35 protein-coding genes are annotated in these 44,340 nt (G+C 70.4%); 11 read left to right on the plus strand and 24 right to left on the minus strand.

The annotated features are described in order from the left end of the window. Nucleotides 1-518 (plus strand): hypothetical protein (locus tag KV106_RS37910; protein ID WP_261217312.1); only part of this gene is annotated, 518 nt, incomplete at its 5' end. Nucleotides 519-615: 97 nt separating this feature from the next. Then, the gene (locus tag KV106_RS37915) at nt 616-4,977 is read left to right on the plus strand and encodes a DEAD/DEAH box helicase (protein ID WP_261217314.1); all 4,362 of its coding nucleotides are present in this window, start codon (nt 616-618) and stop codon (nt 4,975-4,977) included. A 15-nt stretch (nt 4,978-4,992) separates the two neighbouring features. Here the strand turns inward: KV106_RS37915 and KV106_RS37920 are convergent, their stop codons facing one another. The 6 genes from KV106_RS37920 to KV106_RS37945 form a co-directional block, all read right to left on the minus strand. After that, nucleotides 4,993-5,715 carry an MgtC/SapB family protein gene (locus KV106_RS37920; protein ID WP_409976599.1) on the minus strand — a complete coding sequence of 241 codons (723 nt, stop codon included), beginning with the start codon at nt 5,713-5,715 and terminating at the stop codon, nt 4,993-4,995. A 14-nt stretch (nt 5,716-5,729) separates the two neighbouring features. Then, a complete protein-coding gene (locus KV106_RS37925) occupies nt 5,730-7,448 on the minus strand; it encodes a thiamine pyrophosphate-dependent enzyme (RefSeq protein ID WP_261217318.1) in 1,719 nt (572 codons plus the stop codon). 99 nt (nt 7,449-7,547) lie between these two features. Next, nucleotides 7,548-8,288, minus strand: coding sequence for an NAD(P)H-dependent oxidoreductase (locus KV106_RS37930; RefSeq protein WP_261217320.1), 741 nt, complete (start codon nt 8,286-8,288; stop codon nt 7,548-7,550). A gap of 8 nt (nt 8,289-8,296) precedes the next feature. Further along, complete coding sequence (locus KV106_RS37935; protein ID WP_261217323.1) at nt 8,297-9,067, minus strand: enoyl-CoA hydratase-related protein; 771 nt, start codon at nt 9,065-9,067, stop codon at nt 8,297-8,299. Beyond that, nucleotides 9,064-12,606: an indolepyruvate ferredoxin oxidoreductase family protein gene (locus KV106_RS37940; RefSeq protein ID WP_261217324.1), complete on the minus strand. Its 3,543-nt coding sequence runs from the start codon at nt 12,604-12,606 to the stop codon at nt 9,064-9,066. The genes KV106_RS37935 and KV106_RS37940 overlap by 4 nt, the downstream gene beginning before the upstream one ends. Before the next feature lie 159 nt (nt 12,607-12,765). Beyond that, nucleotides 12,766-13,491 (minus strand): TetR/AcrR family transcriptional regulator, encoded by a 726-nt coding sequence (locus KV106_RS37945; protein WP_261217325.1) that lies wholly within the window; start codon nt 13,489-13,491, stop codon nt 12,766-12,768. 168 nt (nt 13,492-13,659) lie between these two features. Between KV106_RS37945 and KV106_RS37950 the strand changes: the two genes are divergently transcribed. After that, nucleotides 13,660-14,268, plus strand: a complete 609-nt coding sequence (locus KV106_RS37950) for a DUF4337 domain-containing protein (protein WP_261217326.1) — start codon at nt 13,660-13,662, stop codon at nt 14,266-14,268. Here KV106_RS37950 and KV106_RS37955 read toward each other — a convergent pair. Next, nucleotides 14,265-15,050 (minus strand): helix-turn-helix transcriptional regulator, encoded by a 786-nt coding sequence (locus KV106_RS37955; protein ID WP_261217328.1) that lies wholly within the window; start codon nt 15,048-15,050, stop codon nt 14,265-14,267. The two genes, KV106_RS37950 and KV106_RS37955, sit on opposite strands and share 4 nt — an antisense overlap. 145 nt (nt 15,051-15,195) lie before the next feature. On the opposite strand from KV106_RS37955, the gene KV106_RS37960 reads away from it, so the two are divergent. Genes KV106_RS37960 through KV106_RS37975 form a run of 4 tightly spaced genes read left to right on the plus strand, consistent with a single transcriptional unit; the run spans nt 15,196 to nt 20,618 of the window. Continuing rightward, the gene (locus tag KV106_RS37960; RefSeq protein WP_261217331.1) at nt 15,196-16,176 is read left to right on the plus strand and encodes a Bug family tripartite tricarboxylate transporter substrate binding protein; all 981 of its coding nucleotides are present in this window, start codon (nt 15,196-15,198) and stop codon (nt 16,174-16,176) included. 38 nt (nt 16,177-16,214) lie between these two features. Continuing rightward, complete coding sequence (locus tag KV106_RS37965) at nt 16,215-18,053, plus strand: AMP-binding protein (RefSeq protein WP_261217333.1); 1,839 nt, start codon at nt 16,215-16,217, stop codon at nt 18,051-18,053. Beyond that, entirely contained in the window at nt 18,050-18,859 is an 810-nt protein-coding gene (locus KV106_RS37970) for an enoyl-CoA hydratase/isomerase family protein (RefSeq protein WP_261217335.1), read from the plus strand. The genes KV106_RS37965 and KV106_RS37970 overlap by 4 nt, the downstream gene beginning before the upstream one ends. Nucleotides 18,860-18,899: 40 nt before the next feature. After that, nucleotides 18,900-20,618, plus strand: a complete 1,719-nt coding sequence (locus KV106_RS37975; protein ID WP_261217336.1) for a tannase/feruloyl esterase family alpha/beta hydrolase — start codon at nt 18,900-18,902, stop codon at nt 20,616-20,618. 15 nt (nt 20,619-20,633) lie between these two features. On the opposite strand, the gene KV106_RS37980 is transcribed toward KV106_RS37975, so the two are convergent. Together KV106_RS37980 and KV106_RS37985 are read right to left on the minus strand one after the other, a co-directional pair. Then, on the minus strand, nt 20,634-22,358 hold the full coding sequence (locus tag KV106_RS37980) for an N-acyl-D-amino-acid deacylase family protein (RefSeq protein ID WP_261217340.1): 1,725 nt from the start codon (nt 22,356-22,358) through the stop codon (nt 20,634-20,636). A 17-nt stretch (nt 22,359-22,375) separates the two neighbouring features. Further along, entirely contained in the window at nt 22,376-23,380 is a 1,005-nt protein-coding gene (locus KV106_RS37985) for a Bug family tripartite tricarboxylate transporter substrate binding protein (protein ID WP_057596975.1), read from the minus strand. A 162-nt stretch (nt 23,381-23,542) separates the two neighbouring features. Here KV106_RS37985 and KV106_RS37990 point away from each other — a divergent pair, with 162 nt between their 5' ends. After that, nucleotides 23,543-24,592: a LacI family DNA-binding transcriptional regulator gene (locus KV106_RS37990; protein ID WP_261217341.1), complete on the plus strand. Its 1,050-nt coding sequence runs from the start codon at nt 23,543-23,545 to the stop codon at nt 24,590-24,592. 18 nt (nt 24,593-24,610) lie between these two features. On the opposite strand, the gene KV106_RS37995 is transcribed toward KV106_RS37990, so the two are convergent. From KV106_RS37995 to KV106_RS38005, 3 genes are all read right to left on the minus strand, one after another. Next, nucleotides 24,611-24,985 carry a hypothetical protein gene (locus KV106_RS37995; protein ID WP_172705735.1) on the minus strand — a complete coding sequence of 125 codons (375 nt, stop codon included), beginning with the start codon at nt 24,983-24,985 and terminating at the stop codon, nt 24,611-24,613. 207 nt (nt 24,986-25,192) lie between these two features. Beyond that, nucleotides 25,193-25,537, minus strand: coding sequence for a hypothetical protein (locus tag KV106_RS38000; protein ID WP_261217343.1), 345 nt, complete (start codon nt 25,535-25,537; stop codon nt 25,193-25,195). A gap of 106 nt (nt 25,538-25,643) precedes the next feature. Then, nucleotides 25,644-26,537 (minus strand): LysR family transcriptional regulator, encoded by an 894-nt coding sequence (locus KV106_RS38005; RefSeq protein ID WP_261217344.1) that lies wholly within the window; start codon nt 26,535-26,537, stop codon nt 25,644-25,646. 222 nt (nt 26,538-26,759) lie between these two features. Here KV106_RS38005 and KV106_RS38010 point away from each other — a divergent pair, with 222 nt between their 5' ends. From KV106_RS38010 to KV106_RS38020, 3 genes are all read left to right on the plus strand, one after another. Then, nucleotides 26,760-27,014, plus strand: coding sequence for an Atu4866 domain-containing protein (locus KV106_RS38010; protein WP_261217349.1), 255 nt, complete (start codon nt 26,760-26,762; stop codon nt 27,012-27,014). Nucleotides 27,015-27,051: 37 nt separating this feature from the next. Then, nucleotides 27,052-27,786 (plus strand): SDR family oxidoreductase, encoded by a 735-nt coding sequence (locus tag KV106_RS38015; protein WP_261217355.1) that lies wholly within the window; start codon nt 27,052-27,054, stop codon nt 27,784-27,786. A gap of 142 nt (nt 27,787-27,928) precedes the next feature. Next, complete coding sequence (locus KV106_RS38020; protein ID WP_261217362.1) at nt 27,929-30,076, plus strand: LamG-like jellyroll fold domain-containing protein; 2,148 nt, start codon at nt 27,929-27,931, stop codon at nt 30,074-30,076. Nucleotides 30,077-30,091: 15 nt separating this feature from the next. Here KV106_RS38020 and KV106_RS38025 read toward each other — a convergent pair whose 3' ends face one another. The 12 genes from KV106_RS38025 to KV106_RS38080 all read right to left on the minus strand — a co-directional run. Then, nucleotides 30,092-31,540 carry an amidase gene (locus KV106_RS38025; RefSeq protein WP_261217364.1) on the minus strand — a complete coding sequence of 483 codons (1,449 nt, stop codon included), beginning with the start codon at nt 31,538-31,540 and terminating at the stop codon, nt 30,092-30,094. Between the two features lie 34 nt (nt 31,541-31,574). Next, a complete protein-coding gene (locus tag KV106_RS38030; RefSeq protein WP_208510001.1) occupies nt 31,575-32,567 on the minus strand; it encodes an ABC transporter ATP-binding protein in 993 nt (330 codons plus the stop codon). Next, nucleotides 32,564-33,646 (minus strand): ABC transporter ATP-binding protein, encoded by a 1,083-nt coding sequence (locus KV106_RS38035; protein ID WP_261217365.1) that lies wholly within the window; start codon nt 33,644-33,646, stop codon nt 32,564-32,566. The genes KV106_RS38030 and KV106_RS38035 overlap by 4 nt, the downstream gene beginning before the upstream one ends. A 10-nt stretch (nt 33,647-33,656) precedes the next feature. Beyond that, nucleotides 33,657-34,532, minus strand: a complete 876-nt coding sequence (locus KV106_RS38040; protein ID WP_057597733.1) for an ABC transporter permease — start codon at nt 34,530-34,532, stop codon at nt 33,657-33,659. 10 nt (nt 34,533-34,542) lie between these two features. After that, nucleotides 34,543-35,478, minus strand: coding sequence for an ABC transporter permease (locus KV106_RS38045; protein ID WP_261217367.1), 936 nt, complete (start codon nt 35,476-35,478; stop codon nt 34,543-34,545). 12 nt (nt 35,479-35,490) lie between these two features. Further along, nucleotides 35,491-37,089 (minus strand): ABC transporter substrate-binding protein, encoded by a 1,599-nt coding sequence (locus KV106_RS38050; RefSeq protein WP_261217369.1) that lies wholly within the window; start codon nt 37,087-37,089, stop codon nt 35,491-35,493. 198 nt (nt 37,090-37,287) lie between these two features. Then, the gene (locus KV106_RS38055; RefSeq protein WP_261217371.1) at nt 37,288-39,558 is read right to left on the minus strand and encodes a penicillin acylase family protein; all 2,271 of its coding nucleotides are present in this window, start codon (nt 39,556-39,558) and stop codon (nt 37,288-37,290) included. Between the two features lie 52 nt (nt 39,559-39,610). After that, nucleotides 39,611-41,068, minus strand: coding sequence for an amidase (locus tag KV106_RS38060; RefSeq protein ID WP_261217373.1), 1,458 nt, complete (start codon nt 41,066-41,068; stop codon nt 39,611-39,613). Next, nucleotides 41,065-42,111: a transketolase family protein gene (locus KV106_RS38065; RefSeq protein WP_261217376.1), complete on the minus strand. Its 1,047-nt coding sequence runs from the start codon at nt 42,109-42,111 to the stop codon at nt 41,065-41,067. The genes KV106_RS38060 and KV106_RS38065 overlap by 4 nt, the downstream gene beginning before the upstream one ends. Further along, nucleotides 42,108-42,995, minus strand: coding sequence for a transketolase (locus KV106_RS38070; protein WP_261217378.1), 888 nt, complete (start codon nt 42,993-42,995; stop codon nt 42,108-42,110). Before KV106_RS38070 ends, KV106_RS38065 begins: the two co-directional genes overlap by 4 nt. Continuing rightward, nucleotides 42,992-43,741, minus strand: a complete 750-nt coding sequence (locus tag KV106_RS38075; RefSeq protein ID WP_261217384.1) for a GntR family transcriptional regulator — start codon at nt 43,739-43,741, stop codon at nt 42,992-42,994. Before KV106_RS38075 ends, KV106_RS38070 begins: the two co-directional genes overlap by 4 nt. Nucleotides 43,742-43,823: 82 nt before the next feature. Then, nucleotides 43,824-44,340, minus strand: a 517-nt coding sequence (locus tag KV106_RS38080) for an aminotransferase class III-fold pyridoxal phosphate-dependent enzyme (RefSeq protein WP_261217389.1), incomplete at its 5' end; no start/stop codon positions are given.

The raw sequence follows: 44,340 nt of genomic DNA on the forward strand, positions 1-44,340 counted from the left end.
TTTTTAAAGAACCGTCAAAACTTTTTTCATCCTCTTCACCATCCAACCCCACAGCAACAACTTTCGTCATCACCGCCGAAGCCAGTCAGCGAAGCCCTCGATTATGCACAGCTTTGGGGGCTTCGGTCAACGAAGTGAGAAAAAATTTTTCTGACCCCGCCGATCGTCCGCCGGAGGCCCCTCGGAACCGGAGCCGCCCGCATCCAGCCCGCCGCCCGCACCGCGCAAAGTCGGCTACTCTCGCTCCTGAAGAAGGGGGCCGAGTGCGAATCGATACTTATGAGAGTGTTCAGCGGCCAGGGCTGTTTCTGAGCACCTGTTCGGGCGTGCATCCCGACACGCTGACACTTCCGACCAGTCCATCCCATGTCTTGCCATTGCGTGAATTCAAGATGAGCTGGGACCCGCTGGAGCCCCTGCCACGGGTCGCCATGCATGCATCCCACATCCTCGAGGAGATTCGCCGCCAGGGCTTCGCGATCCACCTGGCGGATGTTTCATCGCGCAGCGCCTTGTAGGCCCCTGGATATAGACAAAGCGCCCGGCGCCCCCAGCTGTGGGGTCAACGGCTCGCGCGTTGCACCGCCGCGATCGCTGCCGTAGCCTGCGCTTTCCGTGGACCTGCATTCCTTTCACCCTTCCGTCGCCCGCTGGTTCCAGCGAACCTTCCCCGGCCCCACCCCGGCCCAGGCCCAGGCTTGGCCGGCGATCGGTGCCGGGCGCGACACGCTGGTCGCCGCGCCCACGGGTTCGGGCAAGACGCTCACGGCCTTCCTGGCCGCGCTCGACGACCTGGTCCGCCGCGGCCTCGATCCCGCCGGGCTGCCCGACGAGACCGCCGTCGTCTATGTCTCGCCGCTCAAGGCTTTGTCCAACGACATCCGCCTGAACCTCGATGCGCCGCTCGCGGGCATCCGCGCCGAGCTGGCGGCGCTGGGGCTGCCCGATGTCGAGATCCGCACCGCCGTGCGCACCGGCGACACGCCGCAGCGCGAACGCCAGCAGAGCCTGCGCCGGCCGCCGCATGTGCTGGTGACCACGCCCGAATCGCTCTACGTGCTGCTGGGCTCCGCCTCGGGCCGCAGGATGCTTTCGACGGTGCGCAGCGTGATCGTCGATGAGATCCATGCCATCGCCGCGAGCAAGCGCGGCAGCCACCTGGCGCTGTCGCTCGAGCGCCTGCAGGCGCTGTGCGCGACGCGGCCGGTGCGCATCGGTCTCTCGGCCACGCAGAAGCCCATCGACGAGGTGGCGCGCTTCCTGGTCGGCGCGGGCGCCTTGCGCGCCGACGGCACGGCCGATTGCGAGATCGTCGACATCGGCTATGCCAGGCAGCGCGACCTCGCGCTCGAGCTGCCGCCCACGCCGCTCGAGGCCGTGATGTCGGGCGACCAGTGGACGCAGGTGTATGCGCGCGTGGCCGAGCTCGTCTGGCTGCACAAGACCACGCTGGTGTTCGTCAACACGCGCCGCATGGCCGAGCGCGCGGCGCGGCACCTGGGCGACATCCTCGGCAAGGAGGCGGTGGCCGCGCACCACGGCAGCCTGTCGAAGGAGACGCGGCTGGCCGCCGAGCAGCGCTTGAAGCGCGGCGAGCTCAAGGTGCTCGTCGCCACGGCCTCGCTCGAGCTGGGCCTGGACATCGGCGATGTCGACCTCGTGTGCCAGCTCGGCTCGCCGCGCGCCATCGCCACCTTCCTGCAGCGCGCCGGGCGCTCGGGCCATGCGGTGGGCGGCGTGCCGAAGGCGCGGCTCTTCGCGCAGTCGCGCGACGAGCTGGTCGAATGCGCCGCCCTGCTCGACTGCATCCGCCGCGGCGAGCTCGACGCGCTGCGCGTGCTGCCGGCGCCGCTGGACGTGCTGGCGCAGCAGATCGTGGCCGAGACCGCCTGCCGCGAATGGAACGAGGACCAGCTGTTCGCCCTGGTGCGCCGCGCCTGGCCCTATGCCCAGCTGCCGCATGCGCGCTTCATGGAGGTGGTGCGCATGGTGTCGGAAGGCTTCGTCACGCGGCAGGGCCAGCGCGCGGGCTACGTGCACCGCGACGCCGTGCACCACCTGCTGCGCGAACGCAAGGGCGCGCGCATGACCGCGCTGACCTCCGGCGGCACCATCCCCGAGACGGGCGACTACACGGTCGTGCTGGAGCCGCAGGCCGACAAGATCGGCACCGTCAACGAGGACTTCGCCATCGAGAGCCTCGCGGGCGACGTGTTCCAGCTCGGCAATACCAGCTACCGCATCCTCAAGATCGAGCCGGGCCGCGTGCGGGTGGAAGATGCCCAGGGCGCGGCGCCCAACATTCCGTTCTGGCTCGGCGAGGCGCCGGGTCGCAGCGACGAGCTGTCGTTCGGCGTGTCGCGGCTGCGCGAAGAAGTCGCGCAGGCGCTCGCAACGGGCGGCCTCGACGCGGCGATGGCGCTGCTGACGCAAACCATCGGCCTCGACGAGGAAGCCGCGCGCCAGATCGCCGCGCACCTCGCCCAGGCGCGTGCCGTGCTCGGCGACCTGCCGACCCAACACACGCTCGTGATGGAGCGCTTCTTCGATGCCTCGGGCGGCATGCAGCTGGTGATCCATTCGCCCTTCGGCAGCCGGCTCAACCGCGCCTGGGGCCTGGCGCTGCGCAAGCGCTTCTGCCGCACCTTCAACTTCGAGCTGCAGGCCGCGGCGACCGAGGACGCGATCGTGCTGTCGCTCTCCACCAGCCACAGCTTCCCGCTCGACGAGGTGGCGCGCTACCTGCATTCGGCCTCGGCGCTGCACGTGCTGGTGCAGGCGCTGCTCGACGCGCCCCTGTTCGGCGTGCGCTGGCGCTGGAACGCCACCACCGCGCTCGCGCTACCGCGCTTCACCGGCGGGCGCAAGGTGGCGCCGCAGCTGCAGCGCATGCGTTCCGAGGACCTGCTCGCGGCCGTCTTTCCCGACCAGGTCGCATGCGCGGAGAACATCGTCGGCGAGCGCGAGATCCCCGAGCATCCGCTGGTCGCGCAGACGCTCGACGACTGCCTGCACGACGCGATGGATGCCGACGGCTGGCTCGCGCTGCTGCGGCGCATGGAGGCCGGCGCGGTGCGCGTGCTGGCGCGCGATCTGAGCGCGCCCTCGCCGCTCGCGCTCGAGGCCCTGAACGCGCGGCCCTATGCCTTCCTCGACGATGCGCCCCTGGAGGAACGCCGCACGCAGGCCGTGCAGAACCGGCGCTACACCGATCCGCAGAGCGCCGACGACGTCGGCCAGCTCGACGCGCAGGCCATCGCCAGCGTGCGCGAGGAAGCCTGGCCGCAGCCGCGCAGCGTCGACGAGATGCACGAGGCGCTCGGCATGCTCGGCGCCCTGAACGACGACGAGGTGGCCCGGCAGGCGGACTGGAAGAAATGGCTGACGGCCCTCGCCAAGGCCGGCCGCGCGACGCGCCTGCTGCTCGAAGGCAAGGGCCGCACCGCGCGCGGCCTGTGGGTGACGGCCGAGCGGCTGGGCCTGCTGCGTACCGTGGCGCCCGATGCGCCGATGCAGCCCGCCATCGCCGCGCCGGACGACGCCGAGCAACCCGCCGATCGCGACACCGCGCTGCGCGAACTGCTGCGCTCGCGCCTGGGCGGGCTCGGCCCGGTGACCGTCGCGCAGCTCGCCACGCCACTCTTCCTGTCGACCGCCGACGTCGAAGGCGCCCTGCTCGCGCTGCAGACCGAAGGCAGCGTGCTGCAGGGCCGCTTCACGCCCGGCGGCACCGAGCCCGAATGGTGCGAGCGCCATCTGCTGGCACGCATCCACCGCTACACGCTCGGACGCCTGCGCCGCGAGATCGAACCGATCGAGCCGCGCGACTTCGTGCGCTTCCTCTTCGAATGGCAGCACATCGGCGCGGGCTCGCGCGTGAGCGGCCCGGAAGCGCTGTCGGGCATCCTCTCGCAGCTCGAAGGCTATGAAGCGCCCGCGCCGCTGTGGGAGGCCGAGCTGCTGCCCGCGCGCGTGAGCGACTACGCGGGCGCCTGGCTCGACGACCTGTGCACCGCCGGGCGCGTGCTGTGGACGCGGCTGCGGCCGACGGCCACCGAGGGGCGCAAGGGCGCGGGCAGCCTGTCGCTGCGCGCCACGCCGGTGGTGCTGCTGCCGCGCCGCAGTTCGGCGCTGTGGACCACGCTCGCGCCCACGCCTGCCGACGACGACAACCTGGGCTCGCGCGCTTCACGCGTCGCCGCGCACCTGGCCCAGCACGGCGCCTGCTTCTTCGACGAGATCGCGCACGGCACCCGGCTGCTGCCGGTCGAGATCGAGGAGGCGCTGACCGAACTGGTCGCCAAGGGCCGCGCGCGCTGCGACAGCTACGCGGGCCTGCGCGCCCTGCTGGTGCCGGCCGCCAAGCGCGCCTCGGCCGACCTGCGGCGCCGGCGGCGCGCGCCGCTCTTCAGCATCGAGGACGCCGGGCGCTGGACCCTGGTGCGGCCACCCGCCGCCGCCGAAGCGATGGCCGCCAGCTCCGCCGAGGCGATCGAACAGGTGGTGCACGTGCTGCTGCGCCGCTATGGCGTGGTCTGCTGGCGGCTGCTCGAGCGCGAAGCCGCGTGGCTGCCGCCCTGGCGCGAGCTGGTGCGCGTGTGCCGCCGGCTCGAGGCGCGCGGCGAGATCCGTGGCGGCCGCTTCATCGCCGGCGTGTCGGGCGAGCAGTTCGCCTTGCCCGAGGCGGTGGCATCGATGCGGCGCGTGCGCCGCGAGCCGGGCGACGGCGCGCTGATCGCGCTCGCGGCCAGCGACCCGGCCAACCTGCTGGGCACCGTCGTGAACGGTCCCAAGGTGCCGCGGGTCGCGGGCTCGCGCGTGCTGTATTGCGATGGCGTGCCGATCGCCACCAGCGTGGCGGGAGAAGTCAGCCTGCTGGTCGAACTCGATGCCGCGCGGGCGCAGTCGGCGCGGCGTGCGCTCTCGCTCGAGCCCTCGCTGCGCAGCCACGAACTCGCCGCGCAACCTCAGGCTTGAGTCCGCGCTACGACGTCAGCTGGCCTCGGCCCCGTGCCCGCCGCCGCGCGTCACCACCTCGACCGACTGCACGCCTTCCAGCGCCTCGAGCCGCTGCACGAAATTGCCGATGTCGGCCGACGACACGCGCACCAGCTGCACCGTGATGTCGTCGAGCTCGCCGCCCGGCCGCACCGCGACCAGGAAGCGCCGCAGCCGCGCGGGCTGCAGGTCGAGGCCCTGCTCGAGCGACTCCGGGCTCACCGCGCCGTGCTTTGCGACCACGCGCAGCCGGCAGCTCTGGCTGCGCGCGCGGTAGGCCTCTTCCAGCGGCTTGATGCCGGCGAGGATCACCAGGATGATCACGGTCGAAGCGGCCGCCGGAAAGTACAGCCCGCCGCCGACCGCGAGCCCGATCGCGGCCACGGTCCAGATGCTCGCGGCGGTCGTGAGACCGCGCACGATCTCCCCGCGCGCGAGGATCGCGCCGGCGCCGAGGAAGCCGATGCCCGACACCACCTGCGCGGCCGCGCGCGAAGGATCGAGCACCACGTGCTCGCCCCGCAGGCTGTCCGCGAAGCCGTAGGCCGACACCAGCATGAAGAGGCAGGCACCCACGCTCACCAGCATGTGCGTGCGGATGCCCGCGGCCCACAGCAATCGCTCGCGCTCCAGGCCGACCAGGCTGCCGAGCGCGGCAGCGACGAACAGGCGCAGCAGCGTCTCGCCATGGGAAAGAAGGACGTTGCCGTGCAGCATGGACAGGCTCGGCGTCATTCGGTGAAGTTGTCCTTGATCAGGTCCACCACATCCGACGAACGCCCGCCGAGCACCGCCTTGGCGGAATACAGCATCGTGCCCGCGACCTGGCTGAATTCCACCTTCGGCGGCATCACCAGCTCCGTGCGGTTGACCTTCACGTCGAGCAGCGCCGGCCCGGGATGCGCGAGGCAGGCGCGCACGGCATCGGGCAGCTGCTCGGCGCGCTCCACCTTCTGCCCGTAGAAGCCGATCACCTCCGCCAGCCGCGCGAAGTCGGGGTTCAGCAGGTCGGTGTAGTTGTCGAGCAGCCCCTCGACCTTCTGCTCGAGCTCCACGAAGTTCAGGCTCGCGTTGTTGTAGACCACGACCTTGATCGGCAGCTTCTCCTGCACGGCCGTCATCAGGTCGCCCAGCAGCATCGCGATGCCGCCGTCGCCCGACAGCGAGATCACCTGCCGGCCGGGAAAGGCCTTCTGCGCGCCCAGCGCCTGCGGCATGGCGTTGGCCATGGTCCCGTGCAGCAGGCTCACGAGCGTGCGGCGGCGGCCGTTCATCGTGAGGTGGCGCAGCGACCACACCATCGGGCTGCCGCCATCGGCGGTGAAGATGGCGTCGTCGGCCGCCAGCTCGTCGATCACCCGCGTGAGGTGCTGCGGATGGATCAGCCCCGCCTTGCCGGGCCGTTCGTCGCTGCGCAGCGTCTCCAGCGAAGCCTTGCGGTGGCGCAGGCACTCGTCGAGAAAACTCCGGTCGGCACGCTCCTCGAGCAGAGGGATCAGCGCCTCGATCGTGTGCGCGATGTCGCCCACCAGCCCCAGTGCCACCGGATGGCGGCGTCCAAGGTGGCTGCCGTCGACGTCGATCTGCAGGATGGTCGCCCTGGCCGGATAGAACTGGCTCCAGGCGAAGTCGGCGCCCAGCAGCAGCAGCGTGTCGCACTCCTGCAGCGCGCGGTAGCCCGACTCCACGCCGAAGATGCCGGTCATGCCCATGTTGAAGGGGTTGTCGTACTCCACGAAATCCTTGGCGCGCGAGGTGTGGGCGATCGGCGCCTTCAGGCACTGGCCGAGCGCCAGCAGCATCTCGTGCGCGCCCTCGCAACCATGGCCCGCATAGATCGCGATCTTCCTTCCCTTGCCCAGCAAGGCCGCCAGCTGCGCGAGCTCGGCATCGTTGGGCCGGATCACGGGCGCGGCGCGGTGCACCGAGAAGCCGAGTCCTTCCTTCACCTCCGCCTGCGCGATGTCGCTCGGCAGGATGACGACGGCCACGCCGCGGCGCGACAACGCCGCCTGGGCCGCGAGCGCCACCACGCGCTGCGCCTGCTCGGCCGATTGCACCTGCTCGCAGAAGACGCTGCAACCGGCATAGAGCGACTTGAAGTCGACCTCCTGCGGAAACTCCATGCCGAGTTCGGCCGTCACGATCTGGCTCGCGATCAGCACCACCGGCGCGCGGTTGCGGTTCGCCTCGAAGACGCCGTTGATGAAGTGCAGGCCGCCCGGCCCGCACGAGCCCGCGCACACCGTGAGCTCGCCCGTCAGGTACGACTCCGCGCCGGCGGCGAAGGCGGCCGCTTCCTCGTGGCGCACATGCACCCATTCGATCTCGCTGCGGCGGATCGCGTCCGTGACGTGGTTCAAGGTGTCGCCGACGATGCCATAGCAACGCCTGGCTCCCGCCTTCTGCAGGGTTTCGATGACGAGTTCGGCGACTTTCCTGTGGGCCATGCGGGCGCTTCCTTTGCGACAAAGAAGGCACGCTACGCGCGCGCCGCGCGCGGGCCGTGGGCGCGCATCGGTAGTCCCGGTAGGATTTTTCCCCGCGCCCTACCCCATCCCTGCCGCGCTTCTCTCGAGGGGGCGAAGCAGCTCGTCATAGCCGTCGAGCGAGGGAAAGGCCAAGATCTCGCGCCGCGACAGCGCATCGATCTCCCGGCCGAGTTGCTCGAGCATCGCGCCGCGCTCGGCCTGCGTCACATAGGGCACGTGGTAGGCCACGAAAGGCTTGAACACCTCGTAGCCCACATAGCCGAGCGAGCCCTGCAGCAAGGGCCGAAGCATCAGTTCAATCGATCCGTGGATGCCGGTGTCGCCGAACATGTGGCTGCGTCCGCCCAGCGAGGTGACGACCAGCGCGCGCCTGCCCGCCATGGGCGCGCGGTCGTAGATGCGCTTGCCGCCGTAGAAGAGCCCCGACAGGAACACGCGGTCGATCCAGCCCTTCAAGATGGCCGGCACCGAGAACCAGAACACGGGGAACACCAGCACCAGCAGCTCGGCCTGCCTGACGGCCTCGACCTCCGCGAGGATGTCGGGGGCCAGGGCCCGGCGCTGCCATCCATGGCGCTGCTCGAGCGAATAGACCAGGTAGTCGGGCTTCTCGCGCTCGACGAAGTCGGCCGCGCTCGCCACCGGGTTGAAGCCCATGGCGTGGAGATCCGAGAGCCCGACCTGCCAGCCGCCGGCGGTCAGCCGCTCGGACACCCGGTCGCGCATCGCCGCGACGAAGGACTTCGGTTCGGGATGGGCATACACGATGTGCGCCTTGCGCGGTGTCGGTGCTGTCATGGCTGGATTCATCCGGTCGGCTGCAAGGCGCGGCGCTCGGCCACGCTCGTGTTGATCAGTTCGATCTCCTCGTCGATGCGTGCATGCACCTCGTCGGCCGGGACCAGCAGCGACTTGATGCGGCGGCAGGTCTTCGGGTCCTTGGCCGCCAAGGCGCGGGCCCGGTGCTGCAGGCAGGTCGCGAGTTCATGCGCGGGTGCCAATTCGGAGACCAGCCCCCATTCGCAGGCCTGCTGCCCGGTGAAGGCTTCGCCGCCCAGCAGCAAGCGCCTCGCCCTGTGCGCGCCGATTGCGCGCGCCAACAGAAGGGAGCTCCCGGCCTCGGGCGCGATGCCCAGGTCGACGAACGGCAGCTTCATGACCGCGTCGGGTGTCGCGACCACCCAGTCCGCGTGCAGCAGCATCGTCACGCCAATGCCGGCGGCCGAGCCGTGCACGCCGATGAGCAGCGGCTTGCGCACGTCGGCCAATGCATGAAGGAAGCGCGGCACCGGGTCTCCCGCGCCCTGCGGCCAGCTGTCGAAGGCGCTCAGGTCGTGGCCCGCGCAGAAATTGGGCCCGAGGCCGGACAGGGTGATCGCCCGTACGGCGTCGTTGGACTGCGCCAGCCCCAGGCTCTCGGCCAGGGCGCTGAACATGGTCATCGTGAGCGCATTGCGCTTGGACGCGCGATGGATCTGGATGCGCCACGCGCCGTCGTCCAGCGTCGAGAGGATGCCTTCCGCCGCGCGCACGGCGCTGCGGCTGTGTCGGTCCGTCGTTTGCGAAGCGTTTGTCACCAGCCGTACTCCAGGTACTTGCCGTAGCCGTCCGCCATCGTCCCCGGCGGCAGCGGCTTGCCGGTGATGGACTCGAAGAGTTCGGCCTGGCGCGCCCGCGCCGCCGCGACCGCGCGCTTCTTCACATGGCCGTAGCCGCGAATCTGCTGCGGCAACCGCGCGAGTTCCAGGCACTCCGATGCATGGCTGCCCAGGTGCGCGACCACGGCGCCGATCGCGGCGCGGTACTCCTCGACGAGCGCGCGCTCGGTGCGGCGCTCGTGTGTGTAGCCGAAGATGTCGAAGGGCGTGCCGCGCAGCACCTTGCCGTGCCGCAGCACGCGAAAGGCCCGGCCCATCCAGGCGCCGTAGGCCGTCTTCTGAAGCTCGCCCTTGTCGTTCTTTTTGGCGAGCAGGGGCGGTGCGAGGTGGTATTGCAGCTGGATCTCTCCGTCGAACTGACGGCGGATCGAATCCATGAATTCCGGATCGGAATGAAGGCGCGCGACCTCGTACTCATCCTTGTAGGCCATGAGCTTGAAAAGGTTCTGCGCCACTGCAACCACAAAACTTTGACGGTGCGTCTCGTCGGCGCACTGGCTGTCGACGAGTTGGACGAAGGCGGCGAACCGGCGCGCATACGCCAGCCCCTGATAGGCCACCAGCCGCTCGGACAGGCGCGCGACGGTGTCCTCGGGCGTGCGGTTGACGCGCGGCAGCCACTGGACCGTGCTCGCGGGCTTCATCGCGGCGAGCACGCGCGGCGCGTCGTGCGCCCACCAGCGGCCGAGCCGGAACGCCTGCTTGTTCTTCTCGACCTGCTGCCCGTTGAGTTCGATCGCGCGTTCGAGCGCCTGCGACGACAGCGGAATCCATCCCTTCTGCCAGGCGAAGCCGAGCATGACGAGGTTGGCGTAGATGGCGTCGCCGAGCGCCCAGGTGGCCGCCTCCTGCGCCTTGAGCCACTGCACGTCCGCGCCGCAGGCTTTTTCCAGCGCCGCCTTCAGCGCCTGCGTCGGCAGCTTCCAGTCCGCGTTCTTCACGAACTCCGAGGTCGGCGCCACGTCGAGGTTCACCACCGCGCGGGTGCGGCCCTCGCGCAGGCGGGCGAGGCTGTCGGGATGCGCGCTCACGACGAGGTCGCAGCCGATCAGCACGTCCGCCTGCGCCGACGCGATCCGCGACGACAGGATCGCCGACTGCGTGGGCGCGAGCTGCACGTGGCTCCACACCGCCCCACCCTTCTGCGCGAGCCCCGCCATGTCGAGCACGCTGCAGCCGCGGTGGCTCAGGTGGGCCGCCATGCCGATCAGGCTGCCGATGGTCACCACGCCGGTTCCGCCGACGCCGTTGACGAGGATGCCGCAGGTGCCGTCGAGTTCGGGCACCACCGGCTCCGGCGGCGGCTCCCAGGCGAGCACGTCGCTCCTGGACGGGCTCGAGCGAAGCTTGCCGCCTTTCACCGCCACGAAGCTCGGGCAGAAGCCCTGGGCGCAGGAGAAGTCCTTGTTGCAGGACGACTGATTGATCCTGCGCTTGCGCCCCAGCTCCGTCTCCAGCGGCTCCACCGACAGGCAGTTGCTCTTGACCGAACAGTCGCCGCAGCCCTCGCACACCTCGGGATTGATGACGTAGCGGATGGCCGGGTCGGGATAGCTGCCGCGCTTGCGGCGCCTGCGCTTCTCGCTCGCGCAGGTCTGGTCGTAGATCAGCACCGACACGCCCTCGAAGGCGGCGAGTTGGCGCTGCACGCGGTCGAGTTCGCCGCGCTCGTGCACCGTCGTGCCGGCGGCGAAGCGCGTGCCCGCGTCGCGGTACTTCCCGATGTCGTCGCTGACGACCGCGATGCGGCGCACGCCCTCGGCGGCGACCTGCTCGGAAATGCGCGAGACGGTGAGCTGGCCTTCCACCGGCTGTCCGCCCGTCATGGCCACCGCGTCGTTGAACAGCACCTTGTAGGTCACGCAGGCATCGGCCGCCACCGCCTGCCGGATCGCCAGCGAGCCCGAGTGGAAGTACGTGCCGTCGCCGAGGTTCACGAAGATGTGCCTGCGCGTCGAGAACAGGCGCTGCGCGATCCACGGCACGCCCTCGGCGCCCATGTGGGTGTAGGCCTTGGTGTCGCGGTCCATCCAGTTCGCCATGTAGTGGCAGCCGATGCCGGCCATGGCGCGCGATCCTTCGGGCACCACGGTGGAGGTGTTGTGCGGGCAGCCCGAGCAGAAGTAGGGCTTGCGCACCGCGGCCGGCGCCGACGGTGCGCCATGCGCCGCGGCGCGCGGGTCGGCCTCGAAGGCATTGACCGGAAGGCCCAGGCGTTCGGCGATCGCGGCGGCGATCTCCGGCGGCGTGAGCTCGTAGTCGCTGCGCAGCAGGCGTTCGTCGGCGCCCACGCTCCATTCCCCGCCGATGCCACCGCGGCTCTTGCCCGAGATGCGGATGGCCTTGCGGCCCTCGACGGCGTCCGCATAGAGCTCGTCCTTGAGCTGCTGCTCGATCAGCGGGCGCTTCTCCTCGACCACGAGCAGCTCATCGAGACCGTTCGCGAACTCGCGCACGATCTCCGGCTCCAGCGGCCAGACCATGCCGAGCTTGAGCACCGCCACGCCGCGCTCGGCGGCCTGCGCGTCGGTCCACCCCAGCAGGCGCAGGGCTTCGCGCACGTCGTTGTAGCTCTTGCCCGCGCACACGATGCCGAGTCTCGACGAGGCCGTCTTGAGCGCGATCGTGTTGAGCCCGTTGGCGCGGCAGTAGGCGAGCGCGGCGGGCAGCTTGTGCCGCACGATGCGCGGCTCCTGCTCGGCCCAGACGTCGGGCCAGCGGATGTGCAGGTCCTGCGATGGCGCTTCGCCCGCGTCCGGCAGCTTCACCATCACCCGTTGCGGGTCCACGTCGGCGACGGCCGTGGTCTCCACCACGTCCGACACGCATTTCATGCCCACCCACAGGCCGCTGTGGCGGCTCATCGCCCAGCCATGCACGCCGAGGTCGAGGTACTCCTGCACGCTGCTGGGATACAGCACCGGGATGAACGCCGCCACCAGCGCCTGCTCGCTCTGGTGGCCGAAGGTCGAGGACTTGGCCGTGTGGTCGTCGGCCGCCAGCACCAGCACGCCGCCGAGCCGCGAGGTGCCGGCGCCGTTGCCGTGCTTGAGCGCGTCGCCGCTGCGGTCGACGCCGGGCCCCTTGCCGTACCACAGGGCGAAGACGCCATCGACCCTGGCCTCCTCGGGAAACAGCGCGAGCTGTTGCGAACCCCAGCAGGCCGTGGCGGCCAGGTCCTCGTTGATCGCCGGCTGGAACCGGATGTCGCGCGCCTCGAGCCGGGCCTGCGCGCCCCACAGCGCCTGGTCGAGCCCCGACAGCGGCGAGCCGCGGTAGCCGCTGACGAAGCCGCCCGTACGCAACCCCGCGCGGCGATCCCGCTCCCCCTGGTTCAGCAGCAGGCGGACCAGCGCCTGAGTGCCGCTCAGGTAGGCCACGCCGCTGCCGCCGTCGTACTTGTCGTCGAGGGAAACCGAGCGCAATGCGCGCTGGATCTCCGGGTCACCGTGTCCCATCGTGGTCTCCGCACCTTAAATTTGAGTGTCACTCAACTATACATGTGTAATTCCAAGGTTGGCAACAGGCACGCCAATGTCAGCCGCGCACGCACGGCTTGAGCCTGACTCATTTTTTGGAGGACGACGGATGTACGGCCGGCCGGCCCGGCCAACGCGCTAGGAGGCGTCTTCTGCCGGACCCGCGTCGCGCTCGAGCCGGCGCACCGCCGCGAGCACATCGGACTGGAAGCGGCGGGCGGCGCGCGCCGGCGCTGGCTCGAGCGAGAACGCCGCCATCAGCATCGCGCTCAGCTGCGAGGCGGTCGATGCGATGGAGGGCTTGGTGCCGGTGGTCACGTAGTCCCACAGCACGTGTTCCATCGAGCCGTACACCATGTCGCGCATCAGGCGCAGCGGCACGTCGCCGCGCACCTCGCCGAGTTCGCGCGCCTCGCTCAACGCCGCCATGAAGGGCGAGGTGTAGCGCCGCTTGAGTTCGGCGATGAGCCCGGAGAACTCGGCATCGACCATCCGCCCCTCGCCGAGGACCAGCGCGCACAGCCCGATGCCGTCGCCCATCAGATGGGTCAGGTGCCGCTGGATCACGAAGCGCAGCCTGGCCTCGAATCCGGCGATCGCCGGCACCTGCTCCTCGAGCTCGATGCTGATCTCGTCGTACCAGCGGCCCACCACGTCGATGCACAGGCGCCGCTTGCTTTCGAAGTAGGTGAAGAGCGTCGCCTCCGACACCCCCGCGCGCTGGGCGATCTCCGAGGTCGTCGAGCGCTCGAAACCGCGCTCGGCGAAGACCTCGCGCGCCGCCGCCAGCAGGCTCGCCTGGGTGCGCTCGGATTTTTCGCCCCGGGGGGCGCGACGCGGCGTGGCGGCTTTGGTGACGGACATGTCTGCGGGGGTTTCGAGAGAGCTGGACTGGCCGCCATTATGGAAGTGAACCCGCGGCCGCCCCTGGCAGGCAGCCTCAGCCGACAGGACTTTCCCCAAGGCCGCAACCGCGCCACGCCCATGCATACTCCCGCGCCGCTCCATATCTTTCTGAAAACAAAGGACCCCATGTCAGGACACGGATTCCACGTGCACGGCCCGCACGACCACGAACTCGAACACGCCGCGTCCGGCGGCCATGGCCACGGCGATGCGGCCGAGGGCGCCGGCATGAGCGTCACGGGAAAGATCGCCGTCTGCACCGCGGCCATCGCCACCATCGGCGCGATCTTCGCGTACATGGGCGGCGCCACGCAGGCCAATGCCGGGCTCTACAAGAACAACGCGGCCATCAAGAAGACCGAGGCCTCGAACCAGTGGAATTACTTCCAGTCGAAGAGCACCAAGCAGGCGCTGGCCGAGTTCGCGCGCGACACCGCCACCGATGACGCCCGGCGCCAGGGCTGGCAGGTGAAGGTGACGCGCTACGAGCAGGAGAAGGGCGAGATCCAGGCCGCGGCCAAGAAGCTCGAGGAAGAGTCCGTCCGCTGGGACACGGCCTCCGAGGAACAGATGCACCAGCACCACCGCTGGGCGCAGGCCACCACGGTGCTGCAGGTGTCGATCGCTCTCGCGGCCATCGCGCTGCTGACGCGCAGGAAGTGGCTGGAGCGCGCCATGTACGGCGTAGCGCTCGCCGGCATCTCGATCGGCGCGCTCGCGGCGCTGCACGTCTAGGGCGTGTTCACCAGCACCAATGCGAACAGCTCGTTGCGGTGGTGGATGCCCAGGCGATCGAAGGCACGGTCCCTGAAGGTCTTGACCGTGCCGGCGGAAATGCCGAGATCGCTGGCGATGCCTTCGTAGGTCCAGCCCTTGAGCATGCGCTCGCAGACCTCGCGCTCCCTGCGCGTGAGCCCCGACAGCCGGGCATCGAAGGATTGCTCGCGTGCACCGGCGAGGTCGAGGTGGCGCTGCACGCAGGAGGTCAGGATCGGCGCGCCCATGCCGACCCACTCGATCTCCTCGTCCGTGAAGAGCGGCAGGCTCTCGTGCCGGTAGAGGTTGATCGCCAGCAGGCCATCGTCCTGGTCCTTGCAGACCACCGAGAGCCGCTCGCGCAGGCCGTGCCGCGTGTAGATGCGCTCGCGATGCGGGGCCGGAATCTCCTTCGCGTGCCAGTGCACGAGCGTGCAGCGGGCCTGGCCGATCTGCTCGCGCGCCGCGAGAAAGGTCTGGTCCTGCCGATACAGCGAAGAGCGGTACACGGCCCACGATTCCGCGGTGCCGTCGGGCGCGCGGTAGCTGCCCGACGCGGGCATGCGCGGCGGCGCATGGTCCGACAGCCGGAACACCGACAGCCATGAGACCGGCAGCCAGCGGTTGAGCTGCGCCAGCGCGTCGTTGGCGAAGCCGTGGCCGCCGATGCAGGCGATCAGTCCCGCCATGGCATCCACGGCGCGTCCGTCCGCGCTGGTGGCGAGCGCGGGCGTGGCGGACGAAAGAGGGATAAGCTGCATGGACACAACCGATGGGATGCCCGGAGCCTATCGGCGCGGCGCCTTCGGGCCGCACCGGGTTTCCCCCTCAGGGCGCGCCCTGTCTACATCGCGGGGGACAGACGAAAAGTCCCCCATCGCGACACTGGCGGCCAAAGGAATCCCCATGACGCTCTCACGCCGCGCCCTGCTCGCCGCCTCCCTGGTGCCCACCCTCGCGCAGTGGCCCCTCGCCGCCCGCGCACAGGCCTATCCCGACCGCCCGATCCGCCTGGCCGTGGGCTATGCGCCCGGCACGGCGCCCGACGTGCTGGCGCGGCTGTTCGCGATCCGGCTGTCGGAGCTGCTCAAGCAGCAGGTGGTGGTCGACAACAAGCCCGGCGCCGGCGGGCAGATCGCGGCACTGACGGTCGCCAAGGCCGTGCCCGACGGCTACACGCTGCTGCTCGGCGAGGTCGGCTCGATCTCGATCGCACCGGCCGCCTTCGGCAAGCTCGGCTACGCGCCGAGCCGCGAGCTCACCGGCATCAGCGAGGTCGCGCGCGTCGACTTCCTGCTGGCCGTGCCCGCGAACTCGCCGCACAGGACGGTGGCGGACTTGGTCAAGGCGGCGCGCGCGCAGACCGGCCGGCTCAACTTCGGCACCTTCGGCGCCGGCACCTCGGGCCACTTCGGCGCCGAGCTGTTCGGCGAGGCGGCCGGCTTCCAGGTCGAGCCGGTCCACTACCGGACCACCGGCGACGCGGTCACGGCCATCCTTTCGGGCGACGTCGCGGCCGCCTTCGTCTCCACGGCGCTCGGCAACGCGCAGATCAAGGGCGGCAAGATGCGCGCGCTCGCCACCACCGCGCCGCGGCGCTCGCCGCTGCTGCCCGAGGTGCCGACCATGGCGGAGTCGGGCTATCCGAAGATCGACATCTCCTCCTGGTTCGCGCTCATGGCGCCCCAGGGCACGCCGCCGGCCATCCTCGACCTGCTCGGTGCAGAGTCCGTGAAGGCCGTCCAGCCCGAGGACGCGCGCGCCAAGCTGGTGGAAGCCGGCTTCAGCATCGTCGGCGCGGGCCGCACCGACACCGACCGCATGCTGCGCGAGGAAGCGGCACGCTGGGCCGCGGTCGTGAAGGCCTCCGGATTCCGCGGCGACTGACAACCAGGAGGCGGGCGCCGACCGCGCCCCATCGACCCATGCAACACCACCGTATCCGCGACGCGGAGGACCTCGCGCGCATCGAAGCGCGGCCCTACGCCTCCTTCATGGCCCACGACCACGTCTACGACGCGCTGTGCGAGGTCGCCGCCCGGCACCCCACGCGCATCGCGCTGAGCTACCTGCCCGATGCCGATCCCGAAACGCCGCCGCGGCACTGGCGCTACGCCGACCTGCTCGCCGACATCCGCCGCGCCGCGAATCTCTTCGCCAGCCTCGTGCCCGGCGAGACGCCGCGCGTCGCGATGCTGCTGCCGGCCATTCCGCAGGCCTGGCTGACGCTGCTGGGCGCCGAGACCGCGGGCATCGTCTGCCCGATCAACTACCTGCTCGACGCCGCGCACCTGGCCGAACTCGTGCGGGCCTCGGGCGCGAACATCCTGGTGGCGCTGGGCCCGCATCCCGAGCTCGACATCTGGTCGCGTGCCGCGACGCTGGCCGACGCCTGCCCCGCGCTGCGCCAGGTGCTCGCCGTCGGCGGGGCGCCGGGCGCGATCGACTTCGACACGGCCCTGTCGCGGATGGCGCCGGATGCGGCGCTTCCAGCACGATCTACCGACGGACTGGCCGCCCTCTTCCACACCGGCGGCACGACCGGCGCGCCCAAGCTCGCGCAGCACACGCAGCGCAACCAGCTGCATGCCGCCTGGAGCGCGGCCCAGCTGTATGCGATGCGCGAGGACGACACGATCCTCAACGGCTTCCCGCTGTTCCATGTCGCCGGCTCCTTCGTCTACGGGCTCTCGGCGCTGCTGAGCGGTGCGCGCATCGTGCTGCCGACCCTGCTCGGGCTGCGCAACACGGCACTGGTGCGGCGCTACTGGAGCGTCGTGCGGCAGCACGACGTGAGCCTGCTGGCCGCGGTGCCGACAGTGATCGCGACGCTGCTCGGGCTCGAGGCCGAACCCGCGGACCATGCCCGCGTGCGCACCCTGCTCACCGGCGGCTCGCCGCTGCCCAACGAACTGGCCAATGCCTTCGAGCAGAAGTTCGGCATCCCGGTGCGCAACATCCTCGGCATGACCGAGTGCGCGGGCGTGGTCAGCATCGAACCCTTTCTCGCGCCGCGCGTGCACGGCTCCTGCGGCATTCCACTGCCCTTCACCGAGGTCAAGGCCGTCGCGCACGACGGCCGCGACTGCGCGCCGGGCGAGAGCGGCGTGCTGCGCCTGCGCGGCCCCAACGTGGGCCCCGGCTACACGGAAGCGCACCGCAACGCCGGCACCTTCGAGGATGGCTGGCTGATCACCGGCGACATCGGCCATGTCGATGCGCAGCGCCGCGTGTTCGTGACCGGGCGCGCCAAGGACCTGATCATCCGCAGCAGCCACAACATCGACCCGCAGGTGATCGAGGCGGCGCTGCTCCAGCATCCCGAGGTCGAGCTGGCCGCGGCCGTGGGCGAGCCCGACGAGTACGCGGGCGAACTGCCGGTGGCCTACGTGTCGCTGCGGCCGGGATCGCGGGTCGACGCCGAGGCGCTCTCGGCCTTCGCCAATGCGCGCATTCCGGAACGGCCCGCGTTCCCCAAGCGCATCGAGGTCCTCGCGGCGATCCCGCTGACCGCCGTCGGCAAGGTCTACAAGCCGCGGCTGCGGGCCCTGGCCTGCGAGCATGCCTTGACGCAGCGCCTGCGCGACGCCGGCCTGCTCGATGGCGTGGCGGTCGCGGTGGAAGACAGCGCGCGCGGGTTGAATGCGCGCTTTCGCCGACGCGCCGCGGCGGATGCCGCACCCGACGCCGAGCGTCTGCACGCGCTCATGCGCACCTTCGCGATCCCTTACGAGATCGACGATCGCGCCGGAGGCGGCGCATGAGCCCGCCGGTGCGCCTCGACATCGACGGCGCGATCGCCACCATCACGCTCGACGCGCCCGCCACGCACCATGCGCTGACGCCGCGCATGCTGTGCCTGCTCGCGGATGCCGTGATGCGCTTCGCGGCCGACGACGCCTTGCGCGTGGCCATCGTCACGGCGACCGGCGAGCGCGCCTTCTGCGCCGGCGGCGACCTGTCGCGCACCCTGCCGCTGATGAGCGGAGCCCGCGCGCCAGAGGACGAGTGGGACCGACGCCTGCTGTCCGACCCGCGAGTGCTCGCGGCCTCGGGCCTGCGCGACTTCGAACTCGACAAGCCCGTGATCGCCGCCATCAACGGCGTGTGCATGGCCGCGGGCTTCGAGCTGATGCTCGGCACGGACCTGCGCATCGCGGCGGAGCACGCCCGCTTCGCCCTGCCCGAGGCCACGCGCGCGCTGATTCCCTTCGCGGGCTCGATGGTGCGGCTGCCGCGGCAGTTGCCGTGGCCGCTGGCCATGGAACTGATGCTGATCGGCGAACCCATCGACGCAGCGCGGGCCCGCGAGATCGGCCTGGTCAACCGCGTGGTGCCGGGTCCGGCGCTGATGACCGAGGCACGCGCGCTGGCCGAACGCATCGCAGGCAACGGGCCGCTCGCGCTGCGGGCGATCAAGCGCACCGCGCGCGCCGCCAGCGGGCTGTCGCTCGCCGAAGGCTTCGCGCTCGAGAACCAGGCCAAGGCCACGGTGTTCGCCAGCGAGGACGCGCGCGAAGGGCCGCGTGCCTTCATGGAGAAGCGCCCGCCGGTCTATCGCGGGCGATGAGGCGACAGGAATTTCCAACACGGACGCAGGAGACGACGAGATGAAAAAGAGCTACACCCCCGCGACCCAGATTTCGAAGCGAAGGATCTCGCTCGCGGTCTCGGTCATCGCGCTCGCGGTGCAGGCCGGATGCGGTGGCGGCGGCGGAGGCGGCGGATTCGCCCCGGTGGCTTCGGGCCTCGCTCCCGCGCCCGCGCCGGCCTCCAATACGCCCGCGCCGCCTCCCGCACCCGCTCTGAGCGCGGCCGAGGCCTGCGCCGCCTTGAACGGGCTCGGCATCCCCGCCACCGACATCGCGTTGCCGACCTCGGGCGCCGTGGTCTCCAGCACCACGCTCGTGGCGCCCGCGGGCAGTGGATCGACCGCGGTCGGCGAGTACTGCCGCGTCACCGGATCGATCGCACCGGTCGACGCCAGCGCTCCTCCGATCCAGTTCGACCTGGCCCTGCCGACCGCCTGGAACCGCAAGGCCATGCAGCTCACGGGCGGCGGCTACGACGGCAGCGTGATCGCGGGCAACGGCAACGCACCCGGTGCCTCGGGCCTCGCCACGCCGCTGGCGCGCGGCTATGCCGCCTTCGGCAGCGATTCGGGACACAGCGGCAGTGCCGCCGAGGCCAGCTTCGCGCTCAACGACGAGGCGCTCGAGAACTACTTCGGCGACCAGCTGCGCAAGACGCGCGACGTCGCGGTGAAACTGATCGCGCGGCGCTACGGCGCGGCGCCCGTGCGCACCTATGCGGCCGGCGGCTCCGGCGGCGGCCGCGAGGCGCTCTACGTCGCGGACCGCTGGCCCGCGCTCTACGACGGTGTCATCGCCTACTTTCCCGCCTGGTCGCTGACGGGCATGCTGACCAACTACGCGATCACCTCGAAGGCGCTCGCCGCGCCCGGCGCCTGGTCGAACCCGGCCAAGCAGCAGCTGCTGACCCGCTCGGTGGTCGCGGCCTGCGATGCGCTCGATGGCGCGACGGACGGCGTGATCGCCAAGGTCTCGGCCTGCGCCTTCGATCCCGCGACTCTCGCCTGCCCGGGCGCCGCCGACAGCGGCGACGGCTGCCTGTCGACGGCCCAGATCGGGGGCTTCCGTGCCTATGCCACGCCGCTGAAGCTGCCCTACCTGCTGGCCAACGGCACCGACGGCTATGCCGCGCTCAACATCTTCGACGGCGGCGTCATTCCCGCGATGGGCAGCAGCGCACCGGCCACGCCCTCGCGCTTCGACATGGCGTTCGCGACCTACATCGGCGAGTCCTTCGTGAAGTACATGGTCTACCGCGATGCCAGCTACGACCCCTTCCTCTTCGCCGTCGACGCGAACGGCTATGTCCAGCAGCGGCTGCGCTACATCTCGTCGCGGCTGGACGTCAACCCCGATCTGAGCGCGTTCGCGAACAAGGGCGGCAAGGTGCTGATCGTGCACGGCATGGCCGATCCACTCATTCCCGCGGGCTCGTCCGAGGAGTTCCATCGGCGCGCCGTCGCGGCGATGGGCAGCGCGCGGGTCGACGCCTTCCTCAAGTACTACGAGGTGCCCGGCTACGGGCACGGCGGCGGCGCCTACGACGTGCGCTTCGACTCGGTCGATGCGCTCGAACGCTGGGTCGAGCAGGGCCTCGCGCCCTCCAATCCCACGGTGGCGGACGCCAACGCCGGCAACAACGGCCGCACCCGTCCGCTGTGCGAGTACCCGGCCTGGCCGCGCTACAACGGGACGGGCGACGTCGATCTCGCCAGCAGCTTCACTTGCGTGCGCTGACGTCCCACGGCGCCCTCACCCGCGGCGCTGCGGCCCCCGCATCAGCTTCCCGGGCAGCGCCCCCGTGCGCTCCCCGTTCTCCATGATGGTCTGCCCCGCCTTCAGCGTCGCGCGATAGCCCTCGGCGGTCTGCACCAATCGCCGTCCGCCGGCCGGCAGGTCGAAGGCGACATGGGGCGGCGGGATGCGCAGCCGGTCGAAATCGATGATGTTGATGTCGGCCAGGTAGCCCGGCCGCAGCAGGCCGCGGTCCTCCAGGCCGTAGATGCGCGCGGTGTCGCGCGTCTGCCGCTGCACCATCAGCTCGAGCGGCAGCGTGGGTCCGCGGCTGCGGTCGCGCGCCCAGTGGGTGAGCATGTAGGTCGGCATGCTGACGTCGCAGATGTAGCCGCAGTGCGCGCCGCCATCGGCCAGGCTCATCATCGTGCGCGGATGCTGCAGCTCGGCATGCAGCTGGCTCAGGTCGTTGTAGGCGTAGTTGAAGCTCGGGAAGTAGACGATGCCCTTGCCGTCGAGGTCCATCAGCATGTCGTAGACCACCTCCAGCGGTGTGCGTCCCTCGCGCTGCGCGATCGCGGCCACGCTGCGTTCCTGCGGCGGCTCGTAGTCGGGCTCGGCGCCCAGCGCATACATCTTGTGGAAGCTCTGCGTCAGGTAGGCCATGCGGCTGTCGTGCCGGGCCGCGCCGGCCAGCGCGTCCATGTCGGTCAGCTGCGCGCGCACCGCCGGGTCGCGCAGGCGCGCGAGCTTCTCGTCCCAGGGCAGCGGCGCGATCTGCTGCCACAGCGGATGCGCCATGAACGGATGGGTGGAACCGAGCCAGGCCATCAGGATGCCCGCGGGCCGGCCCGCCACGGCGCCATAGAGCGGCACGTTCTGCCGGTGGGTCTCGTCGAGCGCGGCCAGCAGGCGCTTCCAGGTGTCGGGCGTCTGGTCGGTCTGCACCAGCGCGAAGGCCACCGGCAGGTTGTTCTCGCGCGCGAGCTGCGTCATCCACGGCAGCTCGGTCTCCATCTGGTAGTGGTTCGACGTCATCTGGAAGACGCCGTGGCCGACCTCGCCGAGCACGCGCGCGATGCCGAGGATCTCGTCGGGCGAGGCGAAGGTGCCCGGCGGGTACTTGCGACCCTGGTACTTGTGGATGATGGTGCGGCTGGTCGAGAAGCCCAGCGCGCCGGCCCGCATGCCCTCGCGCACCAGTTGCACCATGGCCTGGATGTCGGCGGGCGTGGCCTCGTCGTGCGTGATGCCGCGCTCGCCCATCACGTAGGTGCGCAGCGCCGAGTGCGGAATCTGCGCGCCGACGTCGAGCGCGCGCGGCATGCGCTCGAGCGCGTCGAGGTACTCGGGGAAGCTCTCCCACTGCCAGTCGATGCCCTCGGCCAGCACGGTGCCCGGAATGTCCTCCACGCCCTCCATCACGCTGATGAGCCACTCGCGCCTGTCGCGGTGCACCGGCGCGAAGCCGACGCCGCAGTTGCCCATCACGACACTGGTCACGCCATGGTCGGTGGAAGGACTGAGATAGGGGTCCCAGGTCACCTGGCCGTCGTAGTGCGTGTGCACGTCGACCCAGCCGGGCGTGACGATGGCGCCGTGCGCATCGATCTCGCGATGCGCGGCACCGAGCCTGCCGCCGACCTCGGCGATGCGCCCGCCGACGATGCCGATGTCGCCCGTGAAGCGCGGGTCTCCGCTGCCGTCGACCAGCGTGCCGCCGCGGATGATGGTGTCGAACATTCCGATGTCTCCTGCGCTCAGTCGAGCTTGATGTTGGCGGCCTTGATGACCTCGCCCCAGCGCTCGCTGTCGTTCTTCACGATGGCGGCGAAGGCGGGGCCCGAGGCGCCCGATGGTTCGTTGCCCTGCGTCTCGATCAGCTTGAGCATCTCGGGCGAGCGCGCGATCTTCGCGAGCAGGTCGCCGATCCTCTTCGCGACGGCGGGGTCCATGTGGCCGGGCCCGAAGATGCCCTGCCAGCCCACGATGTCCAGGCCCTTCACGCCCTGCTCGGCGATGGTCGGCATGTCGGGCAGCACCGGCACGCGCGCCGGCGTGGCCGTGCCGAGGCCGATGGCCTTGCCGGCCTTGATCAGTTGCACCGCCGTGGCGGTGCCGTCGAAGTACAGCTGCACCTCGCCCGCGACCAGCGCGCGCGAGGCATCGGCCGTGCCCTTGTAGGGCACGTGCGTCATCTTCGTGCCGGTGCGCATCTGCAGCAGTTCGCCATTCAGGTGCGAGGTCGAGCCCTGCGAGAACGAGGCGTAGTTGAGCTTGCCCGGGTTCGCCCTGGCATAGGCCACGAGTTCGCCGATGTTCCTGAACGGCGCATCGGGCGGCGCGATCAGCACCGTGGCCGACTTCACCATCTGCGCCAGCGGCGTGAAGTCCCTGACCGGGTCGTAGGGCAGCTTCGAATACAGGTGCGGGTTCTGCGTGTGCGTGATGACGATGGTGTAGAGCAGCGTGTGGCCGTCGGCGGGAGCGCGCGCCACCTCCTGCGCGCCGATGAAGGTGCCGGCGCCGGGCTTGTTGTCGACGATCACGGGCGCGCCACCGAGCTCATCGGTCATCAGCTTGGCGATCACCCGGGCCGTGACGTCGGAGCCCGAGCCCGCGGGGAAGGGCACGACGATGCGGATCGGCTTGCCGGGAACGGGCCAGGCGGCGGGCTGCGCCAGCGCGACCGGTGCCGCCGTGCAGGCGGCGGCGAGCGCGGCGGCAGCGAGCAGCGCGCGGCGAAGCGTTGGGATCGGATGCATCGGACTGTCTCCATTCGTGGGCCCGCCAGCGCGTTCCAGGCGGTTGGTGCAAGCGCTTGCACGAAGCATAGGAGCAATCGAATCCAGGCGACCCCGGGGTTAGCACCTAGGCATGCATGCGCTTGCACGGGGCGGCTAACATGCGCTGTCCATCGCCCGCTCATGACCGCCACCCGCTCCCCTTCCACCCCACGGGCGCCCGCCGCCCGCGCCGCCTCGCTGGCCGATGTCGCGGCGCTCGCGGACGTGTCGACCGGCACCGTGTCGCGCGTGCTGAGCCGGCCGGACATGATCAGCGAGCCGACCCGGCTGCGCGTGATGGCGGCGGTCGAGCAGCTCGGCTATGTGGCCAACGGCACCGCGCGCGCGCTCGCGATGCGCCGCACGATGACGGTCGGCGCGATCGTGCCGCGCTTCGGCAGCTCGTCGTTCCCGGCGCTGATCCAGGCGCTCGAAACGACGCTGGCCGCCGGCGGCTACACGCTGCTGCTGTCCGCGCCCGAGCCGCGGGCCACCGGCGACACGGCCATCCTGCGCACGCTGCTCGAGCGCGGCGTCGACGCGGTGGCGCTGCTCGGTGCCGAGCAGCCGCCGCAGGTGCTCGCCATGCTCGGCGCGAGCCACACGCCCTTCGTGTGCATGTGGGCGCCGCCCGATGCCACCGGCAGCAGCATCGGCTTCGACGAGCAGGCCGCCGCCGTGCTGGTCGTCGAGCACCTGCGCGCGCTCGGCCATCGCAGCCTCGGCTACATCGGCGGGCGCACCGCGGACAGCGAGCGCGCCCGGCGCCGGCTGCGCGACCTCAAGCTCGCGATGGCCGAGCGCTCGCTCGCGCTGCACGGCGATGCCGTGGTCGAGACCGAGCACGGCTTTCGCGAAGGCTTCGAAGCCATGCAGGCCATCGCGCGCCGCGAGCCCCCGGTCAGCGCCATCGTCTGCGGCAGCGACTACCTCGCGGCCGGCGCGCTGGCCGCGCTCGACCAGGCCGGCATCGAGGTGCCGCGCCGGCTGTCGGTCGCGAGCTTCAACGACAACGACTTCGCGCCCTACCTGCATCCGCCGCTGACCACCGTGCACCTGCCGATCCGCGAGATCGGCGAGCAGGCGGGACGGCAGTTGCTGGCGCGGCTGGGCGCGGGTTCGGCCGCGGCGCCCGTCGCCTTGCCGGTGCGGCTGATGGAGCGCGCGAGCACGGGCCCGGTGCCGCGCTGACACGGCGCGAGGATCGTTTCAGCCCGGGTCCTGGAGCAGCGTCTGCCCGGGTCCGGGCGCCTGGCAATGCTGGAGGAAAACCGCGACGAGGAACGCCGCGGTCCGCTCGTCGCCGATCGCATCGTTGAGCATCGACGTGGCCGAGCGCTGCGTGGGCCTGTAGGGGTTCACCACGTCCAGCAGCACCTCGGTCAGGAGGTCCTTGTCCGAGCGGTAGCAGCCGTCCTGGTCGAGCATCCAGCGGGTGAGCGCTTCGCGGGGGATTTTCTTGAAGACGACTCGCGCCGGACTGGTCTGGCGTCGCCCATTGAGGAGCACGGGCAGCTCGATGTCGACCGAAAACGAGTTCGACCCGAACGAGTCAACCGCCATTGAAGCGGCACGATGATCCATGGCTCATTCACGCTTTCTCTACGGATCGTCCCCTGGGCCTCGAGGCCCTTCCTCCCCAAGCGCGCGACGCCACGTCGCCTGCCCGGCCCGTCGAATGGTCCAGGGCCGGCCCTGAACTTCCCCGCGGGTGACGGAAGCGCGCTGCGCCGAACCGCGATCCGCACGGGGAAGCGCTATTTGGCTACATTTTTTGTAAAACTTCCATATTCATTTCTTCATAGACCCTTCGGAGACCGATAGCCGAAGGTGCATTGCGGGTCGCGCGTGACATGTGGCCGGAGCGCCGGAGCCGACACGGGGGGAGTCGCTCCCGTGCGCGACGCAATGCGCCAGGGCGGCCTCGAGCATCGACCAGCTGGCGAAGACGTAGACCCGCTCCGTCCTGTCCCAGCGCCCGCCGAACGCCTTGAGCGTCATCGCGAGGCTCGAGACACCGCCCATCACGGCGGCCTTGGGGCGGCCATAGGGCTCGCAATGGACGGCCACGCTGCAACCCAGCCGCGCCGCCAGACCCTGCACACGATCCATACCGCTCGGAGGAGAAAGAAGCATCGGTCCATTGTCGCCAAAGCCCCGGCCGCGCCGGGCCTCGCGGCCTCCCCCGAACGTGGGGTTGCGCGACACCGGCGATGCCGTGCCGGGCACCCACGGCACGGGCTCAGCGTTGCGCGAAGGCCCTGACGTGATCGACCAGCGCGCGCAACTTGCGCGGCTGGTTCCGGCGGCTCGGAAAGTACAGGAAGAAGCCCGCGAAGCTCGGCAGGAAATCGTCGAGCACCGAGACCAGTTCGCCGCGATCGATGTAGGGCCGGAAGGTCTCCTCCATGCCGATCGTGATGCCGGTGTCCGCGAGCGCGGTGCGGATCATCAGCAGCATGTCGTTGGTGGTGATCCTCGGTTCCACCGTCAGCGCGAAGTCGCGTCCGTCCTCGCGGAACTCCCAGCGGTACGGCGCTTCCTTGAGCGAACGGCGCCATCCGATGCAGCAATGCGCGAGCAGCTCGCGCGGATGCGTCGGCACGCCGTGCGCGGCCAGGTAGGCCGGGCTCGCCACGACCATCTGGCGCTGCGGCCCGGTGAGCGGGACCGCCACCATGTCCTGCTCGATGACCTCGCCGAGCCGCACGCCGGCATCGAAGCCCGCGGCGACGATGTCCGACTCGTCGTCGGTCACGGTCACGTCGAGCGTGACGCCGGGATGGGCCGCCGCGAAGCTGCCGATCAGCGGGCCCGAGAGGAAGCGCTCGGCGATCGAGGTCACCGCCACCCGCAGCACGCCGCGCGAGGGGCCTTCGACCGCGGCCTCCTCCAGCGCCGCGCCCACCGTCGACAGCGGCTCGGCAATCTGCCGGTGCAGCGCTTCGCCCGCCTCGGTCAGGCGCACGTGGCGCGTCGAGCGCTGGACCAGCGCGATGCCCAGGCTGTCCTCGAGCCGCCGGATGCCCTGGCTGACGGCCGAACGCGTGACGCCCAGATGGTCCGCGGCGGCGCGGAAGTTCTGCGCCTTCGCGACCGCGAGGAAGAAGCGCAACAGGTTGAAGTCGGCGTCCATTGGTTAGCAATGCTAACCGGCGCAGTCAGCGATCGGGGAGTTCTCTTAACCGCCGCGCCTTCCTAAAGTGAGCCCATGACTTCACGAACCACCCCTTCTCCAGCAGCCTGCAAGCGCCGGAAACCCACGCGGCGCGGTCTGCTGAGCCTCGGGCTCCTGGCCCTCGGCACGGCCCTCGCCGCCCCCCACCGAGCCCAGGCTCGATCTTCCAAGGAATCGGACATGACAACGCATCCCTATCTCGGCATGTGGGTGACCGGCGACGGCCACGTGCGCCATCAGCTGCTTCCCAACGGCCGCTATGACGAGGCGCGCGGCAATCGCGAGAGCGCCTACCGCGGCCGCTACGTCATCGAAGGCAACCACATCGAGTACGTCGACGACACGGGCTTCACGGCCGATGGCGACTTCATCGATGGCGTGCTGCATCACGGCGGGATGGTGCTCAGGCGCGTCGCGCCCGGCGCCCCCCGATGACCCGAACCCTCTTCTCCAACCCCAGAAAGAACCCACCATGAACGCAAAGACTTCCAAGGTCATCCTCATCACCGGCGCCAGCAGCGGCATCGGCGAAGCCACCGCCCGCCTGCTCGCGCAGAACGGCGCCACCGTGCTGCTCGGCGCGCGGCGCACCGAGCGGCTGGATCGGATCGTCGCGGACATCGTCGCCGCCGGCGGCATCGCCGAGGCCCGCGCACTCGACGTGACGCGGCGCGAGGACGTGCAGGCCTTCGCGGCCCACGCCATCGCGCGCTTCGGCCGCATCGACGTCATCGTCAACAACGCCGGCGTCATGCCCCTGTCGCCGCTCGCCTCGCTCAAGCTCGAGGAATGGGACCGGATGATCGACGTCAACATCCGCGGCGTGCTGCACGGCATTGCCGCCGTGCTGCCCACCATGCAGAAGCAGGGCGCGGGCCACGTGGTGAACGTCGCGTCGATCGGTGCGCACGCCGTCTCGCCCACGGCGGCCGTCTATTGCGCGACCAAGTACGCGGTCTGGGCCCTCTCCGAGGGCCTGCGCCAGGAGCACCAGGACATCCGCGTCACGACGATCAGCCCAGGCGTGACCGAATCGGAACTGGCCGACACCATCTCGGACCAGAAGGGCCGCGACGAGATGAAGGAGTTCAGGAAAGTGGCCATCAGCGCATCGGCGATCGCGCGCGCCATCGACTTCGCGATCTCGCAGCCCGAGGACGTGGACACGAGCGAGATCGTCATTCGGCCGACTGCCAGCGCGCATTGATCGGCGCTTCGATTCGCGCCGGGCGTCGCTTCAAGCGTCCGGCGCGCGATCTACATGACAGCCGCAAGCGTCACGCCGCTGACACGCCCACGTCACCCCGTCTTCCTACGCTGCGCGCCTTCATCCTTTCGTTCAGCTTGCAATGAATTTCCCCGACGATCCGCGCGGCACGACCGAGCCGCGCGACGCCTCGCCTTCCGCACCCGAATCCACCACGCCGCCGCGGCGCGACCTGCTCAAGCTCGGCGCCTCGCTGCTGACCCTCGGCGGCAGCGGCGCGCTGCTCGCCGCCTGTGGCGGTGGTGGCGGCGGCTCGCCGGTGCTGGGCGCCCTGCCCGCGCCCGCCCCGGCGGCCCCCGCGCCGGCACCGGCGCCAGCGGTCGCCGCGAAGATCTCGAGCTTCGCGCTGGCCGTGATGCCCGACACCCAGTTCTATGCACGCTACGCCACCGCGGCCGAGAGCGACCAGTACGACAAGCGCTTCGGCAGCGCGCCCTTCGCCGCGCAGACGAAGTGGATCGCCGACAACGCCAAGGCGCTCAACATCCCCTTCACCATCCACCTCGGCGACGTGGTCGACCAGGTCGGCAAGCCCGACCAGTGGAAGGTGGCCGATGCGGCGATGAAGCTGCTCGAGGACGCGAAGCTGCCCTACAGCGTGCTGGCCGGCAACCACGACGTGCTGCGCGACGTCGACTACGGCGTCGACCCGGTCGGCGGCACCGACGCCGACCGCGACCCGAGCAAGGAGCCCTACATCCAGTGGTTCGGCACCGAGCGCGCGAAGAAGCAGGCCACCTTCGGCGGGCGCGACCCGAGCGGTTTCCACGAGTACCACGTGTTCGAGGCGCAGGGCCAGAAGTTCATGGTGCTGTCGCTGTCGTGGCGCATCTCCGCCGCGGGCATCGCCTGGGCGCGCCAGGTGATCGCGAAGAACCCGACCTTGCCGGTGATCCTGTCGAACCACCAGCTGCTCAATATCGATGCCGACGGCACCAGTCCGCTCGAGACCGACTACGGCAAGATGCTGTGGGAGAAGCTGATCCGCGACAACGACCAGATCTTCATGACGCTCAACGGCCACCACCATGGCGCCGCGCACCTCACGAAGACCAACGACTTCGGCCACAAGGTCGAGGAGATGGTGGTGGACTACCAGATGGCCTACCAGGGCGGCAACGGCCTGATGCGCCTCTACGAGTTCGACCTGACGAACAAGAAGATCAAGGTGCTGTCGTTCTCGCCGTGGGTGCCGCAGAAGCCGGCCGCCACGCTCAACGCCTTCGACCAGGCGGTGCTGATCACGCCCAACGAGGCCTTCGAGATCGAAATGGATTTCGCGCAGCGCTTCGCCGGCTTCAACAAGGCCTTCGCCAGCGGCAGCGCGGTCATCGAGGGTTCGCTGGTCGACAAGGCGCGCGCGATGATCCTCGCCAACTACAAGGATCCCGAGACCGTCGCGCAGCGCCCCGCCGCCGACGCGGAGGACTATCCGAAGGTCGCGAACACGCTGGCGCACTGGCGCTTCTTCGGCGGCGCGCTCAACCAGCCGGTGCTGCCGGGCACGGTGGTGGCCGACGTCACGGGCAACAACCCGCTGCACCGCGATGCGCTCGACCAGGGCGGCGTGAAGGGCGCGGCCAATGGCGACGTGGTCTGGACCGACGACCGCCACCACCTGTCGGCGGCGCCGGGCTCGGTGCGTTTCCTCAACACCAACAAGAACACGCCGCGCCTGAGCTACTTCCTCACCGACGCCAGCGCGCCGATCAATGCGCAGACGCTGGAGAGCGGCTACACGGTCGAGGCCTTCGTCAAGATCGACAAGAGCTGGACCAGCGGCAACCAGGCGTGGATGAACATCATGACGCGCGACGGCCGCCGCGGCGACCTCGCGGGCTATGCGGGCGGCGACGGTGAATCGCCGCCGATGCTGTTCGCGATCTCGAGCCTGCGCGAGGTGCAGTGGGAGGTGGTGCCGAGCCCCGCGGGCCGGCGCGAGCCCAAGGCCAACTGGTCGGGCGAGGTGATCGCCGACCGCTGGGTGCACATCGCCATCGTGAACGACCCGGTCTCGCACGACACCACCATGTACGTCGAAGGCGCACCGGTGCTGCGCAACGCCGCCGCGATCCCCGGCCTCGCCACGCTGTCGGCGAGCTCGCCCTGGGTGGTGGGCGGCGGCTCGTGGGACGGCGACCGCGCCGACGGCTTCTTCGGCAACATCGGCGAGGTGCGCGTGGTCGCGGCGGCATTGACGCCGTCGCAGTGGCTCACCGCGCGGCGCTAGGGGCGCGGGACAACTTCAGGACGTGGCCGGAAACGCTTCCGGCCGGCGGTCCGCCCACGGCGCCGCGCGCTCGATCTGCCCCGCGAGCTGGTACAGCGTGTCCTCCGCGCCGAAGCGTCCCGTGAACTGCACGCCGATCGGCAGGCCTTCCTTCGACCAGTGCAGCGGCACCGACATCGCGGGGTTGCCGGCCACGTTCCAGATCGAGGTGTAGCCCGTGTGGCTGCGCGCGATGGCCTTGTAGCTCGCGAGGTCGGTGCTCTCCATGTCGACCACGCCGAGCTTGTGCGGCGGCGTGGCGCAGACGGGTCCGAGCAGCACGTCCCACTTCTCGAACTGCTGGCCCAGGGCGCGGCTCGCGCGCTGCAGGGTCTGGATGGCGTTGAGGTAGGTCTGCGCGCTGACCTCGCGGCCGGCCTCGGCGAACAGCGCGGTCACGCGCTGCAGGTCGCGGCCGCTGAAGTCGCGGCCCAGTTGCCGGTTGCGGCGCAGCAGCGAGGTGTACATGCTGGCGTGGATGATGTCGGCGCGGCACTGGATGTACTCGTCGTCGGAGATCACGTCGTCCAGCGCGGGATCGACCCACTCGACCTGGTGGCCCAGGGATTCGCACAGCTTCGCCGCGTTCTCGACGCCGGCGCGTACCTGCGGATCGAGCGCCACGGCCTCGAAGGACTTGAGCGAGACGGCGATGCGCAGGCGCTGCGGATCACGCTTCGTCAGCTCGAGGTACGAGGCCGCGGGCGGCGGCGCCCAGTACGGATCGCCGGGCGCGGCGCCCTGCGAGACGTCGAGCAGCACGGCGCTGTCGCGCACCGAGCGCGTCACCACGTGATGGATGGTCATGCCGGCCCAGCTCTCGCTGATGTGCGGGCCGAGCGGCACGCGCGCGCGCGTGGGCTTGAGGCCGAACAGGCCGCAGTGCGAAGCGGGGATGCGGATCGAGCCGCCGCCGTCGGCCGCGTGCGCGCTCGGGATGATGCCGCCGGCCACGGCCGCGGCGGCACCGCCGCTCGAGCCGCCCGTGGTGTGCTCCAGGCTCCACGGGTTGCGGCAGGGGCCGAACATCTCGGGCTCGTTGGTGGCGCTGATGCCGAATTCCGACAGGCTCGACTTGCCGAAGATCACGAGGCCGGCGCGCACGTAGCGCTCGGCCAGGGTGCTGTCGATCGGCGAGCTGAAGTCGGCGAACAGGCGCGAGGCGCTGGTGGTTTTGGTGCCGGCGTAGAACACGCCCAGGTCCTTGAGCAGGAAGGGCACGCCGCGCAGCGGGCCGTCGGGCAGGCCCTGCGCGATGCGGTCGCGCGCGAGGTCGAAGAAGCGCGTGGTGACGGCGTTGAGCACGGTGTCGCGCGCCTCGGTGCGGGCAATGGCCTCGTCGAGGAGTTCCTCTGCCTTGAGCTCGCGGCGGCGGACCAGGTCGGCCATGGCCACGGCATCGAGCTTGTCGTATTCGGCAATCATCGGTATCGCTTTCCTTGTGTGAGTGGATTTGCAGTCAGCGGAAATGGCAGGCCACCCATTGGCCCGCCGTCTTTTGTTCGAGCACCGGCTCCTCCTCGGCGCAGCGCGCCTGCGCCATCGGGCAGCGCGTGTGAAAGCGGCAGCCCGAGGGCGGCGCGGCCGGGTTGGGCGGATCGCCCTTGAGCAGCCGGCGCTGCGTGCGCACGCGCGGGTCGGGCACGGGCACCGCCGACAGCAGGATCTCGGTGTAGGGATGCAGCGGCGCGCGAAACAGCGTGTCGCGCCCGGCGATCTCGACGATCTTGCCGAGGTACATCACGGCCACGCGGTGGCTGATGTGGCGCACCACCGCGAGGTCGTGCGCGACGAACAGGTAGGCGATGCCGAACTCGGCCTGCAGGTCGGTCAGCAGGTTGATGACCTGCGCCTGCACCGACACGTCGAGCGCCGATACCGGCTCGTCGCAGACGATCAGCTTCGGGTTCAGCGCCAGCGCGCGCGCGATGCCCAGGCGCTGGCGCTGGCCGCCCGAGAACTCGTGCGGCAGCTTCTTCATGGCCTCGGGCCGCAGGCCGACCTTCGAGAACAGCCACGCCACGCGCTCGTTGCGCTGCGCGCCGTTCGACTCGCCGAAGTTGCGCAGCGGCTCCGCCACCAGCTCGCCGGCCGTCATGCGCGGATTGAGCGAGGCGTAGGGGTCCTGGAAGATGATCTGCATCTCGCGCCGCTGCTCGCGCATCGCGCCCGCGTCGAGCGACAGCAGGTCGCGGCCGTTGAGCCGCACCGTGCCCGAGGTCGGCTCGATCAGGCGCAGGATCGACTTGCCGGTGGTGGTCTTGCCGCAGCCCGATTCGCCGACCAGCGCCAGCGTCTCGCCCGCGGCCACCGAGAACGACACGCCGTCGACCGCATAGACCTTCGAGGCCTTGCGCCGCGAGATCCACGAGCCCGGCGACTGGTAGTGCTTGCGCAGGTCGCGCACCTCGAGCAGGGGCGTGCCCGCCTCGGTTGTCGCGTTCGTGCTCATGCGCCGGCCTCCTGCATCAGGACGGCCTGGGCCGTCGGTACTTCGGTCGTGCGCACCAGCTCCTCGACATGGAAACAGGCCGACAGGTGCGACGCACCCGCGCCGTGTTCCTCGAGCGGCGGCACCTCGTTGCGGCAGCGCTCGCTCGCGAAACCGCAGCGCGGCGCGAAGGCGCAGCCGCGCACCGCCTCGTGCGGCGAGGGCACGATGCCGGGGATCTCGGTCAACCGCGCGCTGTGCGTGTTCATCGATGGCATCGAGGCCATCAGCGCGCGCGTGTAGGGATGCAGCGGCCGCTCGAACAGGTCGAGCACGTCGGCCTCCTCCACCTTGCGCCCCGCATACATCACGACCACGCGGTCGCAGCATTCGGCCACCACGCCGAGGTCGTGCGTGATCATCACGATGCCCATGCCGAGCTCGCGCTGCAGGCCGCGCAGCAGCTCGAGGATCTGGGCCTGGATCGTCACGTCGAGCGCGGTGGTGGGCTCGTCGGCGATCAGCAGTTCGGGATGGCAGGCCAGGGCCAGCGCGATCATCACGCGCTGGCGCATGCCGCCCGAGAGCTGGTGCGGATACTCGTTCACGCGCCGCTGCGGCTCGGGGATCTGCACCAGCCGCAGCATCTCGGTGGCGCGCGCCAGTGCCTCGCGGCGGCCCACCTGCTGGTGCAGCATGACGGTCTCGGCGATCTGCCGGCCCACGGTCAGCACCGGGTTCAGCGAGGTCATCGGCTCCTGGAAGATCATCGAGATGCGGTTGCCGCGGATGCGGCGCATCTCGGCCTCGCCGAGTTTCAGGAGGTCGGTGCCGCGGTAGCGGATGGCGCCGCCGGCGAAGCGCCCGGGCGGGGTCTGGATCAGCCGCATCACGGACAGCGCCGTCACGCTCTTGCCGCAGCCCGACTCGCCGACCACGCCGACCGTCTGGCCGGCCTCGACGCGGTAGGAGACGCCGTGGACCGAGCGCACCTCGCCGGCCAGGGTGTCGAAGTAGGTGTGCAGGCCATCGATCTCGAGCAGCGGCGCATCGCCCGCGCGATGCGCCGCGCCCTTGGCGGCCAGGGGGGTGTCGTTCATGGACATGTCCTCAGAGCTGGCGCGCCACGTGCGGGTCGAGCGCATCGCGCAGGCCGTCGCCCAGCAGGTTGATCGCCAGCACCGTGAGCCCGAGCAGCAGGCCCGGGAACACGATGGGATAGAACACGATCGCGATCAGGTTGCGGCCTTCCGAGATCATGTTGCCCCAGCTCGGCACCTGCGGCGGCACGCCGACGCCGAGGAAGGACAGCGCGGCCTCGGCCAGCACGGCCGATGCGGCGATGAAGGTGGCTTGCACCAGCAGCGGCGCCAGGATGTTGGGCAGCACGTGCCGCCACAGGATGGTGCGCAGCCGCGTGCCCAGCGCATGCGCGGCCTCCACGTAGAGCCGCTCGCGCAGCGACAGCGAGAGCGCGCGCACCAGCCGCACCATGCGCGGCACCTCGGGCACGGTGATGGCGACGATCACCGTCGTCAGGCTGGCCTTGGTGAGCGCCATCAGCGCGATCGCCAGCAGGATGCCGGGGATCGCCATCAGGCCGTCCATCACGCGCATGATCGGCCCGTCGGTCCAGCGCACGAAGCCCGCCAGCAGGCCGAGCAGCACGCCCAGCAGCGTGGCCAGCAGCGCCACCGAGGCGCCGGTCACGAGCGAGACGCGCGCACCCCAGACGGCGCGGCTGAAGGTGTCGCGCCCGAGCGCGTCGGTGCCGAAGTAATGCTCGGCCGACGGCGCCTTCATGCGCGCGATCGGGTTGATGGCCTGCGGATCGTGGGTCGCGATCCACGGCGCGCCCAGCGCGGCCGTGACCACCACCAGCAGGATCAGCACGCCGAGGATCAGCGTGTAGTGCTTGCGCAGCAGCCGCAGCGCCGGCGAGGGAGGACGCCGCGCGGCGCCGGGGTTCAGAATGGCTTCGGTCATTCGCGGGGCCTCAATAGCGGATGCGCGGGTCGAACAAGCTGTAGCTCAGGTCGACCAGCAGGTTGATCAGCACATAGGCCGCTGCCGACAGCAGCAGCAGGCTCTGGATCACCGGGTAGTCGTGGTGCTGCACCGCGTCGACCACCAGACTGCCGAGGCCGGGGATCGAGAACACGGTCTCGGTGACCACCACGCCGCCCAGCAGCAGCGCGATGCCCACGCCGATGGTGGTGACGATCGGGATCGCCGCGTTGCGCAGCGCATGGCCGAGCACCGGCAGCACGCCCAGGCCCTTGGCGCGCGCGGTGCGGATGTAGTCCTCGTGCAGCACCTCGAGCATCGACGCACGCGTCATGCGCGTGAGCAGCGCGGTGTAGAGCAGCCCGAGGTTCAGGCACGGCAGCACCAGGTGCTTGAGCCAGGGCAGCACGCCCTCGGCGATGCCGCGGTAGCCCTGCACCGGCAGCCACTGCAGCTTGAGCGCGAAGGTGTAGACCAGCAGGTAGCCGGTGAGGAACACCGGCATCGAGAACGCGCACACCGCGAACACCATCACCAGCCGGTCGATCCAGCTGCCGGCGCGGTAGGCCGCGAGCACGCCCAGCGGGATCGACAGCAGCACCGCCACCAGGATGGTGAAGAAGGCGATCGACAGCGTGGCGCCGATGCGCTGGCCCAGCAGTTGCGACACCGGCATCTGGTTGAACAGCGAGACGCCGAAGTCGCCGCGCACCACGTTGCCGACCCAGACCACGAACTGGTGCCACAGCGGCTGGTCCAGCCCCAGGGCGGCACGCGTCTGCGCGATCTGCTCGGGTGTGGCGAAGTCGCCGACGATCAGCAAAACCGGATCGCCGGGGGCGAGGTGGATCAGCAGGAACACGATCACCGACACCACCAGCATCACCGGCACCGTGGCGAGCACGCGCCGGATCACATATTCCATGCCGCGGTCCCCTTACTTCTCGACGTTCCACATGATCGGGATGCCCATGCCGAACAGCTCGGTGCCCTTCACGTCCTTGCGCGCCGCGAAGGTGGCCGGGTACTGGCCGTAGGGGATGTAGGGCGGCGCCTCATAGAAGCGGCGCTGCAGGTTGTCCACCAGCTGCTTGCGCCTGGCGGCATCGCCCTCGCGGATCCAGGCGTCGCGCAGTTCGTCGATCTTCGCGTCGCAGGGCCAGCCCGGCACCACGCTGCCCTTGCACGACGAGAGCACCCAGCCGTTGGTCAGCGGCGTGTCGACGTCGGCGTTCTTCGAGGCCGTGAGGTAGAGGCTCCAGCCGCCCTGCGCCGGGCCTTCCTTCTTGTAGACGCGCGCCAGCACCGAGGACTGGTCCATCACCTGCACGTCGAGGTTCAGGCCGGCCTTCTTCAGGTACTGGATCCAGATCAGCGCGGCCATCGACTGCGTGCCGTCGGTGGGCTGCAGGAACACGATCTTCTCGCCCTTGTAGCCGGCCTCCTTGAGCAGCGCCTTGGCCTTCTCGAAGTCCTGCTTCCTGAAGGCTTCCGCGCCCGCGGCGGTCTCGTTGGGCGCGCCGCACATGAACACCGCCGGGCAGTAGAAGGACTTGCCGGGCTCGGGCGTGAAGCCCATGCCCGCGAGGATCTCCTCCTGGTTCACCAGGTGCAGCAGCGCCGCGCGCGCCTTCGGGTTGTTGAACGGCGGCGCCAGCGTGTTGGCCACCATGAACGGCTGCCAGATGCCGGTCTGCGCGAGACGCACGTTGGCGTCGGTGCGCAGCGCGGCCTGGTAGTCGGGCGGCACCACGTTGACGATGTCGACCTCGCCGTTCTTCAGCGCCGAGGTGGAGGTGTTGGCATCGGGCATGTAGCGCCACTCGACGCGGTCGAGCTTCACGCGCTTGCCGCCGGCCAGGCCATCGGCCGGCTCGCTGCGCGGCACGTAGTTGGGATTGCGCACGAACACCATGCGGTTGCCCGGGATCCATTCGTCGCGCTTGAAGATGAACGGGCCCGAACCGATGGGTTCGGGGATCGGCGCGTCGGGGAAGGCCTTGGCCTGCTTCTCGGGCACGATGAACAGCGTCTTGGCCGCGAGGATCAGCGGCACCTGACCCATGCCCTCCTTGAGCTGCAGCGAGAAGGTCTTGTCGTCGACCACCTTCCACTCCGCGCCCGAGTCGGCCAGCAGCAGGCCCATGGTCGCGCGCTTGGCCCAGCGCTGCAGCGTGGCCACCACGTCGGCCGATGTCACGGCGCTGCCATCGGAGAACTTCAGGCTAGGGCGCAGCGTGAAGGTCCAGGCCTTGTTGTCGGGCGATTGGGTGAAGCGCTCGAGCATCTGCGGCTTGGGCTCGCCTTTGCTGTCGCGCGAGAACAGCGTGTCGAAGGCCATGTAGCCGTAGTCGCGCGTCACGTAGGTGTTGCTGAACAGCGGGTCGACCACCTTGAGGTCGTTGTTGATCGCCATGCGCAGGGTCTTGGCCGGCGCGGGTGCGTTCTGCGCGCACACGGCGGTCGCGGCCGCGCCCATCGCGCATGCCACCGCCCAGCCGGCGAGCCGTGCGTACAGGGGAGGGGAATTCTTCATGAGCCGGGTTCCTTTCAGGGTTTCGAGGGTTCGTGGAAAAACGCTGGAAATCTCTCAATATGAAATTTGATACACGATATATCATGTGTCAAACGAAGACAATCCGGGCATCTCCCATGCAAGAGCTGTGCGCGCTTTCTCTTTTTTGCGCCGACCTTGCGGTAGGCGCGGTGCCAGCGGCGCTCGCGCGCCGCGGCCTCAGGCCGGCGTGAGCCGCGCGTGCGAAGCGGCTTCGGCCGCGACGGTGCGCCAGTCGTAGTGCATCGGCACCGTTTCCGCGCGCCGCCAGGTGTCGCTCTGGTCGGCGTAGTGCGCATCGCGCGGATCGCCGGCCGCGCCGTGGAACACGATCCAGCGGCAGGCCTCCCACTGCCCCACGTCGAACACGTAGCGCGCCAGCGAGGCGTAGTGCGCGTGCGGGCCCAGGTGCGGCAGGTAGCCGGTGGTGAAGACGGTCTCGTTGTCGCCGCCGATCGCGCCCATGTCGCGCTGCGCCACCAAGGGCTCGGCGGGGAACACCGGCGCCAGCGGATGGCGCAGTTCGAGCCGGTGCCGCTCGCCCCATGCCGCCACCGGCAGGCGTGCGACCTCGGCCAGGGCCTCGGTCAGCACCTCGTCCCAGTTCGCGCCGCCGAGCAGCGCGCGATCGTCGGCACGCAGCAACTGCGGCACGCACCAGCCGAGCTGGTAGTCGATCGCCAAGCCGGGCGGCACGGTGCGCTGCCGGCTCACGTCGAGCGCGGCGAGCCCGCTGCGCCGCGCCACCGCGCGCGCCAGCGCCATGCGCAGCGAAACATAGGCATCGGCTTCCTGCGAGTCGGCCTCGAGGCGCGCATCCCAGGCCACGAGGCGGTCGCGCAATGCACGCGATGGGGCATCGGCCAGCGTCAACGGTGCGAGCCGCGCACAGATTTCGCGCGCCGGCAGGCTCAGCGTGTCGCGGTGCACGGCCTCCATGCCCGCGACATCGGCCGATTCCATCGCCACCAGCAGCTGCCAGATGCGCTGCGCGCGGTGCGGCGGATGGCAGTCGGTGCAGAGATAGTCGTCATGGCGCTCGATCACGCGGTTGTTGGCGGTGACGATGAGGCCCGCTGCGGGATCGATCTGGCGCGGCATGCGCTCCCAGTCGATCCAGCCCTTCCAGGCATGGCGATCGAGCCAGCCCGGCACCGGCAGCCAGCCGTTGGCGGCCGCGCGCCGCGGCACCTTGGCGCGCACGTGGTGGCCGATGTGGCCCTGCGTGTCGCCGGCCACCAGGTTGTGGTCGACCAGGCCCCAGCCGCGCACCGACTCGAACAGTGCATCGACGCTGCGCGCCTCCATCATCGGGCGCATGCAGTCGAGCGAGCGGTCGGCCTCCACGTCGGCCGAATGGCGCAGCACCAGCGCGTTGCCGCTCTTCGCGTCGCCGGCCACCACCGGGCCGCGCGCGGTCACGAGGATCTCGCAGTCCACGTCGGCCTGGCCGCGCACGCGGATGCGTTCCACGCGGCGCTCGACCTCGGCCCATTGCGCATCGCCGCCGCCGGGCGCGTCGCTGCGCAGGTAGCGCCGGCCTTCGTCCTCGAAACGCTCGAGGTAGACGTCGGCCGTGTCGACGAAGGCCACCGTCACGCACCACGCCACGTCGGGGTTGTGCGCGAAGTGCGGAAAGCCCGGCACGCCCGGCGAGGTCAGGCCGATCACGTCGAAGGCATCGCAGGCCAGGTGGCACTGCAGGTACATGTTGGGCATGTCGAGCACACGGTGCGGATCGCCCGCCACCAGCGGCCGGCCGCTGCGCGTGCGGCTGCCATGCACCGCCCAGTTGTTGCTGCCGCCGCCGGCCGCCTCGGTGTCGGCCTCGCCGATGAAGGCCGAGATGGCATCGGCCAGCTCGGCCATGTCGGGCGACAGGCGCCCGGCCAGCGAACCCGGCGGCAGGCAGACCAGTTCCTCGCCGCCGTCGTCCATGCGCAGGCGATCGATGGCCTCGGCGCCGATCACCGGCAGCGCGATGGCGCGCCACAGCTTCGGATAGACCGAGTTCAGCAGCAGCCCGGTCTGGCGCAGCACCGCGATGCTGTGCCATTCCTCCCAGGGCTCGGGCGCCTCGCCGAGCAGCGCGTACTCGGGCGACAGCGCGCCCTTCGCAATGAAGGCGTTCACGCCCGCGGTGTAGGCCGCGAGCATGGCGCGCGCAGGGGCGCCGAGCGCGGCGAGGTCGCGGCGGCTGCACTCGGCCAGGCCGAGCCGGCGCACCAGCATGTCCATCGGCACGGCGGCCGGGCCGATCCATTCGGCATAGCGGCCGATCGCACGGCGGCGCAGCGCGTCCATCTGCCACAGGCGGTCGCTCGCATGCACATGGCCGAGCGCGAAGAAGGCGTCGTCGGCGTTGGCGGCGCGCAGATGCGGAATGCCCCAGGCATCGCGCCACAGGTCCACCGGGGCGTGCAGTCCCTTGAGCGGGTGGGTCGTGTTCATCGGGTGGTGCTCCTTGTCTCGTTCGTTCTGTGCGTGTGCGGGAGCCCGCCCCTCAATCCATGCGCAGCGCGGGCGGCGCCATCCGCAGGAAGGGACTGAGGCTCTCGTAGAGATGAGTGAGCTGCAGCACCGACAGGTCGTCGCGCGGACGGCCGATGATCTGCATGCCCATCGGCAGGCCGCGCCCATCGAAGCCCACCGGCAGGCTGATGACCGGACAGCCCGACAGCGTGCCGGGCGTGACCACCTCCATCCAGCGGTGGTAGCTGCTCATGGCACGGCCCGCGATCTCGCGCGGCCAGTGCTCCTCGATCGCGAAGGGGAAGACCTGCGCGGTCGGCAGCGCGAGGAAGTCGTGCCGCTCGAACAGGCCCAGCAGGCAGTCGTACCAGGCGGTGCGGTCGAGCGCGGCGCGGTAGAGGTCGTCGGCCGAGAGCTTGCGGTACTGCTCGATTTCCCATTGCAGCTCGGGCTTCTGCAGCGCGCGCGAGGCCGGCACGTCGTAGTGCGCGCCATGCTTGCCGCCAATGATGAACTGGCGCAGCACGGTGAAGGCGTGCCAGACGCGTTCCCAGTCGAAGTCGGTGCGCACCGGCTCGACCTGCAGGCCCGCATCGCCGAAGCGCGCGAGCGCCGCTTCGCACAGCGCGAGGATGCCAGGCTCGAACGGCAAGTGGCCGCCGAGGTCGCCGAGCCAGCCGACGCGCGCACCGGCGAAGTCGCGCTCGAGGCGGTCGTGCCAGTCGGGCACCGCGCCGTCGAGCGACAGCGGCGCACGCGCGTCGTAGCCCGACTGCACCGACAGCAGCAGTGCCAGGTCGTCGGCGCTGCGGCCCATCGGGCCCTCGGTGGTCAGTTGTCCGGCGAAGGCATCGCCGCGCGGCCAGAACGGCACCCGCCCCTGCGAGGGCCGCAGCCCCAGCACGTTGTTGAAGGCCGCCGGGTTGCGCAGCGAGCCACCCATGTCGGCGCCGTCGGCCACCGGCAGCATGCGCAGCGCGAGCGCCACCGCCGTGCCGCCGCTGGAGCCGCCGGCGCTGAAGCGCGGATCCCAGGCATTGCCGGTGGCGCCGAACACCGGGTTGTAGGTGTGCGAGCCCAGGCCGAACTCGGGCACGTTGGTCTTGCCGATGAAGATCGCGCCGGCCGCGCGCATGCGCTCGACCATGATCGCGTCGGCCGCCGGCAGGAGGTCGGCGAACAGCGGCGAACCGAAGGTGGAGCGCAGGCCTCGCACCGGCGCCGTGTCCTTGATCGCCTGTGGCAGGCCGTGCAGCGCGCCCAGCGCGTCGCCGCGCGCCACCGCCGCATCGGCCGCGTCGGCCTCGGCCAGCACCTGCTCGCGCTCGACGCGCGAGACGATCGCGTTGAAGCGCGGGTTGAGCGCATCGACCTGCTGCAGGAAGGCGCTCACCACCTCGCGCGACGACAGCGCACGACGCCGGATCAGCGCCGCCAGCTCGCGCGCGGGTAGCCGGCAGAGCTCGGGCACCAGCACGGTGTCGGTCATCGCGTCTTCTCGCCCGACGCCAAGGCCGCGCGCACCGCGTCGGCGATGCCCTGCGCCGTGAGGCCGTGGCGTTCGAACAGCCAGGGCATCGAGGCGCCCTGCGCGAAACGGTCGCGCACGCCCAGGCGCACCAGCCGCGTGCCGGCACCGGCCTCGGCCAGCACCTCGGCCACGGCCGAGCCCAGGCCGCCGACGATCGAGTGGTTCTCCACCGTCACGATCAGGCGCCGGCGGGCGAGCTGCCGCTGGATGAAGGCCTCGTCGAAAGGCTTGAGCGTGTGCGCGTTGGCCACGGCGACCGCGATGCCCTGCGCGCGCAGCGCGCGCGCCGCCGCCTTCGCGGGCTCGACCATCAGGCCGCTCGCGACGATCAGCGCCTCGCCATCGCCGTCGTCCAGCGGCTGGATGCGGCCGAGCTCGAGCGGCTCCCAGGGCGTGCCCTCGGGCAGGGCCGCGGACGCGCGCAGCAACCGCAGGTACACCGGTCCCTTGTGGTCGGCCGCGGCACGTACAGCGGCCGGCACCTGCGCCGGGCCCGAGGGTTCGATCACCGTCATGTTCGGCAGTGCCCGCATCAGCGCGATGTCGTCGATCGCCTGATGGCTCACGCCGAGGATGGTCGACAGGCCCGGCAGGAAGCCGACGATCTTGACGTCGGTGCGCGGATAGGCGACCTGCATCGCGATCTGGTCGAAAGGCCGGCGCGTGGCGAACACGCAGAAGGTATGGACCCAGGCCTGCAGCCCGCTGCGCGCGAGGCCGCCGGCCACGCCCACCATGTTGGCCTCGGCGATGCCGGGGTTCAGGAAGCGCTCGGGGAAGGTGTCGCGGAAGATGTCGGTCTCGGTCGACGAGGTGAGGTCGGCCGAGAGCGCGACGATGTTCCGGCGTTCGCGCGCAAGTGCGAGCAGCGCCTCGCCGTAGTAGCGCGGCACCGCCGATGCACCCGCCGACTGCGCGGCTGACATCGCGGTGTGGGCACCGCCCTGCGTGAAGTCCTCGACCTCGAGCGTGCGCGCCGGCGCCTTGATGTTCGCGTTCATGCCATCTCTCCCAGTTCACGCAGCGCCGCGTCGGCCACCTCGGCCGGCAGCTTCGCGTTGTGGCTGATCACGCCCTCGAGCAGGCTCACGCCCTTGCCGGGCACCGTGGTGGCGACGATCATGGTCGGCCGCGCGCTCTGCCCGCGCGCGGCGGCGAAGGCCGCGAGCAGCGCCTCGAGGTCGTGGCCGTCGAGCTCGATCACCTGCCAGTTGAAGGCGCGGAACTTGTCGGCGATGGGCGAGAGGCGCAGCACGCTGTCGGTATGGCCCTCGACCTGCATCCAGTTGAGGTCGAGCACCACGCAAAGGTTGTGCAGGCCCTCGGAGCCCGCGAGCATCGCGGCCTCCCAGACCTGACCCTCCTCGAGCTCGCCGTCGCCGAGCACCACGTTCACGCGGTAGTCGATGCCGCGGATGCGTGAGGCCAGCGCCATGCCGGCGGCCACCGACATGCCCTGGCCCAGCGAGCCGAAGGTGCCTTCGACCACGGGGCCGAGCCGCTCGGAGACGTTGATCTCGAGCGCCGAGCCGTCCTTGACGTAGTCGTCGAGCGAGGCCGAGGGGATCATGCCGCGCAGCGCGAGCGCCGCATGGAACAGCGCGGAGTTGTGCGCGGTCGAGAGGATGCAGCGGTCGCGCTCCTCCCAGCGTGCATCGGCGGGGTCGATGCGTGCCTCGTGGAAATAGAGGCTCGCGAAGATCTCGGCGGCGCCCAGGCCCTGCTGCACATAGCCCTGGCCATGGCGGCGCACGAGCTCGATGACCTGGCGGCGCAAGGTGTGCGCCACGCGCCGGAGTTCCGGCACGGGCAGCGCGAGGCGGTCGCGGCGTTGCCAGTCGGGAGGGAATGCCGTGGGATGCAGGGCGCTGCCGGGGTCCGTCATGTCGGGCTTTTCTTTCTGCTGGAAGGGGGTGGCTGGTTGCGCAGCGCGAGCAATTCCTCGGCGCGCGCGGGATTGGCGTCGATCTCACCGAGCACGCGCACGAAGTCGCGCCCGCCTTCGATCAGGTCGTCCTCGATGGCCTTGCGCACCATCGCCGTGTCGCGCAGCTGCAGGCCGCGCAGCACGTTCACGTGCTGGTGCTCGGCGTCGTAGGTCGGATGGCCGTGCGGGTAGAGGAAGTTCAGCATCGGTCCGACCTGCACCCAGATGCGGTCCAGCAGCTCGGTGAGCTGCGGCATGCCCGAGTGTCGGTAGATGCCGAAGTGGAAATCGAAGTTGTGCTGCAGGGCCGCGCGGTAGTCCTTGGTCTTCTCCGCGCGCACCAACAGGCGATGGCTTTCCGTCAGCTGCTTGATCGTGGCGTTATCGAGCAATGGCACCGCGCGCTCGGCGGCCAGTGGCTCGAGCGCGAAGCGGATGTCGCGCAGCTCGAGGTACTCGGCCAGCGTGAGCTGGCGCACGCGGATGAAGTAGCCCTCCTTCATCTCGAGCGCGCGGTCGCGCACGAGCTGGATCAGGGCTTCGCGCACCGGCGTCTCGCTGGTGCCCATGGTCTTGGCCAGGTCGCGGATCTTCAGGCGCTGGCCCGGCTGGAAAGTGGCCGACATCAGCTGCTCGCGCAGATGCTCGTAGATCTGGCTCGCGAGGTTGGTGCGTTCGACCACGTTGATGACGGGGGTTGCCATGGCTTCTCTCTCCTTGAGTGCGGGTGCGTGAATCGCGCGGCTATTGTGGCGTTCGCGTTTCGGGGACTCGCACGGGAGCGGCTCAGCGGAAGCGTTGGGCGACGGCGGCGAAGGCCGCGTCGGTGGCCTGCAGGGCTGTGTCGATGTCTTGCACGGTGTGTGCCAGCGACAGGAACATGTTGTGCCTGGGATGCAGGTAGACGCCGCGGCGCAGCGCCTCGACCGTGAACACCGCCCCCTTGTCGAAGCCCGGGTCTTCGTCGAACAGGATCAGCGGCAGCGCCGCCGGCCCCGTCTGGCGCACCGGCACGCCATGGCTCGCAGCCTGCGCGGCGATGCCGTCGCGGAAACGCTGGCCCATGGCTTGCACATGGCCCACCACGTCCTGCGCATCGGCCACTTCGATGGTCGCCAGGCCCGCGGCCATCGCCACGCCGCCCGACCAGAACGAGCCTGTGGTGTAGATGCGCGTCGCCGCTTCGCGCAACGCGTCGACCCCGGTCACGGCCGCAAGCGCGTAGCCGTTGGCGATCGACTTGCTCCAGGCGCTGAGGTCGGGGCGCACGCCCACGGTCTCCCAGCTGCCGCCCGCATGCACG

It is taken from the genome of Variovorax endophyticus (genome assembly GCF_025376855.1).
Taxonomy (GTDB): Bacteria; Pseudomonadota; Gammaproteobacteria; order Burkholderiales; family Burkholderiaceae_C; genus Variovorax.

What these genes read in the sequence shown, in the direction of transcription:
- KV106_RS37920 (WP_409976599.1), bottom strand. Translation starts at nt 5,715, where the DNA reads ATGCTGCACGGCAACGTCCTTCTTTCCCATGGCGAGACGCTGCTGCGC.
- KV106_RS37925 (WP_261217318.1), bottom strand. Translation starts at nt 7,448, where the DNA reads ATGGCCCACAGGAAAGTCGCCGAACTCGTCATCGAAACCCTGCAGAAG.
- KV106_RS37930 (WP_261217320.1), bottom strand. Translation starts at nt 8,288, where the DNA reads ATGACAGCACCGACACCGCGCAAGGCGCACATCGTGTATGCCCATCCC.
- KV106_RS37940 (WP_261217324.1), bottom strand. Translation starts at nt 12,606, where the DNA reads ATGGGACACGGTGACCCGGAGATCCAGCGCGCATTGCGCTCGGTTTCC.
- KV106_RS37945 (WP_261217325.1), bottom strand. Translation starts at nt 13,491, where the DNA reads ATGTCCGTCACCAAAGCCGCCACGCCGCGTCGCGCCCCCCGGGGCGAA.
- KV106_RS37950 (WP_261217326.1), top strand. Translation starts at nt 13,660, where the DNA reads ATGTCAGGACACGGATTCCACGTGCACGGCCCGCACGACCACGAACTC.
- KV106_RS37955 (WP_261217328.1), bottom strand. Translation starts at nt 15,050, where the DNA reads ATGCAGCTTATCCCTCTTTCGTCCGCCACGCCCGCGCTCGCCACCAGC.
- KV106_RS37960 (WP_261217331.1), top strand. Translation starts at nt 15,196, where the DNA reads ATGACGCTCTCACGCCGCGCCCTGCTCGCCGCCTCCCTGGTGCCCACC.
- KV106_RS37965 (WP_261217333.1), top strand. Translation starts at nt 16,215, where the DNA reads ATGCAACACCACCGTATCCGCGACGCGGAGGACCTCGCGCGCATCGAA.
- KV106_RS37970 (WP_261217335.1), top strand. Translation starts at nt 18,050, where the DNA reads ATGAGCCCGCCGGTGCGCCTCGACATCGACGGCGCGATCGCCACCATC.
- KV106_RS37975 (WP_261217336.1), top strand. Translation starts at nt 18,900, where the DNA reads ATGAAAAAGAGCTACACCCCCGCGACCCAGATTTCGAAGCGAAGGATC.
- KV106_RS37980 (WP_261217340.1), bottom strand. Translation starts at nt 22,358, where the DNA reads ATGTTCGACACCATCATCCGCGGCGGCACGCTGGTCGACGGCAGCGGA.
- KV106_RS37985 (WP_057596975.1), bottom strand. Translation starts at nt 23,380, where the DNA reads ATGCATCCGATCCCAACGCTTCGCCGCGCGCTGCTCGCTGCCGCCGCG.
- KV106_RS37990 (WP_261217341.1), top strand. Translation starts at nt 23,543, where the DNA reads ATGACCGCCACCCGCTCCCCTTCCACCCCACGGGCGCCCGCCGCCCGC.
- KV106_RS37995 (WP_172705735.1), bottom strand. Translation starts at nt 24,985, where the DNA reads ATGGATCATCGTGCCGCTTCAATGGCGGTTGACTCGTTCGGGTCGAAC.
- KV106_RS38000 (WP_261217343.1), bottom strand. Translation starts at nt 25,537, where the DNA reads ATGCTTCTTTCTCCTCCGAGCGGTATGGATCGTGTGCAGGGTCTGGCG.
- KV106_RS38005 (WP_261217344.1), bottom strand. Translation starts at nt 26,537, where the DNA reads ATGGACGCCGACTTCAACCTGTTGCGCTTCTTCCTCGCGGTCGCGAAG.
- KV106_RS38010 (WP_261217349.1), top strand. Translation starts at nt 26,760, where the DNA reads ATGACAACGCATCCCTATCTCGGCATGTGGGTGACCGGCGACGGCCAC.
- KV106_RS38015 (WP_261217355.1), top strand. Translation starts at nt 27,052, where the DNA reads ATGAACGCAAAGACTTCCAAGGTCATCCTCATCACCGGCGCCAGCAGC.
- KV106_RS38020 (WP_261217362.1), top strand. Translation starts at nt 27,929, where the DNA reads ATGAATTTCCCCGACGATCCGCGCGGCACGACCGAGCCGCGCGACGCC.
- KV106_RS38025 (WP_261217364.1), bottom strand. Translation starts at nt 31,540, where the DNA reads ATGATTGCCGAATACGACAAGCTCGATGCCGTGGCCATGGCCGACCTG.
- KV106_RS38030 (WP_208510001.1), bottom strand. Translation starts at nt 32,567, where the DNA reads ATGAGCACGAACGCGACAACCGAGGCGGGCACGCCCCTGCTCGAGGTG.
- KV106_RS38035 (WP_261217365.1), bottom strand. Translation starts at nt 33,646, where the DNA reads ATGAACGACACCCCCCTGGCCGCCAAGGGCGCGGCGCATCGCGCGGGC.
- KV106_RS38040 (WP_057597733.1), bottom strand. Translation starts at nt 34,532, where the DNA reads ATGACCGAAGCCATTCTGAACCCCGGCGCCGCGCGGCGTCCTCCCTCG.
- KV106_RS38045 (WP_261217367.1), bottom strand. Translation starts at nt 35,478, where the DNA reads ATGGAATATGTGATCCGGCGCGTGCTCGCCACGGTGCCGGTGATGCTG.
- KV106_RS38050 (WP_261217369.1), bottom strand. Translation starts at nt 37,089, where the DNA reads ATGAAGAATTCCCCTCCCCTGTACGCACGGCTCGCCGGCTGGGCGGTG.
- KV106_RS38055 (WP_261217371.1), bottom strand. Translation starts at nt 39,558, where the DNA reads ATGAACACGACCCACCCGCTCAAGGGACTGCACGCCCCGGTGGACCTG.
- KV106_RS38060 (WP_261217373.1), bottom strand. Translation starts at nt 41,068, where the DNA reads ATGACCGACACCGTGCTGGTGCCCGAGCTCTGCCGGCTACCCGCGCGC.
- KV106_RS38065 (WP_261217376.1), bottom strand. Translation starts at nt 42,111, where the DNA reads ATGAACGCGAACATCAAGGCGCCGGCGCGCACGCTCGAGGTCGAGGAC.
- KV106_RS38070 (WP_261217378.1), bottom strand. Translation starts at nt 42,995, where the DNA reads ATGACGGACCCCGGCAGCGCCCTGCATCCCACGGCATTCCCTCCCGAC.
- KV106_RS38075 (WP_261217384.1), bottom strand. Translation starts at nt 43,741, where the DNA reads ATGGCAACCCCCGTCATCAACGTGGTCGAACGCACCAACCTCGCGAGC.